General features: G+C 59.0%; 48 protein-coding genes. 19 read left to right on the top strand and 29 right to left on the bottom strand.

Annotated features, from left to right (window positions below):
* From AACY11_RS20610 to AACY11_RS20640, 7 genes are all read right to left on the bottom strand, one after another.
* Positions 1-1,008 (bottom strand): hypothetical protein (locus tag AACY11_RS20610; RefSeq protein ID WP_339495614.1); only part of this gene is annotated, 1,008 nt, incomplete at its 3' end.
* Between the two features lie 31 nt (positions 1,009-1,039).
* Positions 1,040-2,149: a hypothetical protein gene (locus tag AACY11_RS20615; protein WP_339466783.1), complete on the bottom strand. Its 1,110-nt coding sequence runs from the start codon at positions 2,147-2,149 to the stop codon at positions 1,040-1,042.
* Complete coding sequence (locus tag AACY11_RS20620) at positions 2,146-5,337, bottom strand: phospholipase D-like domain-containing protein (RefSeq protein WP_260456153.1); 3,192 nt, start codon at positions 5,335-5,337, stop codon at positions 2,146-2,148. Before AACY11_RS20620 ends, AACY11_RS20615 begins: the two co-directional genes overlap by 4 nt.
* A gap of 2 nt (positions 5,338-5,339) precedes the next feature.
* On the bottom strand, positions 5,340-7,757 hold the full coding sequence (locus tag AACY11_RS20625) for a type VI secretion system Vgr family protein (protein ID WP_339495615.1): 2,418 nt from the start codon (positions 7,755-7,757) through the stop codon (positions 5,340-5,342).
* Positions 7,758-7,996: 239 nt separating this feature from the next.
* Entirely contained in the window at positions 7,997-9,235 is a 1,239-nt protein-coding gene (gene codA, locus AACY11_RS20630) for a cytosine deaminase (RefSeq protein ID WP_339465692.1), read from the bottom strand.
* Positions 9,236-9,249: 14 nt separating this feature from the next.
* Positions 9,250-10,521 (bottom strand): cytosine permease, encoded by a 1,272-nt coding sequence (gene codB / locus AACY11_RS20635; RefSeq protein ID WP_339465691.1) that lies wholly within the window; start codon positions 10,519-10,521, stop codon positions 9,250-9,252.
* 230 nt (positions 10,522-10,751) lie between these two features.
* Entirely contained in the window at positions 10,752-11,501 is a 750-nt protein-coding gene (locus AACY11_RS20640; RefSeq protein ID WP_339495629.1) for a substrate-binding periplasmic protein, read from the bottom strand.
* A gap of 146 nt (positions 11,502-11,647) precedes the next feature.
* Here AACY11_RS20640 and dnaX point away from each other — a divergent pair, with 146 nt between their 5' ends.
* From dnaX to AACY11_RS20665, 5 genes are all read left to right on the top strand, one after another.
* Entirely contained in the window at positions 11,648-13,795 is a 2,148-nt protein-coding gene (gene dnaX, locus AACY11_RS20645) for a DNA polymerase III subunit gamma/tau (RefSeq protein ID WP_339495616.1), read from the top strand.
* 67 nt (positions 13,796-13,862) lie between these two features.
* Positions 13,863-14,201 (top strand): YbaB/EbfC family nucleoid-associated protein, encoded by a 339-nt coding sequence (locus tag AACY11_RS20650; RefSeq protein WP_008088817.1) that lies wholly within the window; start codon positions 13,863-13,865, stop codon positions 14,199-14,201.
* 260 nt (positions 14,202-14,461) lie between these two features.
* Positions 14,462-15,496: an NADP-dependent oxidoreductase gene (locus AACY11_RS20655; protein ID WP_339432584.1), complete on the top strand. Its 1,035-nt coding sequence runs from the start codon at positions 14,462-14,464 to the stop codon at positions 15,494-15,496.
* Positions 15,497-15,562: 66 nt separating this feature from the next.
* Positions 15,563-16,165: a recombination mediator RecR gene (recR, locus tag AACY11_RS20660; protein ID WP_339432583.1), complete on the top strand. Its 603-nt coding sequence runs from the start codon at positions 15,563-15,565 to the stop codon at positions 16,163-16,165.
* A 193-nt stretch (positions 16,166-16,358) separates the two neighbouring features.
* Complete coding sequence (locus tag AACY11_RS20665) at positions 16,359-17,507, top strand: acyl-CoA dehydrogenase family protein (protein ID WP_339432582.1); 1,149 nt, start codon at positions 16,359-16,361, stop codon at positions 17,505-17,507.
* 122 nt (positions 17,508-17,629) lie between these two features.
* Here AACY11_RS20665 and AACY11_RS20670 read toward each other — a convergent pair whose 3' ends face one another.
* From AACY11_RS20670 to AACY11_RS20710, 9 genes are all read right to left on the bottom strand, one after another.
* A complete protein-coding gene (locus tag AACY11_RS20670; protein ID WP_027921719.1) occupies positions 17,630-18,178 on the bottom strand; it encodes an adenine phosphoribosyltransferase in 549 nt (182 codons plus the stop codon).
* A 78-nt stretch (positions 18,179-18,256) separates the two neighbouring features.
* The gene (gene fnr, locus AACY11_RS20675) at positions 18,257-18,991 is read right to left on the bottom strand and encodes a fumarate/nitrate reduction transcriptional regulator Fnr (RefSeq protein WP_339432581.1); all 735 of its coding nucleotides are present in this window, start codon (positions 18,989-18,991) and stop codon (positions 18,257-18,259) included.
* 181 nt (positions 18,992-19,172) lie between these two features.
* Positions 19,173-20,555 (bottom strand): oxygen-independent coproporphyrinogen III oxidase, encoded by a 1,383-nt coding sequence (gene hemN, locus AACY11_RS20680; protein ID WP_339432580.1) that lies wholly within the window; start codon positions 20,553-20,555, stop codon positions 19,173-19,175.
* A 132-nt stretch (positions 20,556-20,687) separates the two neighbouring features.
* Entirely contained in the window at positions 20,688-21,371 is a 684-nt protein-coding gene (locus AACY11_RS20685) for a sulfite exporter TauE/SafE family protein (RefSeq protein ID WP_339432579.1), read from the bottom strand.
* Positions 21,364-21,576 (bottom strand): cbb3-type cytochrome oxidase assembly protein CcoS, encoded by a 213-nt coding sequence (ccoS, locus tag AACY11_RS20690; protein ID WP_339432578.1) that lies wholly within the window; start codon positions 21,574-21,576, stop codon positions 21,364-21,366. Before ccoS ends, AACY11_RS20685 begins: the two co-directional genes overlap by 8 nt.
* 22 nt (positions 21,577-21,598) lie before the next feature.
* Positions 21,599-24,049, bottom strand: coding sequence for a heavy metal translocating P-type ATPase (locus AACY11_RS20695; protein ID WP_339432577.1), 2,451 nt, complete (start codon positions 24,047-24,049; stop codon positions 21,599-21,601).
* A 120-nt stretch (positions 24,050-24,169) separates the two neighbouring features.
* Entirely contained in the window at positions 24,170-24,709 is a 540-nt protein-coding gene (locus AACY11_RS20700; protein WP_339432576.1) for a FixH family protein, read from the bottom strand.
* A gap of 11 nt (positions 24,710-24,720) precedes the next feature.
* Entirely contained in the window at positions 24,721-26,136 is a 1,416-nt protein-coding gene (gene ccoG / locus AACY11_RS20705) for a cytochrome c oxidase accessory protein CcoG (protein ID WP_339432575.1), read from the bottom strand.
* A gap of 256 nt (positions 26,137-26,392) precedes the next feature.
* Positions 26,393-26,569: a hypothetical protein gene (locus AACY11_RS20710; protein WP_339432574.1), complete on the bottom strand. Its 177-nt coding sequence runs from the start codon at positions 26,567-26,569 to the stop codon at positions 26,393-26,395.
* Positions 26,570-26,896: 327 nt separating this feature from the next.
* On the opposite strand from AACY11_RS20710, the gene AACY11_RS20715 reads away from it, so the two are divergent.
* On the top strand, positions 26,897-27,901 hold the full coding sequence (locus AACY11_RS20715) for a metallophosphoesterase family protein (protein ID WP_339432592.1): 1,005 nt from the start codon (positions 26,897-26,899) through the stop codon (positions 27,899-27,901).
* A gap of 55 nt (positions 27,902-27,956) precedes the next feature.
* Here the strand turns inward: AACY11_RS20715 and ccoP (AACY11_RS20720) are convergent, their stop codons facing one another.
* The 8 genes from ccoP (AACY11_RS20720) to ccoN (AACY11_RS20755) form a co-directional block, all read right to left on the bottom strand.
* A complete protein-coding gene (gene ccoP / locus AACY11_RS20720) occupies positions 27,957-28,940 on the bottom strand; it encodes a cytochrome-c oxidase, cbb3-type subunit III (protein WP_339432573.1) in 984 nt (327 codons plus the stop codon).
* A complete protein-coding gene (locus AACY11_RS20725) occupies positions 28,937-29,122 on the bottom strand; it encodes a CcoQ/FixQ family Cbb3-type cytochrome c oxidase assembly chaperone (RefSeq protein ID WP_003175465.1) in 186 nt (61 codons plus the stop codon). The genes ccoP (AACY11_RS20720) and AACY11_RS20725 overlap by 4 nt, the downstream gene beginning before the upstream one ends.
* A gap of 5 nt (positions 29,123-29,127) precedes the next feature.
* The gene (gene ccoO, locus AACY11_RS20730; RefSeq protein WP_221733289.1) at positions 29,128-29,736 is read right to left on the bottom strand and encodes a cytochrome-c oxidase, cbb3-type subunit II; all 609 of its coding nucleotides are present in this window, start codon (positions 29,734-29,736) and stop codon (positions 29,128-29,130) included.
* Positions 29,736-31,178 carry a cytochrome-c oxidase, cbb3-type subunit I gene (ccoN, locus tag AACY11_RS20735; RefSeq protein WP_123463551.1) on the bottom strand — a complete coding sequence of 481 codons (1,443 nt, stop codon included), beginning with the start codon at positions 31,176-31,178 and terminating at the stop codon, positions 29,736-29,738. The genes ccoO (AACY11_RS20730) and ccoN (AACY11_RS20735) overlap by 1 nt, the downstream gene beginning before the upstream one ends.
* A 480-nt stretch (positions 31,179-31,658) precedes the next feature.
* Positions 31,659-32,612 carry a cytochrome-c oxidase, cbb3-type subunit III gene (gene ccoP, locus AACY11_RS20740; RefSeq protein WP_339495617.1) on the bottom strand — a complete coding sequence of 318 codons (954 nt, stop codon included), beginning with the start codon at positions 32,610-32,612 and terminating at the stop codon, positions 31,659-31,661.
* On the bottom strand, positions 32,609-32,806 hold the full coding sequence (locus tag AACY11_RS20745) for a cbb3-type cytochrome oxidase subunit 3 (RefSeq protein WP_339432571.1): 198 nt from the start codon (positions 32,804-32,806) through the stop codon (positions 32,609-32,611). The genes ccoP (AACY11_RS20740) and AACY11_RS20745 overlap by 4 nt, the downstream gene beginning before the upstream one ends.
* Before the next feature lie 3 nt (positions 32,807-32,809).
* A complete protein-coding gene (gene ccoO / locus AACY11_RS20750) occupies positions 32,810-33,418 on the bottom strand; it encodes a cytochrome-c oxidase, cbb3-type subunit II (RefSeq protein ID WP_339495618.1) in 609 nt (202 codons plus the stop codon).
* A 10-nt stretch (positions 33,419-33,428) separates the two neighbouring features.
* On the bottom strand, positions 33,429-34,853 hold the full coding sequence (ccoN, locus tag AACY11_RS20755) for a cytochrome-c oxidase, cbb3-type subunit I (RefSeq protein ID WP_221733294.1): 1,425 nt from the start codon (positions 34,851-34,853) through the stop codon (positions 33,429-33,431).
* A gap of 95 nt (positions 34,854-34,948) precedes the next feature.
* Here ccoN (AACY11_RS20755) and AACY11_RS20760 point away from each other — a divergent pair, with 95 nt between their 5' ends.
* Entirely contained in the window at positions 34,949-35,668 is a 720-nt protein-coding gene (locus tag AACY11_RS20760) for an alpha/beta family hydrolase (RefSeq protein WP_339495619.1), read from the top strand.
* 476 nt (positions 35,669-36,144) lie between these two features.
* On the opposite strand, the gene AACY11_RS20765 is transcribed toward AACY11_RS20760, so the two are convergent.
* From AACY11_RS20765 to AACY11_RS20780, 4 genes are all read right to left on the bottom strand, one after another.
* Positions 36,145-36,447 carry a hypothetical protein gene (locus AACY11_RS20765; RefSeq protein ID WP_339465685.1) on the bottom strand — a complete coding sequence of 101 codons (303 nt, stop codon included), beginning with the start codon at positions 36,445-36,447 and terminating at the stop codon, positions 36,145-36,147.
* A 192-nt stretch (positions 36,448-36,639) separates the two neighbouring features.
* Positions 36,640-38,796, bottom strand: a complete 2,157-nt coding sequence (mtlD, locus tag AACY11_RS20770) for a bifunctional mannitol-1-phosphate dehydrogenase/phosphatase (protein ID WP_339495620.1) — start codon at positions 38,794-38,796, stop codon at positions 36,640-36,642.
* A gap of 1,134 nt (positions 38,797-39,930) precedes the next feature.
* Complete coding sequence (locus tag AACY11_RS20775) at positions 39,931-41,046, bottom strand: Gfo/Idh/MocA family protein (protein WP_339495621.1); 1,116 nt, start codon at positions 41,044-41,046, stop codon at positions 39,931-39,933.
* Between the two features lie 160 nt (positions 41,047-41,206).
* Positions 41,207-42,127 carry a MurR/RpiR family transcriptional regulator gene (locus AACY11_RS20780; protein WP_339432565.1) on the bottom strand — a complete coding sequence of 307 codons (921 nt, stop codon included), beginning with the start codon at positions 42,125-42,127 and terminating at the stop codon, positions 41,207-41,209.
* Between the two features lie 309 nt (positions 42,128-42,436).
* On the opposite strand from AACY11_RS20780, the gene AACY11_RS20785 reads away from it, so the two are divergent.
* The 12 genes from AACY11_RS20785 (at position 42,437) to AACY11_RS20840 (ending at position 57,145) form a co-directional block, all read left to right on the top strand.
* Positions 42,437-44,374, top strand: a complete 1,938-nt coding sequence (locus AACY11_RS20785; protein ID WP_339432564.1) for a bifunctional 5-dehydro-2-deoxygluconokinase/5-dehydro-2-deoxyphosphogluconate aldolase — start codon at positions 42,437-42,439, stop codon at positions 44,372-44,374.
* 69 nt (positions 44,375-44,443) lie between these two features.
* On the top strand, positions 44,444-45,334 hold the full coding sequence (gene iolE / locus AACY11_RS20790) for a myo-inosose-2 dehydratase (RefSeq protein WP_339495622.1): 891 nt from the start codon (positions 44,444-44,446) through the stop codon (positions 45,332-45,334).
* The gene (gene iolB / locus AACY11_RS20795) at positions 45,334-46,143 is read left to right on the top strand and encodes a 5-deoxy-glucuronate isomerase (protein WP_339465679.1); all 810 of its coding nucleotides are present in this window, start codon (positions 45,334-45,336) and stop codon (positions 46,141-46,143) included. Before iolE ends, iolB begins: the two co-directional genes overlap by 1 nt.
* A gap of 44 nt (positions 46,144-46,187) precedes the next feature.
* On the top strand, positions 46,188-47,690 hold the full coding sequence (locus tag AACY11_RS20800) for a CoA-acylating methylmalonate-semialdehyde dehydrogenase (protein ID WP_339432561.1): 1,503 nt from the start codon (positions 46,188-46,190) through the stop codon (positions 47,688-47,690).
* A 25-nt stretch (positions 47,691-47,715) separates the two neighbouring features.
* Positions 47,716-48,537 carry a TIM barrel protein gene (locus AACY11_RS20805; protein ID WP_339495623.1) on the top strand — a complete coding sequence of 274 codons (822 nt, stop codon included), beginning with the start codon at positions 47,716-47,718 and terminating at the stop codon, positions 48,535-48,537.
* Between the two features lie 47 nt (positions 48,538-48,584).
* Positions 48,585-50,516, top strand: coding sequence for a 3D-(3,5/4)-trihydroxycyclohexane-1,2-dione acylhydrolase (decyclizing) (gene iolD / locus AACY11_RS20810; RefSeq protein WP_339465675.1), 1,932 nt, complete (start codon positions 48,585-48,587; stop codon positions 50,514-50,516).
* 41 nt (positions 50,517-50,557) lie between these two features.
* Positions 50,558-51,583 (top strand): Gfo/Idh/MocA family protein, encoded by a 1,026-nt coding sequence (locus tag AACY11_RS20815; RefSeq protein WP_339495624.1) that lies wholly within the window; start codon positions 50,558-50,560, stop codon positions 51,581-51,583.
* Between the two features lie 154 nt (positions 51,584-51,737).
* Positions 51,738-52,790 carry a Gfo/Idh/MocA family protein gene (locus AACY11_RS20820; RefSeq protein WP_339495625.1) on the top strand — a complete coding sequence of 351 codons (1,053 nt, stop codon included), beginning with the start codon at positions 51,738-51,740 and terminating at the stop codon, positions 52,788-52,790.
* Positions 52,791-52,946: 156 nt separating this feature from the next.
* Positions 52,947-53,873, top strand: coding sequence for a sugar ABC transporter substrate-binding protein (locus AACY11_RS20825; protein WP_339432556.1), 927 nt, complete (start codon positions 52,947-52,949; stop codon positions 53,871-53,873).
* A 70-nt stretch (positions 53,874-53,943) separates the two neighbouring features.
* Positions 53,944-55,509 carry a sugar ABC transporter ATP-binding protein gene (locus AACY11_RS20830; RefSeq protein ID WP_339432555.1) on the top strand — a complete coding sequence of 522 codons (1,566 nt, stop codon included), beginning with the start codon at positions 53,944-53,946 and terminating at the stop codon, positions 55,507-55,509.
* Between the two features lie 56 nt (positions 55,510-55,565).
* Positions 55,566-56,588, top strand: a complete 1,023-nt coding sequence (locus tag AACY11_RS20835; RefSeq protein ID WP_339432553.1) for an ABC transporter permease — start codon at positions 55,566-55,568, stop codon at positions 56,586-56,588.
* Positions 56,589-56,815: 227 nt separating this feature from the next.
* A complete protein-coding gene (locus AACY11_RS20840; protein WP_339432552.1) occupies positions 56,816-57,145 on the top strand; it encodes a hypothetical protein in 330 nt (109 codons plus the stop codon).
* 56 nt (positions 57,146-57,201) lie between these two features.
* On the opposite strand, the gene AACY11_RS20845 is transcribed toward AACY11_RS20840, so the two are convergent.
* Positions 57,202-57,615: a VOC family protein gene (locus tag AACY11_RS20845; RefSeq protein WP_339432551.1), complete on the bottom strand. Its 414-nt coding sequence runs from the start codon at positions 57,613-57,615 to the stop codon at positions 57,202-57,204.
* Between the last annotated feature and the right edge of the window lie 56 nt (positions 57,616-57,671).

The raw sequence follows: 57,671 nt of genomic DNA on the forward strand, positions 1-57,671 counted from the left end.
GGTGAACATCTGCGCCGCAATCAACGGACTGACCAAACCGCCGACATGGGCTATGGCAAACCAGGCGCGATCCTGCTCGGCGGATTCCGGCCGAGGGTCCAAGCGCCAGCCTTCGAGGGTGGTCATGCGTTTGCCGATGTAGAACTTTTCCATGATCTTCGACTTTTTCCAGTTTTCTGCGTCGTAGCCGGGGCGGTAGTCGGTGTCGTAGGTGCCTTCGGTAGGTTTGGCCTGTTCCCCTTGCGAGGCATTGATCAGGCTCATGATTACGTTGGGCGTGCTGGTAAAGCGAAGGCTGTTCTTCACGTTGAAACCGGTGTTGCCGTTGTCATGAATGAAACCGTAGGGCATGCAAACGCCTGGACCTTCGGGCACTTGATAGAGGTCGCGGGCTTCGAAGCGGGTGGCAAGGTCTTTGATCCGCTGCGCCGTATTCTCGGCGGGTTTGTTCATATGGAAATAGAACACCCGGTTGTTGCGCCACAGCAGGAACTCGTAGGGCGTCTTTTCGCTGCCCAATACATGTGAATCAGGAATTCCCAAGTCATGCTCGTGTTTTTTTATTTTAGGTATTTGCTCTTCTAGATTTTTTATTATGGCTTCCTGTTTTTGGATGGTGTCGGGGAGGTAGTTCATTTCCTTGATCGATACCAAAAGATGCTTGTTGGTATCAAGTTTTTCCTTTAGCCGGTTTTTGTACATTTCGGTTTCGTGAACAATGGCATTGCGCTGCCTATCAAATTCTTCACGTGTTGTGATATCGCTGACTCTGACGGTAAGTTCATCATAGTCGTAACTGACATAGTCACCCACAGCGTGAACATTTTTTGAAAAAACATGCCCGCCAGCGCCTTTTATATTGCTGCGCTCAATTGGGAACGTTGCCCATTCGAATGCTTCCGGTGACTGGAATTTGGTACGTCCCAGGCATTCTTGCAAGGTAGCGTCAGCAGATGCGGACTGTGCGGCCAGTAAAAGGCTGGCGAGTGTGATGATGACTCGTGTCATGAACTGTGCTCATTTCGAAGCGAGATTTCTGTTATTGCGAGCTGATGCTCTGCGTCAGTTTCAGAAACTTCGGGATGACGGCCTCGGGCGCAGGCGTCAGGTCCTTCAAACCGTCAGTGCCTTTTTGAAAGGTGAACATCTGCGCCGCAATCAACGGACTGACCAAACCGCCGACATGGGCTATGGCAAACCAGGCGCGATCCTGCTCGGCGGATTCCGGCCGAGGGTCCAAGCGCCAGCCTTCGAGGGTGGTCATGTGTTTGCCGATGTAGAACTTTTCCATGATCTTCGACTTTTTCCAGTTCTCCGCGTCGTAGCCGGGGCGGTAGTCGGTGTCGTAGGTGCCGGTAGTGGGTTTTGTAGGGTCGCCTTGCGAGGCGTTGATCAGGCTCAAAATCACATTGGGCGTGCTGGTGAAACGCAGGCTGTTCTTCACGCTGAATCCGGTTTTACCGTCGTCATGGATGAAACCGTAGGGCATGCACACGCCCGGGCCAGTAGGCACTTGGTAGAGGTTGCGAGGTTCGAAACTCGCGATCAGATCCTTGATGGCGTTCTTCCGTTCTTGATCCAGTGTTTTGAAATTGAAGTAATAGATTCGGTTGTTGCGCCAAAGAAGAACCTCGGTTGGCGTTGTCTGACTGCCGAGGACATGCGAGTCGTTAATGCCTAGGTCATGTTCTTCGATGGCAGTTTGGGCAACGGATTTTTCCAGATCAGCGATTATTTTTTTCTGTCGATCTAAGACTTCTTGGCTATATCCCATCGTGCTGATGCTCTGCAGCAGCTTCTTGTTCGTTTCGATTTCCTCCATTACCTCTCTTTTAGCCATCTCACCCTTATGAACAATGGCATTACGTTGTGTCTGGAAATCTTCAATGGTTGTGATGCCACTCACTCTGACCGTAATTTGGTCATTGTTGTAGCTAAGGTACTCATGCTCGGCACTTATGTTGTTGCTGAACGTATGCCCGCCACCCTCGCTGATCAGATGCTTAGCGGTGGGGTAGGTGGCCCACTCCATGCTTTCGAGCGCATTAAATGTAGTCCGCCCGATGCATTCTTTTTTCGGCTCTTCAGCGCTGCTTATTTCACACAAGCCAACCAAACTGACAATCAAGAGACAGGTATACGATTTCATGAGTGTTTGATTTCCTCTTGCGTTGGCGCGTCCACACAGGCCAGTGCGCGATCATCATTTTTGTCCGGGACGTTGGCTAGGATGGTGATGTTCAAGTCTGAGTTGTTATTTTCATGGAGTGTCCATTTTATCGGTAGCTCGGTGATGAAGCCCTTGATGCCCACAGGCGCGATATAGGCGGGTTCTTTGGTCAGTGTTTTACTTTCCCAAAAGCCGTTTTCATACGGCATAGGTGCTACTAACTGGCCACCGAGCCTTGCGTTGTCCGGATCTCTGTAGCTCCAGGTAGGCCAGATGGAAGCCGCTTGCTTTCCTGACTTGTTTCGAGGAATGAACCCAAAGGAGCTTTCATAGGCGGCCGTATTCAGCTTGGCCTGCGACTGTATTTCTCTCCAGGTTTTCTCGGCAGCGGGTTGGTCAAGGTACTTACCCAAATCGCTTGCCGGTTTGACAGAGCCTGTCGTGAGGCCTATGCCGAAGTGCTTCTTCCACAAGTCTCTGCGTAATTTATTGATGCTTTTACCCACCTGATGCGTAGCTTTGCCGTCGAGCATGATCGGTGTCGGCTCGCTGTCACGCACGATCACCGCCAGTTCCGAGTCGCGCATGCCGTAAAGACTACGATCGTTGATATTGGCGCTGCCTAGAATCGCTACGCGATCGTCTGCAATCAACAGTTTGCTGTGAACATAAATCTGCTCGGTTACCACTCTGCCGCTCTTGAAATTGTGCCAAGTGCGGAGGTTTAGGAGGGTCAGGTGCTTTGTCCAGTCTTGCTGGGCATATACGGGCTGTCCGAAGCTGTCCTTGCGCTCAATGATTTTGGCTGCTTCTTCCCGGCTAGCGCCGCGATCCATCATCGACTTCAGCGCCATATGTCGCTGAATGAGCTTAACCAGACTCTGTTCGCCGAACACTAGGCTTTGCATAGTCAAATGAATCTGATGCATCAGGTTGAGCACGTTGAGCGCGCCTTCGGGGTGTACCGGCAGGATCATGTAAACATGGAACTGGCGGTTTTCCCTGATTGCTCGTCCAATTCGGTCAGCAAGTGCCTTACCAATGCTATTGGTTAGTTTCTGTTCTTTGCCGAGTTTTCGGGTTAGCCAGCCTTGAGCGTTGGTTTGCCAGATTTTTAGGAAGCTGTCGATAAACTTACGCGCTTCGGCACCGGGTTGCTGACTTATGGCGTCGACTTCTTTCCAGTCGATCAAGGTAAAGTCCTGATCAGTCAATGCTTCATTTAGTTTGATGCGGGCCACGAAGTCATGATTCAAGGTGGATGGGTCCCGCAGACTGGCCATCGGACCAGACATTGCTTTACTGGCCGGTAGTTCGCCTTCATCACCGAAATCGGTCTGGAAAAACTGGTTTTCGATGTAGATGAAATGCTGCGCACTGGAAATCGTCTGCAGCATTGCGCTGTGGCAGTTGGCTTGCACACCACCGGCATTGATGCCTGGGGGTAATGGTAAATTCACCTTGGCTCGGCTACGGCCTTTGGCTTCCTGTGCAGTCATCGTTGCAGAAGCACTGCGCAAAACCTGCACACTGACCTTACCTGTCACTGCTTGTGGCGTCGTCGGCAGGGAAGCCGGCTGATTGATCCACACTGGTTTGGGCATCGGCAGGTTCAGTTGCAGACGATTGTTGCTATCGAGGTGATGGGGCAAGCCTGCCTGCTTGGTCAAAGTGTTCAACCATTCCATTAGCGCCGCGACGACATCCGTTTTTTCCAGGTTTTTGATGTCGGCTATGTAGGCTTGCTGGCCGTTCCAGCGATCAATGAAGTTGCGTGACAAATCGTAGACCGAAGGCCCTTCGATGCGACTGTGGACATCCTGCCACGGCATGCGGGGCTGGTCGTCACCTAGACGACTGTAATCACCAGAAGCGAGCGGCTGTGGTGTGTGTTTTAGGTAATGATAGGGTTCGACATGACTCTCTAATCGGTTTTGAAACAGAGCATATAGGTGGCCCATAAGCGAGCTTGCGACCTGGTTGATATTGTTTAGCCAAGCCATTTTGTCAGTCGGTATGGCGTCGTAGCCCTTGTCGCAGAACATGCCGACCATACGCCCAAGATCGGTTGAGCTCATCCAATTGTTAATTAGTTCATAGCTCTTCATACGCAAGGCCATTTTCAGGCTGCCTTTGGTGTTTTCGACTTGTTCGATCCAAACTTTCATCTGGCTTTGCAGAGGCTCTGCGATTGGCAGTCTTTTCCAGTTGTGTTGGACCAGTGCGCTGATTTGTCGAATGAGCGTATCGGTCAGGTATTTTCTTGCGCCGGCCAAGGGGTCAAAGTTACCCGCGACAGCTTTGGCGCTATTGAAGACCTTTGCTCCTTGCTCGACTATCGGCAATGCGGGACTAGAGAAGAAGTTTTGCAGACGAACCGCACCATTAATCACCTCTGCGCGGTTAGGCGCAGGAACTTTGACGGGGCCGACAGAAAGGTCGACAGAAGGTTTGGATAGGTCGAACAGCGTTCCCATCAGTAGGCCGGTACGACTGACATGCGTATGTTTATCCATCCAGCCCAGATGCGGAATTCCCGGGTTGTACGCGTCGTTGCCCTTGCGATCGCGGGCATCAAGGCTGAAGTTGTTGTCATCACGACGCCCGTAAGCCAGATCGATGCCGCCGACGTAGCCGATCTTGTTGTCGATCACCACGCATTTCTGGTGGTGAGAAAACGTTGAACCCAGGCCTTTCATGTCGCTTTGCTGGATGGCCGGTGTACAAAATGCGCGTGCGCCGCCGAGCCCTGCGTTGAGCTGGAATACCGCGAGCATGGTTTCGAAGTCGTGGGTGCCGACGCTTGCTGCGGGACTCAGCCACGGCATGACGAAGACTTTGAGGGCCGGCGTTTTCACCAGCGCGGCGTGCAGGCATTCCCAAAGGCTTTGTTTGCCGTCCAGCGTGACGTCGTAGTTGATTTGCCAGCCCGTGATGAAAATCGAGGTTTGGGCATTGCCGATTTCAGTGGCCAGATCCTTGTAGTAGTCCTCGCCGGTGGTGAAGAAACGCACGTCATTGCCGCTGCGCTTGGGTGCGAAGGCCGACTCGTCCTGGATGAAGAAGTCCGGCGCGTTCACCGCTGGCAGGGCCTTGCCCTGAGCTGTATTGATCTGGCTGATTTCTTTGTGGCGAATGCCGTTGTAAGGCGTTGCTGAGTCCGTCATGGTCATTCGTCCCTGGTTTGCAACTGGTTGTACGGATTGCCGTCGGCGAGCAGATCCTGTTTGCTGCGTTCACTGTTCGCCGTACTGATCCGGCCATGTTTGGCGCTGTCGTGAAAGTCGAGGGCGGCGAGGGCGAAGCGCTCCTTGTCGGCTTCCGAGGGTTCGTCATGCAGCGCCACTGGCACGCGTTGCCCCGGATAGCAGAGCCACAGAGGGCCCTTGGTCGCATAGGCTTGGGACAACTTCAAACGCTGGGTTTCATCGATGTTGACCCGTCCGTCGTCGTCGGTTTGACCTTCTAGCAAGGGGGCCTGCTCGCCGTCCTGAACAATCGACCAAGCGGTGTGTGCCAACGGGAAACCTTCGTCCCCCGGGACGTCAGTCAACTTGATATCGAAGAAATACTCCCTTGGCTTGGCCGGTGGTGCGATGACGCCGGGTTGGGCGGTGTCGAGCAAATTACCGGGTTTGGCTGACGGCGGTGGTATCGGCAGTTTCGGCAGCAAAATCGCAATCCCTGACCCGGTTCCCGCAGCCCCCCCGGCATTGATTTTCACCACCGGCCCAACCACCGTCACGCCGCCAGCATCAAGCTTGATAAAGCTACCGCCACCCAACACGGTCAATTCCGTTCCCGCCTCGATCACCATTTTGTCGCCAGACTTCAGGTGGATTTCTTTCCCGGCATGGGTCAATTGAGCGGTTCCGAGTTTGATGTGCTGGTTTTGGGTCACGGACAGGTGATCGTCGGCCTTCACTTCAATTTTTCGGTCGGCAATCGTGGTGCGGTGCTCTTCGGCCTTGAGTTCGGTGTAACTGTTCTTTTCGACCGTATCGTGACGTTCATTCCCGACCCGAATCTTCTGGTCATGCTCTACGTTTTCATCCCAATCCCGCTGCGCATGAATGTAGATCTGCTCCGCACCTTTCTTGTCTTCGATGCGCAGTTCGTTGTAGCCGCCACCACCCGGCGAGCTAAGCGTTTTGAACACGCTGCGAGTCTTGTTCGCCGGCAAGGCATACGGCACCGGGTTTTCCTTGTGGTACAGACAGCCGGTCACCAGCGGTTGGTCGGGGTCGCCTTCGAGGAAGGTGACCAGCACTTCCATGCCGATGCGCGGGATGGAGATGGCGCCGTAGCGGTCGCCGGCCCAAGAGCTGGAAACGCGCAACCAGCAGCTGGTTTTGTCGTCGGCCTGGCCTTCGCGGTCCCAGTGGAATTGCACCTTGATGCGGCCGTATTGGTCGCAGTGGATTTCTTCGCCTTTGGGGCCGGTGACGTGGGCGGTCTGGCTGCCGAGGACGCGGGGTTTCGGGTGCTCCAGCGCCGGGCGGTAGAACACGTCCCACGGGGTGGCGAGGAAGGTGTTGCGGTAGCCCTGGTGGAAGTCGTCCTTGTTGTCGGTGGTGTCGCTGGTCACGCCTTCTTCGAGGACTTGCGGCTGTTTGCCTTCGTGGACGATTTCGGTGAGCAGCCACAGGTCGTTCCACTCGGTGCGCGGGTGATCGGACATTTCCATGAAGTGGCCGCTGACCAGTGTGGTCTGGTCGCCGCGACCTTCGGCCTGGCGGTAGTCGGCGCGGTGGCGTTCGAGGGCGCGTTGGCTGAGGAACTTGCCGCGCGCGCGGTCGATGAAGCGGCCGGGGTAGTCGTAGTCTTCGAGATCCGGCTCAGTGCTGTCGCCTTCAGGCTTATAAGCAGCTTCCATTTGCAGGCGCGGTTTTTCGAAGTCGTAGTCGCGGCGGGTGACGCGGCGGGTGCGGGTTTCCAGGCGCAGCTTGAAGCCTTTGATCACCGGTTCGTCGGCGACCATGCCGCTGCCCTGCACGTAAGCGGTCGGCTGACCGAGTTTCGGGAACACAGTCTGGTCGTCGCCGAACACCAGCAGGTGGGCTTTTTCGCTGTGCTGGAAGTGATAGTGAATGCCTTCCTCTTCGCACAGACGCTGGACGAAATGCAGGTCGGTTTCGTCGTACTGCACGCAATAGTCGCGATCCGGGCACGGCTGGCTCAGCTGGAAGTTGTAGGCGTTGCCCTTGATGCCGTGTTCTTCGAGGATCAGCGCGATGATTTTCGGCGCCGACATTTGCTGGTAGATGCGCTGGTTGGTGCGGTGATGCAGGTATTGCAGTTGCGGCACCATCGACACTTTGTAGCGGGTCAGGCGCTTGCCGGCATCGCCCTGGGCGACGCGGTAGATCTGGCCGTGGATGCCTGAGCCCTGCGGATCGAATGCGAGAAACGCCTGCTTGTGCAGAAGTTTTTCCAGGTCCAGATCGGGGTTTTCGCTGACCAGTTCGAGGTCGAAACGATACGGCTGGCTGATGCCTTCGGTGCCGACAAACGACAGCACTTGCAGGTCGCCCACGTAGTCTTCGACCTTGAGACTGAAGTGGGTTTCGTTGGCCAGGTTGAACATCTCAGACTCCTTGAGACAGCGCCGGTAATCCGTGGGCGTAGTGCATCTGTGTAGGGGGACGCAGATGGGAGCTGGATGTTAAACGTAAAAAGTTGCGCAAAAAGTTGCGCACATACGGTGAGGGCCCCGGTCTATGGGGGCTCCGGGAAAGTAATGCGAAATATTTCTTGGCGATGTGCCATCAGCTAGCCCAGCACAGAGCATGCTTTGCTGGGCAGTCGAGGGCATTTTTCAGCCGCTCAGGCGCTGAATTCCACCACCGGCATCTGCCGCTTCATCAATACCTTGGCGCCGCGAATCGAATACAGCGGCAGACCCTGGCTACGAATCACTTCGTAATCACTGTCCGCCGAAAGGATCAACAGGTTCGCCGGGCGCCCTGGTTCCAGGCCATAACGCTCGCCCAGGTGCATGGCTTTGGCGCTGTTGTCCGTCACCAGATCCAGCGCACTTTGCAGGTTGCGGTAACCGAGCATGTGGCAGATGTGCAGCCCCGCTTCAAGCACGCGCAGGATGTTGCCGTTGCCCAGTGGGTACCACGGATCGACGATCGAGTCCTGGCCGAAGCACACGTTCATGCCGGCCTCCAGCAACTCGTTGACGCGGGTCACGCCCCGGCGTTTCGGGAAGTTGTCGAAACGGCCTTGCAGGTGAATGCTTTCGGTCGGGCACGAAACAAAACTGATCCCGGAATGGCCGAGCAGGCGGAACAGTTTGGCGCAGTAGGCGTTGTCGTAGGAGCCCATCGCGGTGGTGTGGCTGGCGGTGACGAGGGCGCCCATGTCACGGCTGCGCGCTTCTTCGGCAAGCACTTCGAGAAAGCGTGAGTGCGGGTCGTCGGTTTCGTCGCAGTGCACGTCGACCAGACAACCGGTGCGCTCGGCCAGGTCCATCAGAAACTTCACCGAACTGACGCCCTGATCGCGGGTGTATTCAAAATGTGGAATCCCGCCGACCACGTCCGCGCCCATGCGGATGGCTTCTTCCATCAACTCGCGACCGTTGCGGAATGACTCGATGCCTTCCTGCGGGAACGCGACGATTTGCAGGTCGATGAGGTGCCGGTTCTCTTCGCGCACTTCGAGCATGGCCTTGAGTGCAGTGAGTTGCGGGTCGGTGACGTCGACGTGGGTGCGTACGTGTTGAATGCCGTGGGCGGCCAGTGCCTCAATGGTTTTCTTGGCGCGGGTCTTGGTGTCTTCTTCGGTGATGGTGACCTTGCGCTCGCCCCAGCACTCGATGCCTTCGAACAGCGTGCCGCTCATGTTCCAGCGCGGCTCGCCAGCGGTGAGGGTGGCGTCGAGGTGAATGTGCGGCTCGACGAAGGGCGGCACCACCAGGTTGCCGCCGGCGTCGAGGTCGTCGGGCCCCAGGGACGGCGCTTCGGTCTGGGGGGCGATGCTGCGGATCAACCCGTCTTCGAGTTGCAGTTGGTGCAAACCTTCCTTGTGGCGCAATCGGGCGTTGATGATGTGCATCAGGCGAATCCTTTTTATAGGTCTTGTAGTGGCGCGCTGGCGCGGCGGGCGCCGAGCAGGCCGGTGACGATGACATACGTTAGCGCGGCAGCGGCAATGCCGACCAGCGGCGCGACCCATGGCGAACTGAACGCGGCCACGGTGCCGACGGCGTAAGCCCAAAGCCCCGGCCAGTTGAAGGCTGGCAGTTGTGCGTCGACCAGCCGTGGATAGCGCCCGCGCCAACGGTAGAAAAAGTCAGCCATGATCACCCCGCCAATCGGCGGGATCACCGTGCCGAGCAGAATCAGATAGGGCACCAGCATGTCGTACATGCCCAGCAGGGCGAGCAGGGTGCCGATCACCGCGCCGGCGAGGGTCACGGTCTTGCGCCGCCCGGTGCGCAGCAGGTTGCAACCGGCGACGGCGAAGTTGTAGATGGTGTTGTCCTGGGTGCTCCAGATGTTGAGCAACAGCATCGCCATCGCCGCCATGGCGAAGCCTTGCAGCAGCAAGACTTCAACCACATCCGGCTGCTGATAGACGATGGCGCCGTAGGCCCCGATCAGCACCATTAAACCGTTGCCGATGAAGAACCCGATCAGGCTGGCCAGTACGGCGACTTTTGCCGAGCGTGAGAAGCGTGTCCAGTTGGTCGCCTGTGTTGCGCCGCTGACGAAGGTGCCGAACACCAGCGTGATCGCCGTCGACCAGTCCATCGAGCCGCTCGGGACGATGCTGAGCAAACCCTCGAAACCGCCGACCTTCACCGTCGCCACCCACATCGACAGCAACAGCAGCAACATCATCGCCGGCACCGCGATGCAGGAGAGAATTTCCAGTCCGCGATAGCCGACATATGCCGTGGCGCAGAACATCAGGCCGAACAGCACCATCAAACCCAGCACCGTGCCTTGATCAAGATCGAAATATTTGCCAATCACCACCGCCGCCGTCGCGGTGCCCCAGGCGTACCAGCCGATCTGGGTGAAGCCGAGGATCAGGTCGCTGAGTTTGCTGCCGACTTCGCCGAAGCAGAACCGGCCCATCAGCACCGAGTTGAGGCCACTCTTGAAGGCGATGTAACCCAGGCCCGCCGCGTAGAGGCCCAGCAGCAAGTTGCCGACGATGATCACCGCCATCATCTCGCTAAAACTGAACGCCACGCCGAGCTTGCCACCGGCAAACATGGTGGCAGTGAAAAACGTGAAGCCCAGTAACACGATCGCCGTCGAGGCCAGGCCTTTGCGCGCGTGCATGGGGACTTCGCTGAGGGGGTAATCGTTGCCGGCATCGTTCTGCGTCATGGGGTGGTCCTTGCTGAAAAGGGGAAGACGCGGGAGGGTTGCAGTGCTCGTGCCAAATGCGGGTGGGCGCGATTATGTATAGACGAGTCGCGAGGAATGGCACGAAAGCGGTGCAGTTGAACGCACCGAGGCACAATCTGGGAGCTGTCGAGGGCGGCGGGTTTTCCGATGCACAGCGCGAAGGTTTGAGCCCGAAAAGTCCAGGCATGGAAAAGAGCGGTGGTGGCTGTTTAGTGGTGAACTTCAGAGTTGCCGGTATAGAGCCGGATAATCTGATCAATCTCCCCCGACATTTTCATCCTCAGCAACGTGCGTAAAACGCGCTGCACTGGCACCTTTGGGTCATTCCTGACATAGCAGCCCACGCTCTGCTCCTGCAGTATCGCGACACCTTGCAGTTGCTTTTCAGGCGTCAGGCGTTGGTTGAACCAGTCCAGCGTCCACTGATTGCTCACGGCATAGCGGTAACGCCCGGCCAGCAGTTTTTCCAGTACCTGTTCCTGATTTCGGGCGTCTTCGCGATGCAGTCGATCAGCATCGAACAGGTTTTGCAGGGTCGGGTAGGTGTAACCGAGCACGGTGCCGATGGATTGGCGTGGCAGTCGGTTAGTGTCGACGCGGGCAGGCTGATCCTGGCGGCTGATCAGCAAATCACGCTGAAAAAACAACGGAATGCTCCAGATGTAATCCCCGGACTGATTCGGCAGCCAGGATTGTGCGGCAAAGCAGCGCACGTCGACTCCGCCGTGTTCCATGGTGCTTTGTACGCGAGTCCGGGGCAGAACGTGGAATTCTGCCGGCACGCCGACCTGAGTCGCGAGGCTGAGCATCATGTCGTACAGAATGCCTTGGGTCGGACGACCGCGTTCAAGTTGCACCATCGGCATGGCCCAGCTATCCGGCACGGCGAAGCGCAGTGGTGTTTGCGCTGCCGTCACGCTCAAGCTGATTCCCAGCAGTGTCCCCAAGGCCCAACGCATAAACGCTCCGGTCATTTCCCGATCCCGAGCCGATAAAAGACTCCGCTCATGCAGCTTAGCCACATTAGACGAGGACACCGGATGCAATTTTGCCCTTGCTCCGCTAGCATTAGCCGCTTCAGCTTCCTTCGTTGCGACGGTTTTCGATGAGTTATCAGGTTCTTGCACGTAAATGGCGTCCGCGCTCGTTCCGCGAAATGGTCGGCCAGACCCATGTGCTCAAGGCTCTGATCAATGCCTTGGACAGCCAGCGGCTGCACCATGCGTACCTGTTCACCGGTACACGCGGGGTGGGTAAAACCACGATTGCGCGGATCATTGCCAAATGCCTGAACTGTGAGACAGGTATCACTTCCAGCCCCTGCGGCGAGTGTTCGGTGTGTCGTGAAATCGACGAAGGCCGTTTTGTCGACCTGATCGAGATCGACGCCGCGAGCCGCACCAAGGTCGAAGACACTCGCGAGTTGCTCGACAATGTGCAGTACGCGCCGAGCCGTGGGCGCTTCAAGGTCTACCTGATCGACGAAGTGCACATGCTCTCCAGCCATTCCTTCAATGCGCTGCTGAAAACCCTCGAAGAGCCGCCGCCGTACGTCAAATTCATCCTGGCGACGACTGATCCGCAGAAACTTCCGGCAACGATTTTGTCGCGTTGCCTGCAGTTCTCTTTGAAAAACATGACGCCAGAGCGTGTGGTCGAGCATTTGACCCACGTCCTCAGTGCCGAAAACGTGCCGTTCGAAGACGATGCCTTGTGGCTGCTGGGTCGCGCCGCTGACGGGTCGATGCGAGACGCCATGAGCCTGACCGATCAGGCCATTGCTTTTGGTGAAGGCAAGGTTCTGGCCTCCGACGTGCGAGCGATGCTCGGCACACTGGACCATGGTCAGGTCTATGACGTCTTGCATTCGCTGATCGAAGGTGACGCCAAGGCGTTGCTCGAAGCTGTGCGTCACCTGGCCGAGCAAGGCCCGGACTGGAATGGTGTGCTCTCGGAAATTCTCAACGTGCTGCACCGCGTCGCCATCGCCCAGGCGCTGCCCGAAGGTGTCGACAACGGTCATGGCGACCGTGATCGCGTGTTGGCATTGGCTCAGGCCTTGCCGGCCGAAGACGTGCAGTTCTATTACCAGATGGGCCTGATCGGCCGTCGCGATTTGCCGCTGGCGCCTGATCCGCGCGGTGGCTTTGAAATGGTGTTGTTGCGGATGCTGGCCTTCCGGCCCGCCGACACAGTGGACGCCCCGAGGCAACCGCTAAAGCCAGTGGGGATCAGCCAGGCCACAGTTGATTCCGCAAACGCCGTGGCTGCCGCGCCGGTGGTCGCTGCGGCTATTGCGCCGGCTCCAGCGCCGGCTCCAGCGCCGGCTCCAGCGCCGGCTGCTGCACCCGCGCCGGCTCCAGCGCCGGCTGCTGCACCCGCGCCGGCTCCCGAGCCAGCGCCGGTGATTGCTCCTGAGCCGGAACCAGAACCAGATCCTGTGCCCGAGCCTGAGCCTGAGCCTGAGCCAGTCGTCGTCGATGCCGTCGTCGACTTGCCCTGGAACGATCCGGTAGAACCCGAACCCGAACCGGCCCAGCAGCCGGCGGTCGACCCCGTGCTGGAAACCGCTGCCGAGCAGCCTGATCTGCCGCCGATGCCGTTGCCCACCCCGGACAGCGTTGTACCGGACGCGCCGGAGTGGGCCGCCGCACCGATTCCCGAGCCGTCGGTCGCCGACGTCGATGCCGCCACGCCGGGCATGGACACGGATGACGAGCCGCCGCTGGACGAGGACTACATCGAGCCGGACATGGATTCGGCATACAGCTATCTCGACGAACTGGCGAGCGAGCATGCCGCAGAACCGGCCCCGGAACCCGAGCCGGAGCCCGCAGCGATGCCGGCCACCGGTCTGGCGTTGCAATGGCTGGAACTGTTCCCGAAACTGCCGATCTCCGGCATGACGGGCAGCATCGCCGCCAACTGCACGCTGATCGCGGTTGATGGCGATCAGTGGCTGATGCACCTGGACCCGGCTCACAGCGCTTTGTTCAACGCCACTCAACAGCGTCGTCTCAACGATGCGTTGAACCAGTTCCACGGTCGCACGCTGAGCCTGACCATCGAACTGATCAAGCCCGAGCAGGAAACCCCGGCCCAGGCCGCGTCCCGTCGCCGTGCCAACCGTCAGCGCGAAGCGGAGGAGTCGATCCACGGCGATCCGTTCATCCAGCAGATGGTTCAGCAGTTCGGCGCAGTGGTGCGACACGATACTATTGAACCCGTCGACGCCTTGGTCGCCCAAGGCTAATAACTGAAGGCGCTCGTTCTCCAAGGCCGGGCGCTGTTTTGATCCAAGTACTTTTGAGGTGATTCCCATGATGAAAGGTGGCATGGCCGGCCTGATGAAGCAGGCGCAGCAGATGCAGGAAAAAATGGCCAAGATGCAGGAAGAACTGGCCAACGCCGAAGTCACCGGCAAGGCCGGCGGCGATATGGTCACCGTGGTGATGACCGGTCGTCACGACGTCAAAAGCGTGAGCATCGACCCAAGCCTGGTTGAAGGCCTGAGCGAAGACGACAAAGAGATGCTGGAAGCCGTGGTGGCTGCCGCCGTCAATGACGCCGTGCGCAAGATCGAAGCCAGCAGCCAGGAAAAAATGGGCGGCATGACCGCCGGCATGAACCTGCCAGCGGGCATGAAACTGCCATTCTGATTCGCCATTGCGCGACAGATGAGCTACACAAAGTGCCAGGCATTGCGCCTGGCATTTTTGTTTCTGGCTGATTGTTTTGCATTGGCAGGGCTGACGCCTTCGCGAGCAGGCTCGCACATTTGAAATGCGTTAACCCTGTGGGAGCGGGCTTGCTCGCGAAGAAGTCGACTCGGTCGGTCCGAATAAACATCGAACCCATCACCGCCACCCACGGTCTGCTCCCTATACCGCCGAATTCATCATTCACAGGAGACGCTGACATGTCCGACCCTCTCACCCTCAATCAACGTGTCGTCCTGGCCTCACGCCCGGTCGGTGCGCCGACCCCGGAAAATTTTCGCCTTGAGCGCGAAGCCTTGCCAGAGCTTGAAGACGGGCAGGTGTTGCTGAAAACCCTGTACCTGTCGCTTGATCCGTACATGCGCGGGCGCATGAGCGACGCTCCGTCCTACGCCGCGCCGGTGGAAATCGGTGAAGTGATGACCGGTGGTGCGGTCAGCCGAGTCGAACGCTCGACCCACCCCAAATTCCACACCGGTGATCTGGTCGTTGGCGCGACCGGTTGGCAGAGTCACAGCATCAGCGACGGGCGCAATATCATTCCGATTCCGGCAGGGTTGCCGAGCCCCTCAATGGCCCTCGGTGTGCTGGGTATGCCGGGGTTGACCGCGTACATGGGCCTGATGGATATCGGTCAGCCAAAGGCTGGGGAGACGCTGGTGGTCGCGGCGGCGTCCGGGGCGGTCGGCTCAGTGGTCGGCCAAGTGGCGAAGATCAAAGGCCTGCGCGCGGTCGGTGTGGCTGGCGGCGCCGAAAAGTGCAAATACGTGGTGGAGGTGCTGGGATTCGACGCCTGCGTCGATCACAAGGCTGCGGATTTCGCCGAGCAACTGGCGAAGGCCTGTCCCGATGGTATCGATGTCTATTACGAGAATGTCGGCGGTCATGTGTTCGAGGCCGTGGTGCCATTGCTCAATCCCAAGGCACGCATTCCGCTGTGTGGTCTGATCGCGGGCTACAACGCCCATGAAGCCCCGCAAGGCCCGGATCGCCTGCCGATGCTGCAACGCACCCTGTTGACCAAGCGTGTGCGGATTCAGGGCTTTATCGTGTTCGATGACTACGGTGATCGTCAGCCGGAATTCATCAGCCACATGGTGCCGTGGGTGCGTGAGGGCAAGGTGAAATTCCGCGAGGACGTGGTCGAGGGCCTGGAGCAGGCGCCCGATGCGTTTATCGGTCTGCTGGAGGGGCGCAACTTCGGCAAACTGGTGGTGCGGGTCGCCCAGGACTGAGTATTTGACGCTGGCCAGAGGCGCGGGTATAAACCGCGTCTCGTTGTTTTGTCGGACTTTTTACCCATGAGCTTCAGCCCTTTGATTCGCCAACTGATCGATTCCCTGCGCGTTCTGCCGGGTGTGGGTCAGAAAACCGCCCAGCGCATGGCGTTGCAGTTGCTCGAGCGTGACCGCAGCGGCGGTTTGCGTCTGGCTCAATCCCTGAGTCAGGCCATGGAAGGGGTCGGTCACTGCCGTCAGTGCCGCACGCTGACCGAAGACGATCTGTGCCCGCAATGCGCCGATACGCGCCGCGATGACACGCTGTTGTGCGTGGTGGAAGGGCCGATGGATGTCTATGCGGTCGAGCAGACCGGGTTCCGTGGGCGTTACTTTGTGCTCAAAGGTCACCTGTCGCCGCTGGACGGCCTCGGGCCTGAGGCAATCGGTATTCCGCAGTTGATGGCGCGGATCGAAGAGGCGGGCACTTTTGCCGAGGTGATCCTGGCCACCAACCCGACGGTGGAAGGTGAAGCGACGGCGCATTACATCGCGCAGTTGCTGAACAATAAAGGCTTGATCGCCTCGCGGATTGCCCACGGTGTACCGCTGGGGGGTGAGCTGGAGCTGGTGGATGGCGGTACCCTTGCACACTCGTTTGCCGGGCGTAAGCCGATCTCTCTCTGATAGTTGTGTTGCCTGATCTGACGCCTTCGCGAGCAAGCCCGCTGCCACAATGGTTTTGTATACGCTACAAATCCCATGTGGCAGCGGGCTTGCTCGCCAATGGCGCGCCTCGGTCTGTCTGAATCAAACAATCCTGTTGAAAACCAAGCAAGCGCTCGGTTAACGTCGGTCAACCCTTCCGTGGAGTTTGCCGATGCCTGCCTTCCAGGAATACTTCGACCCCAGCCACCAATTGGTTCGCGACAGCGTCAGACGTTTCGTCGAGCGTGAGATCCTGCCGGACATCAATGAGTGGGAAGAAGCCGAAAGCTTCCCCCGTGAGTTGTATCTGAAGGCCGGTGCAGCGGGGATCCTTGGTATCGGCTACCCCGAAGCACTGGGTGGCAGCCATGAAGGCGATGTGTTCGCCAAGGTTGCCGCCAGTGAGGAATTGATGCGCTGCGGTGCTGGCGGCCTGGTGGCGGGGCTGGGTTCGCTCGATATCGGCCTGCCGCCGATCGTCAAATGGGCGCGTCCCCACGTGCGCGATCGCGTGGTGCCGCCGGTGCTCCGTGGCGAGAAAATCAGTGCGCTGGCCGTTACCGAGCCCGGCGGCGGCTCTGACGTTGCCAACCTGCAAACCCGCGCCGTGCGTGACGGTGATTTCTACCGGGTCAGCGGCAGTAAAACCTTTATCACCAGTGGCGTGCGCGCCGATTTCTATACCGTCGCGGTTCGCACCGGCGCGCCGGGTTTTGCTGGCATCAGCCTGTTGCTGATCGAGAAGCAAACGCCCGGATTCACCGTCGGCCGCCAGTTGAAGAAAATGGGCTGGTGGGCGTCGGACACGGCGGAGTTGTTCTTCGACGATTGCCGGGTGCCTGTCGACAACTTGATCGGTGCCGAGAACATGGGCTTCGCCTGCATCATGGGCAACTTCCAGAGCGAGCGGCTGGCGTTGGCGCTGATGGCCAACATGACTTCACAGTTGGCGCTGGAAGAGAGCCTGAAGTGGGCACGCGAGCGTGAGGCATTCGGCAAACCGATCGGCAAATTCCAGGTGATCAAGCACCGGCTCGCCGAGATGGCGACGGCGCTGGAAGTGTCGCGGGAGTTCACCTATCGGCAAGCGGCGAAAATGGCGGCGGGGCAGAGTGTCATCAAGGAGATTTCCATGGCGAAGAACTTTGCCACGGACACCTCGGACCGAATCACCACCGAAGCGGTGCAGATTCTCGGCGGGCTGGGTTACATGCGCGAGAGTCTGGTGGAGCGGCTGTATCGGGATAACCGCATCCTGTCGATTGGCGGTGGGACGCGGGAGGTGATGAACGAGATCATCAGCAAGCAGATGGGGCTTTGAAGGGTAGCTGAGGCTACTGCCTCTGCGCGGGCAAGCCAGTTCCCGGTGTACACAAGATTTGTGAACGACCGAAATCACTGTGGGAGCGGGCCTGCCCGCGAAGGCATCAGTACAGGCGCTACTTACTTATCGGTCAGGGCAAACTGCGTCAGGCAGAATGTCGGGATCCCCATGTCTTCCAGACGCTGCGAACCACCGAGCTCCGGCAGATCAATGATCGCCGCCGCCTCATGCACCCGAGCGCCCATCCGGCGAATCAGATTGGCCGCGGCAATCAGCGTTCCGCCGGTGGCAATCAAATCATCAAACATCACCACCGAATCGCCCTCACACAGGCTGTCGGCGTGCACTTCAAGGAACGCTTCACCGTACTCGGTCGCGTAACCCTCGGCCAGCACGTCCGCCGGCAGTTTGCCTTGCTTGCGGAACAGCACCAGCGGCTTGTTCAACTGATAGGCCAATACCGAACCGATCAAAAAACCACGGGCATCCATCGCGCCGATGTGGGTGAAGTCGGCTTCGACATAGCGGTGAGCGAAGCTGTCCATCACCAGGCGCAGGGCCGTTGGCGACTGGAAGAGGGGGGTGATGTCACGAAAGATCACGCCCGGTTTCGGGAAGTCGATTACGGGGCGGATCAGGGATTTGATGTCGAAGGAGTCGAAGACCATCGTCGAAGTGTCCTGGCAGGGCTGCAAACGGCGCAGTATACCCGCGGCTGAAACGCTTCGCTCAACCGCGGATCGAGATCAGCCCTCGAGCGAGCCACCCGCCAGCGCACACAGCTGAATCGGGTCGAGGATATGAATTTCTTTGCCCTCGGCGGCAATCAGTTCGTTTTGCTGGAAGCGGGTGAACACCCGGGACACGGTTTCTACCGCCAGCCCCAGGTAGTTGCCGATTTCATTGCGCGACATGCTCAAGCGGAACTGGTTGGCCGAGAAACCGCGAGCGCGGAAGCGGGCGGACAGGTTGACCAGGAAGGTTGCAATACGCTCGTCGGCAGTCTTCTTCGACAGCAGCAACATCATTTGCTGGTCGTCGCGAATTTCGCGGCTCATCACGCGCATCAACTGGCGGCGCAGTTGCGGCAATTGCAGGGCCAGTTCGTCGAGGCGTTCGAAAGGGATTTCGCAGACCGAGGTGGTTTCCAGGGCCTGGGCGGAAACCGGGTGTTTTTCGGTGTCCATGCCGGACAGGCCGACCAGTTCGCTCGGCAGGTGGAAGCCGGTGAGTTGCTCTTCGCCGGTATCGCTCAGGCTGAAAGTCTTCAGGGCGCCGGAGCGTACTGCATAAACGGAATCGAACGTGTCGCCCTGGCGGAACAGGAACTCACCCTTTTTCAACGGGCGGCCGCGTTTAACGATGTCGTCCAGCGCATCCATGTCTTCCAGATTCAGAGAAAGTGGCAGGCACAGAGGGGCCAGGCTGCAATCCTTGCAATGAGCCTGGGTGTGAGCGCGCAGTTTAACTGGCTCGGACATTTCTTTAATCCTTGTGGGAAAACACACATAAGCCGTAAGGGTAACTCACGGGAGGACATTCAGGCCAGCTTGTGAAGAGATTGCCCTGCGGGCATAAAGCCGCAGGGCACGCGACAGTCGAGGTGCTATCGAGTGAATCCTGAACCATCGGTTTCAAAGCGTCTGCGTAAGCAATAACAGTTCAGATCACCCGGGAAAAACGCTGGCGGTTCTGCTGTTCAAGGTAGGCGTCAAATACCATGCACACCGAGCGCACCAACAGCCGTCCGGCCGGTAAAACCTCAATACGCTCGCGACCAAGCGTGATCAGGCCATCGTTGGCCATGCCTTGCAGTTGCGGCCACAGCGCGCCGAAATACCCCTGAAAATCGATGTTGAACTGCTGCTCGATCTCGGCGAATTCCAGGCTGAAATTGCAGATCAGTTGCTGAATCACTGCGCGTCGCAGCCGATCATCGGCGTTGCACACCAGGCCCCGACTGGTCGCCAATTGCGCGGCGGCGAGGGTGTTTTGGTATTCGTTGAGATCACTGCTGTTCTGGCAATACAGATCGCCGATCTGGCTGATGGCCGATACGCCCAGGCCAATCAAGTCGCAATGACCGTGGGTGGTGTAGCCCTGGAAGTTGCGTTGCAGGGTTTGTTCTTCCTGAGCGACCGCCAGTTCATCGTCGGGCAGGGCGAAGTGGTCCATGCCGATGTAGCGGTAACCGGCGGCGGTCAGTTGCTCGATGGTGCGCTGGAGCATGTGCAGTTTTTGCGTCGGGGTCGGCAGTTCATTGCTGTTGATCCGCCGCTGCGGCATGAAGCGTTCCGGCAGGTGTGCGTAGTTGAATACCGAGAGTCGATCCGGCTGCAGGCTGATGACTTCCTCGACCGTGCGGGCGAAGTTGTCGGGGGTCTGTTTGGGCAGGCCATAAATCAGGTCAATATTGATCGAACGAAATTGCAGCGTGCGCGCCGCGTCGATCACGGCGCGGGTTTCTTCCAGGCTTTGCAGGCGATTAACCGCCCGCTGTACCGCCGGATCAAGGTCTTGCAGGCCAATGCTGACCCGGTTGAACCCCAGCTCACGCAGCAAGCCCATGGTTGACCAGTCGGCTTCACGCGGATCGATTTCGATGCCGTAATCGCCGGAGTCGTCATCCAGCAGATTGAAGTGTTTGCGCAGATGCGCCATCAGTTGGCGCAGTTCGTCGTGGCTGAGAAAGGTCGGCGTACCGCCGCCGAAGTGCAACTGCTCGACTTTCTGCGCCGGGTCGAGGTGGCAGGCGATCAGCTGGATTTCCTGCTCCAGGCGTTGCAGGTAAGGCAGCGCTCGGCCACGATCCTTGGTGATCACCTTGTTGCAGGCGCAGTAGTAGCAAATGTTCGCGCAGAACGGCACATGCACATACAACGACAAGGGGCGTAGCGCCTTGCGGCTGTCGCGCAGGGCGTGGAACAGGTCGAAGGTGCCGACCTGACTGTTGAATTGCACGGCCGTCGGGTACGAGGTGTAGCGCGGCCCCGCCAAGTCGTAGCGGCGGATCAGATCTGTGTCCCAACGAATGGCGTCGAGCATGCGGGCATTCCCCCGGGTAGGCTGGCAGTGTTGGCGAGTCTAGGGGAGGGCGCGCGCAGGCATGTTGATTTGCATCAACGGGGAGATATGTGTGGCGGGTGCGGGCTTGCCCGCGAAGGTTGCGCCGCCGATTCAATGCCCCATCAACCAGTGTTGATGAGGGCCGGGCAGGGTCCAGATGCCGAACAGCATCACTAAAACCCCGCCGGTCATGCGTACGCTGCGTTTGCGCAACAACGCTGTGACGCGCTCGGCGGCGAGGCCGGTTGCGAGCAGCACCGGCCAGGTACCCAGCCCGAATGCGAGCATCAACAAGGCACTGTCCAGCGCATTGCCCTGGCTCGCCGACCACAACAGCGTGCTGTAAACCAGTCCGCAGGGCAGCCAGCCCCATAGCGCACCGAGCAATAAGGCGCGGGGCAGGCTCGACACCGGTAGCAAGCGGTTGGCTACCGGTTGAATGTAGCGCCACAAGCCGCGACCGAGGCTTTCGATGCGGGTCAGTCCGCTCCACCAGCCGGCCAGATACAAGCCCATGGCAATCAACAGCAAACCGGCCAGCACGCGCATGAACAGCGCGGCCGGGCTGTTCGCCACTGCCCAACCGGCGAGGCCGATCAGCAATCCGGCGGTGGCGTAACTGAGGATTCGACCCAGGTTGTAGGCCAGCAGCAGACGAAAGCGTCGGCTGCGTTGTTCCTTGGGGATTGCCAGCGTCAGCGCGCCCATCAAACCGCCGCACATTCCCAGGCAATGGCCGCCGCCGAGCAAGCCGAGGATCAGCGCCGACACCAGCAGAGGCGCCAATTCAAGCATGGGGCGGCGCCTTGTCGTCCGGTTTGGTTGCGTTGGCTTCGTCCACCGCAGCGGTGTGGTTGGGGTCCTGATCGTCGAACAGAATGCTGTGGGCCGGACCGTCGAGGTCGTCGTACTGACCGCTGTCCACTGCCCAGAAGAAAATGTACACGGCGATGGCCACGATCAGCAGGGCGGCCGGGATCATCACGTAGAGAGCTGGCATCTGTACTCCATGCCCTTGCGGCTCAGGCCGGCAGCGGGCGGGTTTCTGACGCGGTGCGGGCGGCCGGCGCGCTCGGCAGGCGAGTCAGGCGCAGGGCGTTGAGCACCACGGTCAACGAACTGATCGACATGCCAACCGCGGCCCACACCGGGGTGATCCAGCCGAGGGCGGCGAACGGCAACATGAAGCCATTGTACAGCGCCGCCCACAGCAGGTTCTCGATGATTACCCGGCGGGTGCGTCGCGCCAGTGTGAAGGCTTGCACCAGTGCGTCGAGCCGATTGGACAGCAACACGGCATCGGCGCTGGTTTTCGCCAGGTCAGTGGCCGAGCCCATGGCCACGCTGATGTCGGCAGCCGCCAGCACTGGCACATCGTTGACGCCGTCACCGAGCATCAAGACTTTGCGACCTTCCCGGTGCAACTGGTGCAGCACTTGCAGTTTGTCGTCCGGGCGCAGACCGCCACGGGCCTCTTCGATGCCCAGTTCTGCGGCAACACTTGCGACCATCGGCGAACTGTCGCCGGACAACAGCAATGTGCGCCAGCCACGCGCCTTGCAGGCGGCGAGCAGGGCCGGTGCATCGTCGCGCAAACGGTCATCGAGGACGAACCAGGCCAGCGGCCGCTGCGTGTCGCCGAGCAGCAGCCATTGCCCGGGTTCATTCGGCATCGCAGGCGCAGTGGCGCCGCTAAGGGCGCAGACAAATTCCGCCTGACCGATGCGCAAGCGTTGTTCGCCGACCAAGCCTTCGAGGCCAAGCCCTGGCGTGCTGTGGACCTCTTCGGCCGCCAGCGGCGCACGGCCGAACGCGCGGGCAATCGGGTGTTCCGAACGGTTCTCCAACGCAGCGGCGAGGCTCAGGCATTGATCGCTGTCCAGTGCGCCCAGTGGGCGAATCGAGCGCAATACCAGTCGGCCTTCGGTGAGGGTGCCGGTCTTGTCGAAAATCACCGTGTCGATCTGGTTCAGGCCTTCCAGCACATGGCCGCGGGTCAGCAGCAAGCCGAGTTTGTGCAACGTGCCGGTGGCGGCGGTGAGGGCGGTCGGTGTTGCCAGCGATAGCGCACAGGGGCAGGTCGCCACCAGCATCGCGAGGACGATCCAGAATGCGCGTGACGAATCCAGCTCCCACCACAGCAGGCCAATGGCAGCAGCGGCGATCAGCGACAACAGCAAGAACCATTGCGCGGCGCGGTCGGCGATTTCCGCCAGTCGTGGTTTTTCGGTTTGGGCGCGGTCGAGCAAACGGACGATGGCCGACAGTCGCGTGTCCTGTCCTAGCGCGAGCACTTGCACGGTTAACGCACCCTCAACGTTCAGGGTGCCCGCTGTGACGGCATCGCCCGGCGTGCGCGGTTGTGGCAGGTATTCGCCGGTCAGCAGTGATTCGTCGATGCTCGACTGGCCATCGAGGATCTTGCCGTCCGCCGGCAGGGTCGAGCCCGGTGGCACCAGCACGTGATCGCCCAGGCGCAGCTCGCTGAGCAGGATGCGCTCGCTCTGGCCGGCCTCATCGAGGCGCAGGCACGAGGCGGGCAACAGGTTGACCAACTGTGCGGTCGCAGCGGCGGTTCGCTCCCGCGCGCGACGCTCCAGATAGCGCCCGGCGAGCAGAAACAGCGCAAACATGCCGACCGCATCGAAATACAACTCGCCGACGCCGGTGATCGCCGTCCAGATCCCGGCCATGTAGGCGCTGCCGATCGCTAGCGACACCGAAACATCCATGGTCAGGTGGCGCGTTCGCAAGTCACGCATCGCGCCCTTGAAGAACGGCGCGCAACTGTAGAACACGATCGGCGTGGTCAGAAACAGCGCGACCCAGCGCAGGATGGTGTGCAGTTCGGGGCTCAGGTCGATGTTGAATTCCGGCCAGGTCGCCATGGTTGCCATCATCGCCTGGAACCATAGCAGCCCGGCCACGCCCAATTGGCGCAGGGCGAGGCGGTTTTCGCTGGCTATCTGTTCGCTGGCACGGTCGGCCTGATACGGGTGGGCGGCGTAACCGATGTGGCGCAGTTCGGCGAGCAATCGGCTCAGCGGCAATTGCCCATCCGCCCAGCGAACGTGAAGTCGATGGTTGGACAGATTCAGTCGGGCTTCGGCGACCGCCCCAAGCGTGCGCAGATGTTTCTCGATCAGCCAGCCGCAGGCGGCGCAACTGATGCCTTCCATCAGCAGCGTGGTTTCGGCCAGTTCGCCTTCGTGGCGGACAAAAGGTTGCTGGACATCGGCGCGGTCGTACAGCGCCAGCTCATCGACCAATTGCACCGGCAGCGCTTCGGGGTTGGCCGAGGCTTCGCTGCGGTGCTGGTAGTAGCTTTGCAGACCACCGGCAACGATGGCTTCGGCCACAGCCTGACAGCCCGGGCAGCAGAACTCACGGGGTTCCCCGAGTACAACGGCGGTGAAGCGACTGCCGGACGGGACGGGCAGGGCGCAGTGGTAGCAGGGGATCGGGGTGGTCATCAGGTTTTCATTAATGCGGCGTAATCGATGTCGTCCGGTCGGGCCTCTTCGCGAGCAAGCCCGCTCCCACGGTGGATACTGGATATCCACCGTGGGAGCGGGTTTGCGCGAAGCGCGGCGTTACTTCTTCAGGTCTTCGGCGCCCTGGAGCGGTTCGTCACCGAGCAGCAGGTCCGTGTCATGGCTGACCCGCTCTTCTTCGAACATGCGCCAGATGTGATCATCCTGCGATCCCAGCAATTCGACAAACCGGCGGCCGTCGACCTTGTCGCTCAACTGGCCGATGTAGCGGCCCGCTTCAGTTTCGCTGCGGGTCAGGACGATCTTGCGATCCTTCTCCGGTTGGGTCGGCGAGATCAGGTTCAGCTCAAGTGTCCTGGGCTGGCTGTCGCCGCTCAAGCGCACTTCGACTTCACCGGTCAGATCATCCAGATGCACAGCGGCGCGCATCTTCAGGTGCTGTGCGAGCAGTTCGCGATCCAGTGAGCGGTTGATGCCTTTGCCTGCCTCGTAGTAGTTGTCGTTGACCAGGTTGTCCGGGTTGTTCACCGCGATGGTCACCATGGACAGGGTCAGCGTCACCGAACAGGCCAGAATCGCGATGATGATCCATGGCCAGAGGTGCTTGTACCAGGGACTTGCGGCGTTTGCTGCGGGCATGTTCAGTTCTCTTAACGGATTTGTGGGCCGATGAATCGGCTCTTGGCTTCAACGTGGACGCTGTTGTCATCAGCATCCTTGAGGATGAATTTGACCTCGTTGGTGCTCGACGGCAGTTGTTCCGGTGCGCTCGACAGCTCGACCGGCATGCTGAAAATATCCCCGGCCGCGACCTTGATTTCACGTTTGCCTTGCAGGCGCAGATCCGGCAGGCCAGCGGCTTCCAGCACGTAGGTGTGGTCGCGCTGATCCTTGTTCATGATCTTCAGGCTGTAGACGTTTTCTATCCGGCCTTCGGCGTTCTCGCGATACAGCACGCGGTCTTTGCTGACATCGAAACCGACCAGTGAACGCATGACGAACGCAGTCACCAACAGGCTGATCATCGCCAGCAACACCACGGCATAGCCGATCAGGCGTGGCCGCAGTTTATGGGTTTTCTGGCCCGACAGGTTGTGTTCGGTGGTGTAGCTGATCAGGCCGCGCGGGTAGTCCATCTTGTCCATGATGCTGTCGCAGGCGTCGATACATGCGGCGCAGCCGATGCATTCGATTTGCAGGCCGTCGCGGATGTCGATACCGGTCGGGCAGACCTGAACGCACATGGTGCAGTCGATGCAGTCGCCCAGGCCCTGAGCCTTGTAGTCGGCGCCTTTTTTGCGCGGGCCACGGCTTTCGCCACGACGCGGATCGTAGGAAACGATCAGTGTGTCCTTGTCGAACATCACGCTCTGGAAGCGAGCGTACGGGCACATGTAGATGCACACCTGTTCGCGCAGCCAGCCGGCGTTGCCGTAGGTGGCGAGGGTGAAGAAGCCGACCCAGAAGTACGACCAGCCATCGGCTTGTCCGGTGAAAAACTCGAAGACCAGTTCGCGGATCGGCGAAAAGTAACCCACGAAGGTCATGCCTGTGACGAAACCGATCAGCAGCCAAAGCGAGTGTTTGGCGAGTTTGCGCAGGAGTTTGTTGCCGCTCATCGGCGCCTTGTCGAGCTTGATGCGCTGGTTGCGGTCGCCTTCGGTGACCTTTTCGCACCACATGAAAATCCACGTCCACACGCTTTGCGGACAGGTGTAGCCGCACCAGACTCGGCCGGCATATACGGTGATGAAGAACAGGCCGAACGCGGCAATGATCAGCAGGCCTGAAAGGAGAATGAAGTCCTGTGGCCAGAAGGTGGCGCCGAAGATGAAGAACTTGCGCTCCGGCAGGTTCCACCACACGGCCTGATGGCCACCCCAGTTCAGCCACACCGTGCCGAAATACAGCAGGAACAGGGCGGCACCGCCCATCATCCGCAGATTGCGGAACAAACCGGTAAAAGCACGGGTGTAGATTTTTTCTCGTGAGGCGTAAAGATCAACGCTGTTGTTCGCGTTTTTGCTCGGTGGCGTGACGTCGTGTACCGGAATCTGGTTGCTCATCATTGCATCCCACGGCAGTGGAAAAATGCCTCGGTCGATACGTGCCGGCCGGGGTCGGAAAGGGCGTTGCAGTGGCGCAATGATACGCCTGTCACGCCGTCTAACGGGTGCGACCTTTGGTCGCGTTGGGGGCGGGCTGTAAATGGTGTAGCAGATGTAACAAGTCCTGATCCAGATCAATTGACTATAGACGATGCATGAGAATCGCTCGGGCGAGTGAGTCCCATGCATCGTCTCGGCAGGCAATCCGCAGGCATCAGTCCAGCCTGCCGCCGCCGAGACTTTCAAGCCCGCCGTCTTTGGGTTTTTTCACCTCATGGCCAGCGGTGGCGTCGCCGCTGGCATCGGGGAGCGGAGTGTCGGGTTTGATACCCGGGTCGGCAAAAGTGAAATCTTCGTGGGATTGCACACAATCAACATCGGATTCTCGCATGGCTTTCTTCCTTGATATGCAGCGGTATAGGGGGTGGTCTGACGAACCATCGGCAGACGGAAAGAAAAGTTACAGACCGATGAAGATTGAGTCTATTGAGCATTTGCCTCAAATCGTGAACGCTTTCTGATTGCAAGTTTCGCAAGCCCCTGCGGCTGATCGTTGATTGCTTTTTAGTTGTTAGTCCTGGTTGTTTTTTAGAAGCTTGGAAACAAGAGTGATTAATTAATCAGGTTTGTGTATTTGAGATTTTATTGTCTTTCGAATAAGTTGGTGGCTGGCGACATGAGGTCGTCAGCATAAGTTATTGAATGGAAGTTAAATATGATGACGGGTAGTAAAGTTGCGGCTTTTATTCTGGGTGTGTGTTTGTTGTTGTCGGTAGTCTCGGCTTATTCTGTGGAGCCTGCGCCTAAATATATGGTGTTTGCATCGGATACGCAGTATCCCTGGACAGACAAGACAGACAGCGGGGCGCCTGAATCTGATGAGGCGTTTACAAAGCGTTCGAAGTGGCTGGTGGAAACTCAGTTGGCAAGTATTGCCGCTTTTCGAAATGCTCAGGGTGGGCAGGCGAAAGTGCCATTGATGATCAACGGAGATATCACCGCTTTCGGTCATGACTGGCAGCGCTCCTATATGAAAGAGGTGCTGGCTAAGCACTTCGGTGGTGAGTATCTGTATGGTTTGGGTAATCATGACTATGAAAACAATGTGGATGATTGTTTCAGTAACAGCTGTGCGGCGGGCAGTATTGTTGAATTCAGAAAACATCATGAAAACAGGGTGGATAACTTTGATGTGAGGTCCGCGCAAGGTTTTTGGGGTAATACGTATTCAGGAAGTCTCGCTTATTCAAAGACCATCGGTGACGTCCACATGGTTCAACTCAACAATGAGCCGACGTACACGACCCGGATTGCTCATTTCCTGAACCCGACGACGTTCGAGATCAATAGTGCACTGGACTGGCTTGAGGTTGACCTGCGTCTGGCGAGAGCTCAGGGGTACGCCATTATCATAAATATGCACAAGCCGTTGAAGATGAAGGGCGACAGTGCGCAGCAAAAACGCTTTCGCGACATGATCGTCAAGTATCAGGTCACAGCAATATTCGCCGGTCATTTACACCGGGACGGCGGTGACTCTTACTGGGTGGGAGATGTGCCGATGTATCTGAGTGGCGCCACGTCTCAGCAGACCTACTTGATCACCCGTTTTACCGAGGATCGCAAGCAGTTGCAGATTTATCTGGTGAAGGACAATCAATGGCAGGAGCGCACGCTCATCGACACGGTGGCGGTGAAATCCATCTGGGCCAGCCGTCCATGAAAAAGGCCCGGCCAATTGTCATTGGCCGGGCCTTCCTTTGCATCAAGCGTCGGCCTTACTGCGCCTCGGCTTCCGGCATTTTTTCACCGTGGGACAGGCTGTAAACGTAAGCCGCCAGCAGGTGAACCTTGTCGTTGCCTTGCAGTTGTTCCTGCGCCGGCATCTGGCCCTGACGGCCGTAACGGATGGTCTGTTGGAGTTGCGCGAAGCTCGAGCCGTAGATGAACGCGCCCGGGTGGGTCAGGTTAGGCGCGCCCATGGCCGGGGTGCCTTTGCCTTCCGGGCCGTGGCAAGCCACGCAGTTGACGGCGAACAGTTTCTGGCCGTTGACCGGGTCAGCCTTGGCGTCTTGCGGCAGCTTGCGGCCATCGAGTTGCGTCACCACATAGGCTGCCACGTCGGCAACGCCTTGCTCGCCGATCACTTCGGCCCAGGCCGGCATCACCGCGTGACGACCGCCCATGATGGTGGTCTTGATGGTTTCCGGCTCGCCGCCCCAGCGCCAGTCGGCGTCGGTGAGGTTCGGGAAACCGTAAGCGCCTTTGGCGTCGGAACCGTGGCAAACCGAGCAGTTGGAGGCGAACAGGCGGCCGCCCATCTTCAGGGCTTGCGGATCCTTGGCGACTTCTTCGATCGGCATGGCAGCAAACTTGGCGAAGATCGGACCGAACTTGGCGTCCGAGCGAGCCATTTCCTTTTCCCACTCGTGGACGCCGGTCCAGCCGGTCTGGCCGTTGGCGAACGCGGTCTGCTTGTCGTTATCGAGGTAGTTATAGCCTGGCAGCAGGCCTTTCCAGTTACCCAGACCCGGATACAGCACCAGGTAACCCAAGGCAAAAATGATGGTGCCCACGAACAGCATGAACCACCATTTCGGCAGTGGGTTGTCGTACTCCTCGATCCCGTCGAAGGAGTGCCCGACCGTCTCGTCCGTCTGTTCGCTGCGCTGGCCCTTGCGGGTCGACAGCAGCAGCCAGGTCAGGGAAAAGATCGTACCGAGACTGAGGACTGTGACGTACAGACTCCAGAATGTAGTCATTCTTTGTTACTCCTAGAAGCTTGCTCGACGTGCTTGATGGCTTCGGGATCATCCGCAAAAGGCAGCAATGTCGCGTCTTCAAACTCCGACTTGCGCTTGGGGCTGAATACCCACAAGGCCAGACCGATGAAGGCCACCATCACGACAACGGTGCCCAGGCCACGAATCATCCCGATATCCATCCAATTCACCGTTTGCTTTTGATGATGGTGCCCAGGCCTTGCAGATAGGCCACCAGCGCGTCCATTTCGGTTTTGCCCTTCACGGCATCTTTTGCACCGGCGATGTCTTCGTCGGTGTAAGGGACGCCGAGTGTGCGCAACACTTCCATTTTCTTGGCCGTGTCTTTGCCGTCGAGCTTGTTTTCCACGAGGAACGGGTAAGCCGGCATTTTCGACTCAGGCACTACGTTGCGCGGGTTGTACAAGTGCGCACGCTGCCAGTCATCGGAGTAGCGACCACCCACACGGGCCAGGTCCGGGCCGGTACGTTTGGAACCCCACAGGAACGGGTGATCCCAGACGCTTTCACCAGCGACCGAGTAGTGGCCATAGCGTTCGGTTTCGGCGCGAAACGGACGGATCATCTGCGAGTGGCAGCCGACACAACCGTTGGCGATATAGATATCGCGGCCTTCCAGTTCCAGCGCCGAACGTGGCTTCATGCCCTCGACCGGCTTGTTGGTCACGTCCTGGAAAAACAGCGGAACGATTTGGGTCAGGCCACCGACGCTGACGGCGATGACCATGAAGAAGGCCAGCAGGCCAATATTCTTCTCGACAGCTTCATGCTTCATCAGTGAGCTCCAACGACAGCGATCTGGGCGGCGGCTTCGGCTTCAGCCGGGTTCGAGGCGCGCACGGTGCGCCAGACGTTGTAAGCCATCAGGAACATGCCGCTGGCGAAGAATGCACCGCCCAGGGCACGGACGATATAGCCAGGGTGGCTGGCTTGCAGCGCTTCAACGAACGAGTAGGTGAGGGTGCCGTCGTCGTTGATTGCCCGCCACATCAGGCCTTGAGTGATGCCGTTGACCCACATCGACGCGATGTACAGCACGGTACCAATGGTTGCGAGCCAGAAGTGCGCGTTGATCAGGCCGACACTGTGCATCTGCGCACGGCCGAACAGTTTCGGGATCATGTGGTAGATCGCACCGATCGAGATCATGGCCACCCAGCCCAGAGCGCCGGCGTGTACGTGGCCGATGGTCCAGTCGGTGTAGTGCGAGAGCGAGTTGACGGTCTTGATCGCCATCATCGGCCCTTCGAAGGTCGACATGCCGTAGAACGCCAGCGATACCACGAGGAAGCGCAGGATCGGGTCGGTGCGCAATTTATGCCAGGCGCCCGACAGGGTCATCATGCCGTTGATCATGCCGCCCCAGCTCGGTGCCAGCAGGATGATCGACATTGCCATGCCCAGCGACTGTGCCCAATCCGGCAGTGCGGTGTAGTGCAGGTGGTGCGGGCCGGCCCAGATGTACAGGGTGATCAGTGCCCAGAAGTGCACGATCGACAGGCGATAGGAGTAGATCGGACGTTCGGCCTGTTTAGGCACGAAGTAGTACATCATCCCCAGGAAGCCAGTGGTCAGGAAGAAACCCACGGCGTTGTGGCCGTACCACCACTGGATCATCGCGTCGGTCGCGCCGGAGTAGGCCGAGTAGGACTTGAAGAAGCTGACCGGCAGCGAGGCGTGGTTGACGATGTGCAGCATCGCGGTGACGACGATGAAAGCGCCGTAGAACCAGTTACCGACGTAGATGTGCTTGGTTTTGCGCTTGGTGATGGTGCCGAAGAACACCAGACCGTAGGTGACCCAGACAATGGCCAGGAGAATAGCCAGCGGCCATTCCAGTTCCGCGTATTCCTTGGTGGTGGTGTAACCCAGCGGCAAGGTAATGATCGCGCCGACGATCACCGCTTGCCAGCCCCAGAAGGTGAAGGCGGCGAGGCTGTCGGAAATCAGTCGCGTCTGGCAGGTTCGCTGCACGACATAGTAGGAAGTGGCAAACAGTGCACATCCACCGAAGGCAAAAATCACCAGGTTTGTGTGCAACGGGCGCAGGCGTCCAAAGCTCGTCCACGGCAGACCGAAGTTCAATTCCGGCCAGACCAGTTGCGAGGCGATGAAGACACCGAGCCCCATGCCAAGGATCCCCCAGACCACCGTCATGATGGCGAACTGGCGGACTACCTTATAGTTATAAGCAGTCGGACTGATTGCTGTGCTCATTCTAAGGTTCCACGGTTTAGGTGTTTTATTAGGATTAAAATCGGCCGCAAGTATGCAGAGAGCAAGGGGTCATTGCAACGCGCCATGACCTGGGTCAATGCTTTCCAACGCTGATTCTGCGGCCTTTCCATACGCCGCGTAAGGACAAAATTGGCCTCGGACAAAATGTCGCAGCAGACAAAAAAAGCGAGGGGTTCAGATCACTTGTAACGAGGTGTGTTAAAACTGCCGGTTCGGCTGATGAACGGCAATCGGCGCGACAGCCGGTATCTACCGGCCTTTGCGGCGCGTTTGTCAGCCGATTCATCGAACACATCGCTCAGGTCGACCTGGAACCAGCACGGGCCAGTCCGCATCGAGCAAGCGTAGACCCGAATCAGGGGAACCGAAAGGAGAGGGTATCAAGGGGTGCGACAATGCGTCGCAAAGGGGCGGGAAACTGCCGCACTGAGAAACATGCGGCAGCGGTGTAGTCAATAACTACTGCTTATTGTCTTCAGTAATAAGTTTTTCTGTATTCAATTTGTGGCTGAGGCTGTACACATAAGCAGCCAGTAATTGCACTTTATCGTTACCCAGCAGCTCATTCTGCGCTGGCATATGACCTTGGCGACCATGGCGGATGGTCTGTTCGAGCTGGGTCAGGCTGGTGCCATAGATAAATCCGGCCGGGTGCGTCAGATTCGGCGCCCCCATGGCTTCAGTGCCGTGGCCGGTTGCCCCATGGCAGGCGACGCAAGTGGTGCTGAACGTTTGCTGTCCGGCTTGCAGGTCGGCCTTGCTGTCGGCGGGCAAAGGCAGGCCGGCCAGATCGTGACGCACATACGCGGCAACGTTTTTCACACCCGCTTCACCGAGCACTTCGCCCCAGGCCGGCATCGCCGCCATCCGCCCACCCATGATGGTGGTCTTGATGGTGTCGGCGTCGCCGCCCCAGCGCCAGTCGCTGTCGGCCAGGTTGGGGAAGCCGAACGCGCCTTTGGCATCCGAGCCGTGGCAGACCGAGCAGTTGGAGGCGAACAGACGGCCACCCATTTTCAGCGCCTGTGGGTCTTTTGCCACTTCTTCCAGCGGCATGGCGGCGAACCTGGCGAAGATCGGTCCGAACCTGGCGTCAGCCTTGTTCATTTCCTTTTCCCACTCGTGCACGCCGGTCCAGCCGTCCTCGTAACCGGGCAGGATGCCTTTCCAGTTACCCAGGCCCGGATACAGGATCAGATAGCCCACGGAAAACACCAGCGTGCCGGCGAACAGCATGAACCACCACTGCGGCAGCGGGTTGTCGTACTCCTCGATGCCGTCGAAGCTGTGGCCCATGGTCTGGTCGACGCTGCCCTTGGTCTCGCCCCGACGCGTGCCGATCAGCAGCCAGGTCAGGCCGATCAGGCTGCCGATGGTCAGTACGCAGATCCACGTACTCCAGAAGGTGGTCATGGCCGGGTACTCCTTGGTTCAGATGCGGGGGTAGTGTCGGGTTGCGGCTCGTCGGCGAACGGCAGCAGACGTGCTTCGGCAAACTCCGGGGTGCGCTTGCGATTGAAAACCCACAAGGTCAGGCCGACGAAGGCGACGAACACCACGACCGTGCCGAGGCCACGTATGAGGCCTGTGCTCATTTCAATGACCATGGCTCACCTCTTGCTCTTGATTGCAGTGCCGAGCACTTGCAGGTAGGAGACGAGGGCGTCCATCTCGGTCTTGCCCTTGAGGCTGGCCACCGCGCCGCTGATATCGTCGTCGGTGTACGGCACGCCGAGGGTGCGCAGGGTCTTGAGCTTGGTTTCGGTGTGGCTGCTGTCGACCGCTTGCGTGACCAGCCACGGGTAGGCGGGCATCTTCGACTCCGGCACGACGTTGCGCGGGTTGTACAAGTGCGCGCGGTGCCAGTCATCCGAGTAACGCGCACCGACCCGGGCCAGATCCGGACCGGTGCGTTTCGAGCCCCACAGGAACGGGTGATCCCACACGCTCTCACCGGCTACCGAGTAGTGCCCGTAGCGTTCGGTTTCTGCGCGGAACGGGCGGATCATCTGCGAGTGGCAACCGACGCAGCCTTCGCGGATGTAGATGTCGCGGCCTTCCAGTTGCAGCGCGGTGTAGGGCTTCATGCCTTCCACCGGTTTGTTGGTCACGTCCTGGAAGAACAGCGGGACGATCTGGGTCAGGCCGCCGATGCTCACGGCGAAAACCATGAGCAACATCAGCAGGCCGACGTTCTTTTCAATCGTTTCGTGTTTCATGGCGGACTCCTCAGGCCATCTGCGCGGCAGCAACGACGTCAGCAGGCTGTGAGGCCCGCACGGTGCGCCAGGTGTTGTAAGCCATCAGGAACATGCCGCTGAGGAAGATCGCCCCACCCACCAGCCGTACGACGAAGCCTGGGTGGCTGGCCACCAGGGTTTCGACGAAGGAGTAGGTCAGCGTGCCGTCCTCGTTCACGGCACGCCACATCAGGCCTTGGGCGATGCCGTTGACCCACATCGACGCGATGTAGAGCACGGTGCCGATGGTCGCGAGCCAGAAATGCGCGTTGATCAGGCCGATGCTGTGCATCTGCTCTTTGCCGAAGATTTTCGGGATCATGTGGTACAGCGCGCCGATGGAAATCATCGCCACCCAGCCCAGAGCACCGGCGTGTACGTGGCCTATGGTCCAGTCGGTGTAGTGGGAGAGCGCGTTGACGGTCTTGATCGCCATCATCGGACCTTCGAAGGTCGACATGCCGTAGAACGCCAGCGACACCACGAGGAATCGCAGGATCGGGTCGCTGCGCAACTTATGCCAGGCGCCCGAGAGGGTCATCATGCCGTTGATCATCCCGCCCCAGCTCGGTGCCAGCAGGATCAGTGACATCACCATGCCCAGCGACTGTGCCCAGTCCGGCAGCGCGGTGTAGTGCAAGTGGTGCGGGCCGGCCCAAATGTACAGGGTGATCAGTGCCCAGAAGTGCACGATCGACAGGCGATACGAATACACCGGGCGCTCGGCCTGTTTCGGCACGAAGTAGTACATCATCCCGAGGAAACCGGCGGTGAGGAAAAAGCCCACGGCGTTGTGGCCGTACCACCATTGCACCATCGCATCGGTCGCACCGGCATACACCGAGTAGGACTTGGTGAAACTCACCGGCAACTCAAGGTTGTTGACGATGTGCAGGATTGCCACGGTGATGATGAACGCACCGAAGAACCAGTTGCCCACATAAATGTGCTTGGTCTTGCGCTGCATGATCGTGCCGAAGAACACGATGGCGTAGGCCACCCAGACGATGGTGATCAGAATGTCGATCGGCCATTCCAGCTCGGCGTATTCCTTGGAACTGGTGTAACCCAACGGCAGGCTGATCGCCGCCAGCAGGATCACCAGTTGCCAGCCCCAGAAGCAGAACGCGGCGATTTTCGGCGCAAACAGCTGAGTCTGGCAGGTGCGTTGCACCGAGTAGAACGAACTGGCGAACAGCGCGCAGCCACCGAAGGCAAAGATCACCGCGTTGGTGTGCAGCGGGCGCAGGCGGCCGAAACTGGTCCAGGGCAAATTGAAGTTGAGTTCGGGCCAAACCAATTGGGCGGCGAGAAAAACCCCGAGGCCCATGCCGACGATGCCCCAGACCACCGTCATAATGGCGAATTGGCGGACCACCTTGTAGTTGTAGGCGGTACTGATAGAAGTGTTCATGGTTCCCCATCCACGGTTCAGCCGAAGTGAGCGCGAGCAACAATCGCCGCGAATCCTTCGCCTGGAGTTATAGGCAGACTAAAAGCGAGGCAAGCATGGACAAACAGCACAAGGCCAGTATTGACGGGGATCAATGGGCGCAGTGTGCGCGCGAGCATGGATGGCTGTGGGACGCCGCGTCGGGCGAGGCTTCGGCGACGTTGATCCTGGCCCACGGTGCTGGTGCGCCGATGGACAGTGACTGGATGACGGACATGGCTCGGCGCCTTGCTGCACTTGGGGTCAACGTGTTGCGCTTTGAGTTTCCGTATATGGCGCAGCGACGGGTTGATGGGGGTAAGCGGCCGCCCAATCCTGCGGGGAAATTGCTGGAGTGCTGGCGCGAGGTGTTCGTTGAAGTGCGACGTCATGTCGCTGGGGTTTTGGCCATTGGCGGGAAGTCGATGGGGGGGCGGATGGCGAGTCTATTGGCCGAGGAATTGGGTGCCGATGCGTTGGTCTGTTTGGGTTATCCGTTTTATGCGGTGGGGAAGCCGGAGAAACCTCGGGTTGAGCATTTGGCGTCTTTGAAGACGCGGACTTTGGTTGTTCAGGGGGAGCGCGATGCGCTTGGCAATCGGGAAGCTGTCGAGGCTTACACGTTGTCACCGAGTATCGAGGTGACGTGGCTGGCGGCCGGGGATCATGATTTGAAGCCGTTGAAAGCTTCAGGTTTTACCCATGAACAGCATTTGGCTAGCGCCGCGCAGCAGGTAGTCGAGTTTCTCGGCAACAGTTCAGCGCGTATCCATCTCTTTAATTGTCTCGGTGGATGATCTGTCTCTGCGCCTCCGAACTCTGGTAATGAACGCATGTACCGGATGGAGGATGGCGGTAAGCACGCCAAGCAGCATGATGATCAGCGGGACGCTTTCATGCGAGAACATGGTGGTTTACTCCTGTAGTCACTATGTCGGAACCCGCAGACTAGACGCATAGAACCCTGTTTTCGATGAACGTATATTCATCCTCAGACGCTCGAGCTGTGCTACGGCACAGCTGTGCGCAGTCGTCGACCAAACGTGTGCTTTAGGTCATGAATCCTTATGGATGCATACCCAGGGTGAGCGGGGCGAAGGTTTTCCTCTGGCCGCACTCATTGCTCCCTTGGTTGCCGTTTTGTCCGTCGCTTTCCATCAGGAGTGTGGAAGGAAACACCGCGATAGCGCGCTCTCGCAGAGAGGCTCGGGCGGTTTTCGTCAGGCTGACGTGGTACCGTCCTGTGAAATGCTGAGGCAGTAGGATTCGGTTGTCACACATCCTGCTCATGCGCCATGCAATGAATGCATCCCGGGCGTGGCGAATCGCTGTGTACTGGTAACGTTCGCCCGGCGAGTTCCAGTTGAAAATCAATCTCGGCGTCAACCCAACTCGCGAACTCGGCCGCTGCGTAATGAAACGCGCGCTCTAGCTCTTTCATATCCGGCGCGTCGTCTGATGCATCCAGCCAAGCCTTTTTGGCATTACGGTAATCCTCCAGGACCGACAAGGTATCCTCATCAAGTCTGATAGCCGCCGGGGCCGGTAGGATTTTGCGGGGGGCGGTCCATTTCATGGTGGTTTTACCTTTACCAAGAGCACACCGAACAAAGGGAAGACGAGGTGCCGGCACGGCCTTGCAAGCGCCATTCGTCCATCCCCGAGAACTGCACGCATCAACGATGGCCAGATGGCTATGTTGCAAAGGCCGAAAAGCTACAGCAGCTCTCAGAGACAGGGTTAAATCGTGCAGGCCTCTGCTGCGAAGTTACGACACGTGCGGCTGCGATCCAGCCTCAAACGGCCATCCCCAGTGAGCCGAGTCAGGTTCCAGGAGCTGATGAAAATGCTCCGAAATCGACTCTATCAGCGCTGCATCATCAAGCCCGTCCAGTCCTGGATACGGCCTGCCGTTGTAGTCCCCTGTATGCGTCAGCACTTTTTCGACACTGCCACTTTCATCGTAAAGCTTCCTTATCCCAAGGCACTCCTGTTCCTTGCTGTCGGTCGAGCGCAGAGCGTAATGAATGGCCAGTGCGGCACCGAACTCGAGGGCGGGCGTTTCGATCCCGTGTTTTCTGGCGAGATCAATGCTGCTCAGAATGCGCTCGTTGCGCTGCAATTTGCGCAGGGGGTCGCGGCCTACGCGTGCGCAAGGGTCCTTGAAGGAAGTCTTGCAGCGCTCCAAAAAGGTCTGAGCAAACGCGGCGACCGCCTCGTTCATCTGCGCATTGTCTGCCAACAAGGCGGGAGCAACCTCCTGGCGGATCAGCCGCTCGGCCAAAGCGCTTACACGCGAGTCCCCCATGCCTTGGCCCACCCACGAATATCCCAGCAGGCTGGCATACCAGGCAATAATCGCGTGAGGACCGTTCCAAAGGCGATTCTTGATGACCTGGATCTGGGCAATGTCATCTACGGTTTTCACTTGGCGCAGTCGCTCCAGCAGATCGCTGCCGCGTTCCACATACAGAGGCATATCCGGCTCGCTGTTGAACAGGATCAGATGCATCTGGTTAAGTGCGCTGCTGGACTGGGCGAACGGGCGAAAGCGACCAATCAGCCGTTCGTATTCCGGTACCGGAGTGGCAAGCCTGGGTGCCATGCTCGGTTCCTCGTCCATGCTGTTCTGGAACATTTGCGACTTGATTCGCAGTTGTCGCAGCAGGGCATCTTTGCTGATCTTGGAGACGATTCGGCTGACAACGGTTTCGGCAAAGTGGGTCTTGTTCAGGATCTGCTGGCAAATTTCCACTGAGCACAGCAGCGCCAATTCCGCTTCGACGTGTCGGCGAACGAAGGCGGCGCCACCCACTTTGTTCAACACGATCAAAATGGTTAGTTCGCGGCCGCGGCGTTCAAAGCGTCGCAGCAGTCCCTTGGCGATCACCCCAGCTTGTTTGCGGATGGCTTGCTCAGGCAGGCTGAGGCCAATGATTTCGGCGACGTCATACATATCGATCACCGCTTGGGCGTCGTCCATATCGATCATTCTGAGGTTTTCGATGGTCTGGTCGAAGGACGTGGCACCGTAACGCACGCTGAACCGACCGAAGGCGTCGACCGTCTCGCGCAGCATCCGCGAGCGGGTCGCGGCAATGATTTCACAGGGCCGGGTGTAGCCGTCCCAGTGGGAGAACACTTGCGTCAAGTAGCCACCACCGATCGCACCAAAGCCATGAATACCCACGCGAAACTGGTTCAGCGCCTGGGGGAAAGGCTCGCTCAGTTCAGGTGTGCCCAAGTGGGGAATGCACTCGCTGATGTCGGCGAGAAACTCGTGCATGCTGCCGTAAGCCTTGAGCGCGCCGGCTTTGACCTCAGTGGCAGGTGGCTTGATGTCTTCGATCAGGATCGGTTGCCCTTCGGCACGGATCGCCGACAGCAGTCCGTTTTCAGAGTCTTCGACCATGAAGCAACTGCCAGGCGCGCAATTGAGGGCGCTGGCTGCGCGCAGGAAAATCTCGGGATGGGGCTTGCCCTGGCTGACTTCATCGCCACACACGGTGATGTCGAAGTACTTGAGCACGTTGGCATTGATCAGGTATTCCTCGGCGATGGCTCGGCGGCTTGAGGTGGCGACTGCCATGGTCAGGCCGCATTTGCGCAACCGCTCCAGCACCTCCAGCAAGCCCGCTTTGATGGGGACGCCGTGATCACGCACGTACTCCAGTTCTAGCTCATCGGCCCGCTGGCGGATCTGCGCGTAGGGGAAATCTTCACCGTTGTGCGCCTTCGCGAGCGCTTCGGCCTTCTTCGCGCTCAGGCCCAGTGAGCCGATCAAGGTTTGCTCGCTGAGCGGCTTGCCGAAAATTTCGTTGGATGCCTGTTTGAGGGTTCTGAAGCGCAGGCGCTCAGTGTCAAACATGGTGCCATCCATATCGAAGATGGCGCTGAGTATTCTCTTCCCCTGGAAAAAAATCATTGGCTGATGCTCCTTGTAACGTGGGAACGCTCACAACCGGTCAACCTCGTGCAGGAGGCGCTGCGGCAGCATTCTGTCGTGACCCGAAGTTGACGCCGTTTGAGGCTGGATGCCGACCGGTCTGTGTTTCACTCAAGTGAGTGATGAATTCAGATAAAAAAAACCAGGCGAGCAGAACTCACCGTGACGAACCACAACGAGGTGGCGCCGGTTCAGTGACTATCGATCAGAAGGGCAGGCGGAGGGACGTAACGATGGCGCCTATAGGCGTAGCTGCCAGACAAGCGAGTTCGCAGGCAGTGTGAAGCGGAGTGTGTGGAGCGCTGAATAACGGACCCTGTGGCTACATTCAAGTAGTGTTTGACGTAAGGCCCACAGTGCGCAATCAGGGATGCATACGGTGGGCCGGACTGGCGATTGATGTGTGTGACTCCATGCATACGGCTTGATAACTTCCTGCGAATTGGCTAGTCGTTTTTTAGCAATAGCATGTACGAGACGCCGGAATCAAGGACGCTGGCCGTGCAGTCGGAACATCAATCGATGTTTGAAGTGAACGGCATGACCATCTATTCAGACTGCTTGCGTCTGTCGATGGAACTGGGAGATCACGCGCTTTCGCTCGGCGTGCAGTGAGGTTTCATGATTTTTTTAACGATAAGTTTTATTTTTTTTGAAACGCATAAACCCCCAGACCACAAGGCCTGGCGCCATGCCCCTTGGACAGGTTGGTGCATCCCGTTGCAGCTCCAGCGGTTGCGCTGAAACGTTTCGAGTGCGATAAAAAAAGGGAAACGACACGAGAATTGTAAAAAACATGATTTTCGAACGCGTATTCACTCTTCAAAATCCGCTCCCCTCAGCGGAAATTCTTGCCGTTCAACCTCATAGAGGCCATTTCATTCGGTATCGCCAACGCCGTGCTGTAACAAAGGACCGGACCCATGAGAAATCCATCCACTGCGAACGCTCAGCTCACCGAGAAAACCAGTATCCCTTACCCCGGGAGCTTCGTCGGCCTGACTGAGGTGATCTCTGCGCTGCAAACCGGCCTGTATGCGCTGAGGGCGCGGATGACAGAATCTCTGCACGATCCAGCGCCCGGCATCCGTCCTGGGTCCACCCTTGTCCGCATCAAACCTCGCCGACATTGACCCAGCGCTGTTCCCGCGCCGCCATTCGAATGGCTGTCGCCAATCGCTCGACTTCCAGTGCTTGTTCGAAATCAGTGCCGGCTTGTCCTTGGCCGGCCAGGGCCATGATCAGCTCATGGACTTCCAGCGTCTTCAACTCGTTGTAGCCCAACTGATGCCCCGGCGCCGGACTGAACGCTGCGTAACCGGGCAGGGTCGGCCCGGCCAGTAAACGCTGGAAACCGTCCTGGCCTGCACGGCACAGGCGTAACTCATTCAAGCGCTCCTGGTCGAACGTCAGGGTTCCGTGTGTGCCACTGATCTCGAAGCTCAGGTGGTTCTTGTAGCCATGCTTGAGCCAACTGCTGCTGAAGGTTCCACGCGCGCCGCTGACGAAGCGCAGCAATGCATGCGTCTGATCGTCGACGGCAATTGTGCGTTGTTGCTGACTACCGGCGGTGGTGGGGCGCTGGCGGTGCACGGTCTGGGAGTCGGCGCAGACCGCTTCGACATTGCCCAGCAGGTAGCGCGCCATGCCCAGCAAGTGGCTACCCAGATCCGCTAATGCGCCACCGGCATGCTCGGCTTCACAGCGCCATGACCAGGGGGACGCGGGATCGGCCATGAAGTCTTCGCTGAATTCGCCTTGAAAACTGATGATCTCGCCCAGTCTGCCGCTCTGAATCAACTCCCGCGCCAGCCCGATGATCGGGTTGTGCTGGTAGTTGTAGCCGACACGGGTGACGACGCCGGCATGCTTGGCCGCCAGGTGCATGGCATTGGCCTGTTCAAGGTTAACCGCCAGCGGTTTTTCGCAGTACACAGCCTTGCCTGCGGCGATAGCGGACATGGCCATCGGGTAGTGCAGGTGGTTGGGCGTGGTGATGGCGATCAGGTTTACTTTGGGATCGTCGATCAATGGCTGCCAATCGCCATAGGCCTGCTCAAAGCCCCAGGCAGTGGCGCAGGCTTGCGCACGAACGTGATCGGCGTCCGCCAGGGCGGCCAGGCGCAGTGTGAAGGGCAGTTCGAAGGCCGCACTGACGTTGCGAAAGGCCAAGGCGTGGGCGCGGCCCATGAAGCCTGTGCCGATCAGTCCGATTCCGAGTTCGCGCATGGCAGGATCCTCTAAATTCTTGTTTTCAGAGAATCAGCTTATAGAATAATTATTCTTTCCTGTAAATAAATGGAATAAATATTTACAAGTGAGTGCGCGGCCGCTGCCAGCGATGGTGGAGGGAGGGCGCTACGCGTGCAGCCGTAACGCCGCTCCTGGATCAGTCTTCGAACCCGACCTGCTCGTGAATATCATCGACCTTCAACTCCAGTCGATACGCCACGGCGATAAACAGCGCCTGGCACAGGCACAGGGTCGCACTCAATGAGCGGAACGCAAATGAACTGCCTTCGTTGACCAGCAGCAGGGTGTTGGCGCGCTTGGCCAAGGGCGAGAGATTGCTGTCGGTGATGATCAGGGTTTTCGCCTGTTGATGCTGGGCGATACGCAGGCAATGCTGAGTTTCCTTGCCGTATGGCGTGAAGCTGATAGCGATCACCAGGTCATTGGCGCGCACGCTGCGCATTTGCTCGCGATAGCTGCCGCCGAGCCCCGAGACCAGGTGGATTCGTTTGTTGGTGTGTTGCAGGTTGTAGACCAGGTAATCGGCTACCGCGAACGAACGGCGCACGCCGACCACGTAGATGTTGTCCGCATTCACCACCATGTCCACGGCCTTGTCGAAGGCCAGGTCATCGAGCTCCATTCCCAGTCGTTCGATGCCCGACAGGGTTGCGTTGATGCACTCGCGCGCCAGGTCGCCGCCGCTGGCTTTCTGCGATTTGTTGGCGATCATGCTGCGAATGCGCTGCTGGTAGTTCTGCACCGGCGTGGTTTTGTGGGTATACGCCTCGCGGAACAACGCCTGCATTTCGCTGAAGCCACTGAAGCCGAAACGCTGGGAAAACCGCACGATGGCCGACGGGTGCACTTCGCACTCGCGGGCAATGTCGCTGATGCGGTCGACCATGATCCGGTCGCTTTGCTGGCTCATGTAACTGGCGATGCGTTTGAGCTGGCGCGGCAGGCTGTCGTATTCATTGGTGATCAGCTGCAACAGACGCTCGGCATTGATCGGGGGGCTGGTGAGATCGCTCTCGAGCGTGCTCTCGGTCGTAGCCGGCTGATCGGTGCGGGACATAGGGAATCCTTCAGGCTGTTCTTATAGGGACGATTTTTCACCTCGTCCCCTGGCAATAGGTTTGCAATGCGCAGTCTACAGGGTAGGCAAGAACAAAATCTTGAGCTTGCAGTCGTGCGCAGCGTGCTGAAACGATCCACGACCTCTGGAACGCTTGTACAGGAGTATGTTGGAAAAAATATTCCACATAAAAATTATTTGGAATAATTATTGATTGTTCGGTCCCGGTCGTTTTAGTCTGCATCCACCAAGAGTGTTCGGCGCGGTCATCGTCCTGAGCACAGGCTGATAAAAATAACAGGAGCCAGCATGGGCCAGACTCGTTTTGCCAGTGGACGTCAGTTGGATCTGATTTGCCTGGGGCGCCTTGGCGTCGACCTCTATGCGCAGCAAGTCGGCGCGCGGTTGGAAGATGTTTCAAGTTTCGCCAAGTACCTCGGTGGATCGTCCGCCAACATCGCTTTCGGTACGGCTCGATTGGGCCTCAAGTCGGCGATGTTGAGCCGGGTCGGTGACGACCATATGGGCCGCTTCCTGGTGCAATCCCTGGCCCGCGAAGGTTGTGACATCAGTGGCATCAAAGTCGATCCGGAGCGCCTGACCGCCATGGTCCTGCTGGGCCTCAAGGATCGCGAAACCTTTCCATTGGTCTTCTACCGCGAAAACTGCGCCGACATGGCGTTGCGGGCTGAAGACATCAGCGAAGCCTTCATCGCTTCCAGCAAAGCCTTGCTGATTACCGGCACCCACTTCTCCACCGATGGCGTCTACAAAGCGAGCACCCAGGCGCTGGATCATGCCGAGAAACACAACGTCAAACGGGTGCTGGACATCGACTATCGCCCAGTGCTCTGGGGGCTGGCCGGCAAGGCTGACGGGGAAACACGCTTCGTCGCCGATCAGAGCGTCAGTCAGCACGTGCAAAAAATCCTCCCGCGTTTTGACCTGATCGTCGGCACTGAAGAGGAGTTTCTGATGGCTGGCGGCTCCGAGGATTTGCTCACGGCATTGCGCAATGTCCGCCGGCTGAGCGCTGCAACGTTGGTGGTCAAGCTCGGCCCGCAAGGTTGCACGGTGATTGATGGCGTGATCCCGGCTCGTCTCGAAGACGGCGCCATTTATCCAGGCGTGCGCGTGGAGGTGCTCAATGTGCTGGGTGCCGGCGACGCCTTTATGTCGGGCTTCCTCAGTGGTTGGCTGGAGGATGCGAGCGACGAGCGCTGCTGTCAGTTGGCCAATGCCTGTGGTGGTCTCGTGGTTTCACGCCACGCTTGCGCCCCGGCCATGCCGACCCGCGCCGAACTCGAATATCTGTTCAACAGCCCGTTGCCGATTACCCGGCCGGATCAGGATGGGGTGTTGCAACGCCTGCATCAGGTCAGCGTGCCGCGCAAACAATGGAAGCAACTGTTCATTTTTGCTTTCGACCATCGCGGGCAATTGGTGGAACTGGCGCACAAGGGCGGTCGCGACCTGAGCGCGATTGGCGAACTCAAGCAACTCTTTATCAAAGCCGTGGAGCGGGTCGAAGCTGATTTGCACAAGCAAGGCATTGAGGCCGATGTCGGGCTGCTGGCCGATCAACGCTTTGGCCAGGACTCGCTGAACGCTGCCACTGGCCGTGGCTGGTGGGTGGCGCGACCGGTGGAAGTGCAAGGTTCGCGTCCATTGGCTTTCGAGCATGGTCGCTCCATCGGCAGCAACCTGATCGCCTGGCCGCAGGAGCAAATCATCAAGTGCCTGGTGCAATTCCACCCCGACGACGAGCCGTTGCTGCGACTGGAACAGGAAGCGCAGATCAAGGGTTTGTATCAGGCATCCCTGGTCAGCGGTCATGAACTGCTGCTGGAAATCATCCCACCCACTGATCATCCCTCGCCCCATCCAGACGTGTTGTATCGCGCCCTCAAACGGCTCTACAACCTGGGTATTTATCCGGCCTGGTGGAAAATCGAAGCGCAGAGCGCCCAGGAGTGGAAGCAACTCGACGAACTGATTCAGGCGCGTGATCCGTATTGCCGAGGCGTGGTGTTGCTGGGGCTGAATGCGCCGACAGCAGCCCTGGCCAAAGGGTTTCAACAGGCCAGCCAGAGCCAGACCTGCCGTGGTTTTGCCGTGGGCCGGACGATTTTCCAAGAGCCGAGCCGCGCGTGGATGGCGGGTGAAATCGACGATCAAGCGCTGATCCGCCAGGTGCAGGACACGTTTGTCGAACTGATCGATGCCTGGCGCACAGCCCGGGCCTGACGGGTTGACGCAAATCCCCTGTGGGAGCGTCGGTCTTACAGATAGGTAAAAACAATAAAAGGTGCAGCCATGCCCGCTATTCGAATTGGCATCAACCCGATCTCCTGGAGCAACGATGACTTGCCGTCCCTCGGGGGCGAGACGCCGCTGAGCACCGCATTGAGCGAAGGCAAGGAAATCGGCTACGAAGGTTTCGAACTCAACGGCAAGTTCCCCAAAGACGCCAAGGGTGTCGGCGATGTACTGCGTCCCTACGACCTGGCGCTGGTGTCCGGCTGGTATTCCAGTCGTCTGGCCCGCCGTTCGGTGGCCGAAGAAATCGACGCCATCGGCAGCCATGTCGAACTGTTGGCGAAAAACGGCGCCAAGGTGCTGGTGTACGGCGAAGTCGCCGACTCCATTCAAGGCCAATACATTCCGCTGGTTGAACGCCCGCGTTTTCACACCGAACACGCCTGGCAGGAGTACGCCGACAAACTCACCGAACTGGCGCGCTTCACCCTGTCCCAAGGTGTTCGTCTGGCCTATCACCATCACATGGGCGCTTACGTCGAGTCCCCGGCCGACATCGACAAGCTGATGGCGCTGACCGGCAGTGAGGTCGGTTTGCTGTTCGATTCGGGCCATTGCTACATGGGGGGCGGCGAACCCCTGAAGGTGCTGGGCAAACACATCGAACGCATCTGCCATGTGCATTTCAAGGACGTGCGCAAACCGGTGGTGCAACTGGCGCGCAACAACCTGTGGAGTTTCCCGGACTGCATCATCAACGGCACGTTCACGGTGCCCGGCGATGGCGATATCAACTTCGGCGCCTTGCTCGATGTGCTGCTGGCCGCTGATTACCAAGGCTGGCTGGTGGTCGAAGCCGAACAGGACCCCGCGGTGGCGCCGAGTTATGTCTACGCCAAAAAAGGCTACGACACCCTGCGCACGCTGCTCGACGAGAGGACTGCATGATGAGCCTGCTGGTCAAAAGCAATGCCCGTGGCCGGACCATGGTCGAGCTGGGTAAAGATGAGTTGGAGTACGTCGGTTTCGCCGCGTACCGCTTGAGTCTGGGCGAGACCCTGCCAGTGTCTGCCGGTGATAAAGAACTGTGCCTGGTGCTGCTCAGCGGCCGGGTCAGCATCAAGGGCGAAGCGCCGGGGCAGGGCGCGTTCGACTGGGACAACCTCGGCGATCGTCAGTCGGTGTTCGAAGACAAATCTCCGTTCGCCGCGTATTTGCCACCCGGCAGTCAGGCGCAAGTGGTCGCGCTCAGCGAAGCACAAATCGCCGTGTGCGCCGCCCCCGGTTCCGCGGGCAATGGCCTCGGTCCACGGCTGATCCAACCCGACTCCATGAAACGCAGCGTGCGTGGTAAAGGCGCCAACACCCGTTATGTCTGCGACATTCTGCCGGACACCGAACCGGCCCATTCGCTGCTGGTGGTGGAAGTGCGTACGCCGTCGGGTCACTCGTCGAGCTACCCGCCGCACAAGCACGACACCGACGATTTGCCGCACCAGAGTTTTCTGGAAGAAACCTATTACCACCAGATCAACCCGCCCCAGGGCTTCGTGTTCCAGCGGGTCTACACCGACGATCGCAGCATCGATCAGGCCATGGCCGTGGAAAACAGCGACCTTGTTGTCGTGCCCAAGGGTTATCACCCGGTGAGTGTGCCGTACGGCTATGAGTCGTATTACCTGAATGTCATGGCCGGCCCGAAACGCGTCTGGCAGTTCCACAACGATCCGCAGCACAGTTGGCTGCTTGATCTGTGAACTGAAAAGCCCAAATTCCAACCTCTGCACGGAGAACACGATCCATGAGCGACGCCCCGGTCATCGGCCATTACATTCACGGTCAAGTGCAAGACAGCCACAGCGAACGCTTCAGCAATGTTTTCAACCCGGCCACCGGCAGCGTCCAGGCGCGCGTCGGGCTGGCCAGCCAGAAAACCATAGACGAAGCTGTTGCCTCGGCCCTGAAAGCCTTCCCGGCCTGGTCCGAACAATCATCCCTGCGCCGTTCGCGGGTGATGTTCAAGTTCAAGGAACTGCTCGACCAGCATCACGATGAACTGGCAGAAATCATCAGCCGCGAACACGGCAAAGTGTTTTCGGACGCCAAGGGCGAAGTCACCCGGGGTATCGAGATCGTCGAGTACGCCTGTGGAGCGCCGAACCTGCTGAAAACCGATTTCAGCGACAACATCGGCGGCGGCATCGACAACTGGAACCTGCGTCAGCCGCTGGGCGTGTGTGCCGGCGTCACGCCGTTCAACTTCCCGGTGATGGTGCCGTTGTGGATGATCCCGCTGGCGCTGATCACCGGTAACTGCTTCATCCTCAAACCGTCCGAGCGTGATCCGTCCGCCAGCGTGCTGATGGCCCGACTGTTGAGCGAAGCCGGTTTGCCCGACGGCGTGTTCAACGTGGTCCAGGGCGACAAGACAGCGGTGGACGCGTTGCTGCAACACCCGGACATCGAGGCGATTTCCTTTGTTGGCTCGACGCCGATTGCCGAGTACATCCACCAACAAGCTACCTCCCGGGGCAAGCGTGTGCAGGCACTGGGCGGGGCGAAAAATCACATGATCGTCATGCCCGACGCCGACCTGGATCAAGCGGCAGATGCCTTGATCGGCGCGGCCTACGGCTCGGCTGGCGAGCGCTGCATGGCGATTTCGATTGCCGTGGTGGTGGGCGATGTCGGTGACCCACTGATTGCCAGACTGCTGCCGCGTATCGATCAACTGAAAGTCGGCAACGGCCTGAAGGGCGACAGCGACATGGGGCCGTTGGTGACCGCCGAGCACAAGGCCAAAGTCGAAGGGTTTATCGACGAAGGCGTGGCTCAGGGCGCACGACTGATCGTCGACGGCCGAAACTTCAAGGTGCCGGGCGCCGAGAACGGCTTCTTCGTCGGCGCGACGCTGTTCGACAACGTCACGACGCAAATGAGCATCTACCAACAGGAAATTTTCGGCCCGGTGCTGGGCATCGTGCGGGTGCCGGATTTCGCCAGCGCCGTCGCGTTGATCAACGCCCACGAATTCGGCAACGGCGTGTCCTGTTTCACCCGCGACGGTGGCATCGCCCGAGCCTTCGCCCGCACCATCAAGGTCGGCATGGTCGGCATCAATGTGCCGATTCCGGTGCCGATGGCCTGGCATTCTTTCGGCGGCTGGAAACGCTCGTTGTTTGGTGATCACCATGCTTACGGCGAGGAGGGCATTCGCTTCTACAGTCGCTACAAAAGCGTGATGCAGCGCTGGCCCGACAGTATCGCCAACGGCCCGGAATTCAGCATGCCAACGGCCAACTGATTCACCTGTGCGGAGAACAACAATAATGAGCAAACCCCTGCGTTTCGCCCTGAACCGTATGGTCGCCCCACGCTTGTCCCTGCCGGCGTTCATCGACCTGGCGGTGGCCCTCAAGGCCGACGCCATCGAAATTCGCAACGACCTTAAAGGCGTCGAGATCGAAGACGGCACCGCCCCCGAGCGCGTCCGTGAGTTGTGCACCGCCCAAGGCATTACCGTGCTGTCGATCAACGCGCTGTATCCGTTTGATGTGTGGAATGACGAGCGCCGTGCACAGGCCTTGAAGCTGGCTGCTTATGCCCGTGATTGTGGTGCTCAAGGGTTGGTCATGTGTCCGCTCAACGACCGTGCTGACCCGCGCAATGAGGCTGCACGCGCTTCGGGTTTGCGCACGGCGTTGACTGAACTGGCGCCGATCCTGCGCGAACACGGCATCCTCGGTTTCATTGAACCGCTGGGTTTCGAAGAGTGCTCGCTGCGCCGCAAGCGTACGGCGGTGGACGCGATCAAGGCCATCGGCGGGCTGGATGTGTTTCGTCTGGTGCACGACACCTTTCACCATTACTTGGCCGGCGAACATGAATTCTTTCCCGAGCTGACCGGACTGGTGCACATCTCCGGTGTCGAGGATGCCGAGGCGCCTTTGGCGTCCATTCGCGACGGCCACCGGGTGCTGGTGGGCGAGGGCGACATCCTTGGCAACGCGGCGCAAGTCGACACCTTGCTGAGCAGTGGTTACAGCGGCTACCTGTCGTTCGAGCCTTTTGCCGACAGCGTCCATGGTCTGGCGGATATCCAGCAGGCGATCGGCGCGAGCATGGATCACCTGCAAAGAACTCAAGGTTAATGGAAATCCCCCATTAGATTGGATTTGCCTTCATAAAAGGTGCGGCGATGAACACAACAAGACTGACCATGGCCCAGGCCCTGGTGAAATTCCTCGATAACCAGTACATCGAGGTCGATGGGGTCCAAAGCAAGTTCGTGGCCGGGATCTTTACCATTTTCGGCCACGGCAACGTGCTGGGTCTGGGCCAGGCGCTGGAGCAGGACAGCGGCGACCTGATCGTCCATCAGGGGCGCAATGAGCAAGGCATGGCCCACGCGGCCATCGGTTTTGCCAAGCAGCACCAGCGGCGCAAGATCTACGCTTGCTCTTCATCGGTAGGCCCTGGTGCAGCCAACATGCTGACCGCCGCGGCGACGGCGACGGCCAACCGCATTCCCTTGCTGTTGTTGCCCGGCGACGTGTATGCCTGCCGCCAGCCGGACCCGGTGTTGCAACAGATCGAGCAGTTCCACGACCTGAGCATCAGCACCAACGATGCGTTCAAGGCCGTGAGCAAATACTGGGACCGCATCAACCGCCCCGAACAACTCATGACGGCGGCGATCCACGCCATGCGTGTGCTGACCGATCCTGCCGAAACCGGCGCAGTGACCCTGGCCTTGCCGCAAGACGTGCAGGCCGAGGCCTACGACTATCCCGATTACTTCCTGCAAAAACGCGTGCACCGCATCGAGCGTCGTCCGGCGACCGAGGCGATGCTCGGTGATGCGCTGGCGCTGTTCAAAGGCAAGCGCAAGCCGCTGATCATTTGCGGTGGCGGGGTCAAATACTCGGGTGCCAATGGCGCCTTGCAGGCGTTGGCCGAGCGCTTCGACATTCCCTTCGCCGAAACCCAGGCCGGCAAGAGTGCGGTGGTGTCCAGTCACCCGCTGAACGTTGGCGGGATCGGTGAAACCGGCTGTCTGGCGGCGAACTTGCTGGCCAAAGACGCGGACCTGATCATCGGTGTCGGCACCCGCTACAGCGATTTCACCACCGCCTCGAAATCCCTGTTTCAGCATCCGGACGTGCAATTTCTCAACCTCAACATCAGTCCTTGTGATGCCCTGAAGCTCGACGGCGTGCAACTGCTGGCGGACGCCAAAGTTGGCTTGCAAGCCCTGGCTCAAGCCTTGGGCGATTACCGTTCTGCGTGGGGCGATCAACCGCGACAGGCCAAGGTGCAACTGGACGAGGAAGTCGACCGTCTCTATCAGGTCGAATACCAGAGCCAGGACTTTATCCCGGAAATCAACGACCACATGGACCCGGCGGTGCTGCGCGAATTCATCGAGCTGACCGGCTCCTGCCTGACCCAGAGCCGTGTGCTTGGCGTGCTCAATGAAACCCTGGCCGATGACGCGGTGATCGTCGCCGCCGCCGGCAGCCTGCCCGGTGACTTGCAGCGCAGTTGGCGCAGCAAGGGCGTGAACACTTATCACGTCGAGTACGGCTATTCCTGCATGGGTTACGAGGTCAATGCCGCACTGGGCGTGAAACTTGCCGAGCCTGAGCGCGAGGTCTATGCGCTGGTCGGTGACGGCTCTTACATGATGCTGCATTCCGAACTGGCGACCTCGATCCAGGAGCGCCGCAAGATCAACGTGGTGCTGTTCGACAACATGACTTTCGGTTGCATCAACAACCTGCAGATGGAACACGGCATGGACAGCTTCGGCACTGAGTTGCGGTTCCGCAACCCGCAAACCGGCAAGCTCGACGGCGGTTTCGTGCCGGTGGATTTCGCCATGAGCGCGGCGGCTTATGGTTGCAAGACCTACAAAGTGAGCACGGTCGAAGAGCTGCGAAGCGCATTGGCCGATGCGCGTTTGCAGACGGTGTCGACGCTGATCGATATCAAGGTTCTACCCAAAACCATGATTCACAAATACCTGTCGTGGTGGCGGGTCGGCGTGGCGCAAGTCTCCACCAGTGCCCGCACCGATGCGGTGGCCAAGACCCTGAATGAACGACTGGCCAAGGCCCGTCAGTACTGATTGCCCCTGATACCACAACAAATTTTCACAGGAGAATCTTCATGTCATTGCTCTCTCATTCACTGCGGATCGGCGTCATCGGTACCGGGGCGATCGGCCAGGACCATATCCGTCGTTGCAGCCAGACCCTGCTCAATAGCCAGGTCGTTGCTGTAACCGACATCAATTTGCAGCAAGCCGCGAAGGTCGTTTCCGACTTGAAACTGACCGCCGAGGTCTATCCCGACGGCCATGCGCTGATCAAGGCACCGGAGGTCGAAGCAATCCTCGTCACCTCTTGGGGCCCGAGCCATGAAGCGTTCGTGCTGGCGGCGATTGCGGCGGGTAAACCGGTGTTCTGCGAGAAGCCGCTGGCGGTCACCGCTCAAGGTTGCCGCAACATCGTCGAGGCCGAAGTGGCCCACGGTAAACGCCTGGTACAGGTCGGTTTCATGCGCCCCTATGACGAAGGTTATCGGGCACTCAAAGCCGTGATCGACAGCGGTCAGATTGGTGAGCCCTTGATGTTGCACTGCGCGCATCGCAACCCGAGCGTGGGTGAAAACTACAAGACCGACATGGCGATCACCGACACCCTGATCCATGAACTGGACGTGTTGCGCTGGTTGCTCGACGACGATTACGTGTCGGTGCAGGTGGTGTTCCCGCGCAAGAGCAGCAAGGCCCTCACGCATTTGAGAGACCCGCAGATCGTGCTGCTGGAAACCGCCAAGGGCACGCGCATCGACGTGGAAGTGTTCGTCAACTGCCAATACGGCTACGACATCCAGTGCGAAGTGGTGGGGGAGACCGGCATCGCCAGGTTGCCCGAGCCGTCCCAGGTGCAGTTGCGCAGCGGGGCGAAGTTGTCCAACGCGATTCTGATGGACTGGAAGGATCGGTTTATCGCGGCGTATGACGTTGAGTTGCAGGCATTCATCGATGGCGTGCGCGCCGGGCAGGTGGGTGGCCCGTCAGCGTGGGATGGCTTCGCCGCTGCCGTCGCCGCAGACGCGTGCATCGAGGCGCAGAGCAGCGGGGCGATCGTCAAAGTCGGTCTGCCAGACCGCCCACATTTCTACGGCTAACGATGATCGCCTGTGGGAGCGGGCTTGCTGGCGAAAGCGCTGTGTCAGCCGACATCAATATTGACGTGTCCGCCGCCTTCGCGAGCAAACCCGCTGCCACAAGGACGGCGTGTGTCCAGTGAGCGGTTACATAACAATAAGAAGGAATGCACACATGCGGATCGGACTTGTCGGTTACGGCCATGGCGGCCGGTTTTTCCATGCTCCGCTGATCAGCAGTTTGCCGGCGGCGACGTTCGTGGGTGTGGTCACCCGTTCACCGGAACGCCGACAGTTGCTGGCGGCAGAACACCCAGGGGTGCCAGCGTTCGACAGCATCGGCCAACTGGTGGAGGCCGGGATCGATGTGCTGGTGGTGTCCACGCCGCTCAAGGGCCGTCCGGCGTTGGTGCTTGATGGCATCGAACACGGAGTGGCGGTGGTCAGCGACAAACCGTTTGCCGCTGATGCGCAGCAAGCGCAAACCCTGATTACCATGGCCGAGCGCCAAGGCGTGCCGCTCAGCGTCTATCAGAACCGTCGCTGGGACTCGGACTTCCTGACCGTGCGCAAACTCATCGAATCCGGTGCGTTGGGCCAAGTCACCCGTTTCCAATCGCGGATCGAACGTTACTCACCACTGGCGGTGAACAACGGCAGTGGTGGTGGTTTTCTTCGCGACTTGGGCAGCCATCTGGTCGATCAGGCGTTGCTGTTGTTTGGTCCGGTGACACGGGTCTACGCCGAACTGGATTACCTGGAAAAAGGCCAGGTCTTCGATAACGGCTTCTTTATGGCCCTGACCCATGCCAGTGGCGTGACCTCACACCTGGGCGGCAGTTGCCTGCAAAACACCCCCGGCCCGCGCTTTCGGGTGACCGGCACCCACGGTTGTTACAGCGTCGATGGTCTGGACGGGCAAGAAGCCTCGGCACTCGCCGGGCTTTCGCCAAAAACCGAAGGTGAGCGCTGGGGGGTGGAAGAACATCGCCGCTGGGGCTGGTTCGAACAGGGCGAGGTGCGCGAACGGGTGCCCTCCGAGCGCGGTTGCTGGAATCAGTTCTATTTACAGCTGCAAGCCGCGTTGCAGAGCGGTGGCCCACTGCCTGTGGACGCCCGTGATGCACTGGCGACCACTTGCGTGCTGGACGCTGCGCGACTGAGCGCCGAGCGGCATCAAGTGGTGGAATTGAGCCTGTTCGAGCGCCATGGAATAAAATCAGAATAAAATTCTAAAATGAGTTGATATGGAAATTATTTTCCAATAAAGTCGTTTTCAGCGACCGGCCTCGCCACCTGTTTAAACCCTTTTCCCGCTTGCCTGCTTACTGAAATCGTCACGCCTCATCCATAAAACCAACAAGAATGTGGAGAAAGACTTTTCATGAAGACCAAGATCCGCTTTGCCTCACTTGCCTTGTCGCTGATGTTCGCCAGTGGCGCGGCGCTCGCCGATATGAAGATCGGCGTCAGCATGTCCCAATTCGACGACACCTGGCTGACCTACCTGCGCGAATCCATGGACACGAAAGCCAAGTCCTATCCCGATGGCGTACAGCTGCAATTCGAAGACGCCCGCAGCGACGTGGTCAAGCAATTGAGTCAGGTCGAAAACTTCATCAGCCAGAAGGTCGATGCCATCGTGGTCAATCCGGTGGATACCGCCGCCACCCGTAAAATCACCGAAGCCGCCGTCAAGGCCGGTATCCCGCTGGTCTACGTCAACCGCCGCCCCGATGACCTGAAGCTGCCCAAAGGTGTCGTCACGGTCGCCTCCAACGATCTGGAGGCCGGTGAAATGCAGATGCAGTACCTGGCCGACAAAATGGGCGGCAAGGGCAACATCGTGATTCTGCTCGGCGACCTCGCGAACAACTCCACCACTAACCGCACCAAGGGCGTCAAAGAAGTATTGGCCAAATACCCGGACATCAAGATCGAGCAAGAGCAGACAGGTATCTGGTCGCGGGATAAAGGCATGACCCTGGTCAACGACTGGCTGACCCAGGGCCGCAAGTTTGACGCGGTCGTGTCCAACAACGATGAGATGGCGATTGGCGCGGCCATGGCCCTGCAACAGGCAGGCGTCAAAAAGGGTAGCGTGCTGATTGCCGGTGTCGACGGTACGCCGGACGGCTTGAACGCAGTGAAGAAGGGCGCCTTGGCCGTCTCGGTGTTTCAGGACGCCAAGGGACAGGCCGACGGTTCGATCGACACCGCCGTGAAAATGGCCAAAAACGAGCCGGTTGAACAGTCCGTGTGGGTGCCATACCGCTTGATCACCCCGCAAAACGTCGACACGTTCAAATAGCCCGTCCGTTCAATAACAACAATAAATACGCAAGGTTGCCACCGCGACCTTGCTGATGGAGTACCTGATCATGTTCGCTTCAGCGACTGCTTCGAGCACCCCGTTAGTGGGTATCCAGCCAACTGCAACACCTGCCGATGAGCCGTACCTGCTGGAGATCGTCAACGTCAGCAAGGGATTTCCCGGTGTGGTTGCCTTGGCCGATGTGCAGCTTCGGGTACGCCCAGGTTCTGTGCTGGCCCTGATGGGTGAAAACGGCGCTGGCAAATCCACCCTGATGAAAATCATTGCCGGCATCTATCAGCCGGACGCCGGTGAACTGCGTCTGAGGGGCAAGCCGGTGGTCTTCCAAACACCACTGTCAGCGCTTCAGGCCGGGATCGCGATGATCCACCAGGAACTCAACCTGATGCCGCACATGAGCATCGCCGAAAATATCTGGATCGGCCGTGAGCAGCTCAACGGCTTTCGCATGGTCGATCACCGGGAAATGCACCGCTGCACGGCGAAATTGCTCGAACGCTTGCGGATCAATCTCGATCCGCAAGAGCAGGTCGGCAACCTGAGCATCGCCGAACGGCAGATGGTCGAGATCGCCAAAGCGGTGTCCTACGATTCCGACATCTTGATCATGGACGAACCGACCTCGGCCATCACCGACAAGGAAGTTGCCCACCTCTTTTCGATCATTGCCGACCTGAAAAGCCAGGGCAAAGGCATTATCTACATCACCCACAAAATGAACGAAGTGTTCGCTATCGCCGATGAAGTGGCGGTGTTCCGCGATGGCGCCTACATAGGCCTGCAACGGGCCGACAGCATGGACAGCGATAGCCTGATTTCGATGATGGTCGGTCGCGAGTTGAGCCAGTTGTTCCCGGTACGCGAAAAGCCGATCGGCGATCTGTTGCTGTCGGTGCGCGACCTTAAACTGGACGGCATTTTCAAGGATGTTTCCTTCGACCTGCACGCCGGCGAGATCCTCGGCATCGCCGGGCTGATGGGCTCGGGGCGGACCAACGTTGCCGAAGCGATTTTCGGCATTACCCCAAGCGACAGTGGCGAGATTCGTCTCGATGGCGAAGTGGTGCGCATCAGCGACCCGCACATGGCAATCGAGAAGGGCTTCGCGCTGTTGACCGAGGATCGCAAGCTCAGCGGTCTGTTCCCGTGCCTGTCAGTACTGGAAAACATGGAAATGGCAGTACTGCCGCATTACGCCGGCCGCGGATTCATCCAGCAAAAAGCCCTGCGCGCCTTGTGCGAAGACATGTGCAAGAAGCTACGGGTGAAAACCCCGTCACTGGAGCAGTGCATCGATACCTTGTCCGGTGGTAATCAGCAGAAAGCCCTGTTGGCGCGGTGGCTGATGACCAATCCGCGCATCCTGATTCTCGACGAGCCGACCCGCGGTATCGATGTCGGCGCCAAGGCCGAGATTTACCGGCTTATCGCCTATCTCGCCAGCGAAGGCATGGCGGTGATCATGATTTCTTCGGAACTGCCGGAAGTGCTCGGCATGAGCGACCGCGTGATGGTCATGCACGAGGGCGACCTGATGGGCACCCTCGACCGCCGCGAAGCGACTCAGGAGCGAGTGATGCAACTGGCCTCGGGCATGTCCGCCGTTCACTAATGAATGCTGACGCTGGCACGGCCAGCGTCGTCGACGCGATAGAAGGGTGAGTAGTTATGAACGCGATACTGGAAAACAAACCGGCAGCGGCGCCGGCCAAGAATCGCCGGCGCTTTCCGACCGAGCTGAGCATCTTCCTGGTGCTGATTGGTATCGGCCTGGTGTTCGAAGTGTTCGGCTGGATCGTGCGCGACCAGAGCTTCCTGATGAACTCCCAGCGTTTGGTGCTGATGATTCTGCAAGTGTCGATCATCGGCCTGCTGGCGATTGGCGTAACCCAGGTGATCATCACCACCGGCATCGACCTGTCGTCGGGATCGGTGCTGGCCTTATCGGCGATGATTGCGGCCAGCCTGGCACAGACCTCGGATTTCTCTCGGGCGGTATTCCCGTCGCTGACCGACTTGCCGGTGTGGATTCCGGTGATTGTCGGGCTCGGCGTCGGGCTGTTGGCGGGGGCAATCAATGGCAGCATCATCGCCATCACCGGAATTCCACCGTTCATTGCCACCTTGGGCATGATGGTCTCGGCCCGTGGCCTGGCGCGTTACTACACCGAAGGCCAGCCGATCAGCATGCTGTCGGACTCCTACACGGCCATCGGTAACGGCGCGATGCCGGTGATCATCTTTCTGGTGGTCGCGGTGATTTTCCACATCGCATTGCGCTACACCAAGTACGGCAAATACACCTACGCCATCGGCGGCAACATGCAGGCGGCGCGTACGTCCGGTATTAACGTCAAACGCCATCTGGTCATCGTCTACAGCATCGCCGGGTTGCTGGCAGGATTGGCGGGCGTGGTGGCTTCGGCCCGCGCCGCCACCGGGCAGGCGGGGATGGGCATGTCCTATGAGCTGGATGCCATTGCCGCAGCGGTCATTGGAGGAACCAGCCTGGCGGGCGGGGTGGGGCGCATTACCGGCACCGTCATCGGTGCATTGATTCTTGGAGTGATGGCCAGTGGATTCACGTTCGTCGGGGTCGATGCCTATATTCAGGACATCATCAAAGGCTTGATCATCGTGGTCGCGGTGGTCATCGACCAATACCGCAACAAGCGCAAACTCAAGCGCTGACTTTGACGGCAAACAGCGAGGGCCTTTTCTGGCTCTCGCTTCATCACACCCCTATTAGTTTCAGCCAGGGTGTTTGCCACGCATCATGAGGGCTGTCGGTGAGTCGACCGTTGTGCTGATCAGTCCAGCAAGGCAGTAGAAAAATCGGTAAAAGCGGCAAATTGCTGGCCCCCTGATTGCACTTTGAACGGCAAACTCGCTTTTTTTCAAAAGGTTAGGTTGGCCACATGCGGACGATTGTCATCACCGTTGCAACGCTTTCCCTGGCTGTCTTTGCCGCGGGGGTTCAGGCAAGGGCATTGAGCAAAAACCATCGCTTTGCCTGCACCTGGGGTGCCGATATCGCCGCCGGTGCGCAGCAATCGAAACTGTCCGGAATCTCCCTGTACGGTGCACGCAAGCGCTTGCAGGCCCGCAAGTTCCAGCAGCCATGGATGCGCATGACCGCCATGGGCATCACCGAGCAAACCTACAACAGCAGCTCGCGGCTCAGACCCGCGGCGATCAAGCAAACCTACTATGAACAATGCGTGCGGCATGAACTGGCACAGCGTTAAGCCAAAAGCCCAACCCTTAACGGTTGGGCTTTTTCATGGGTGTGGAAAACGCAGACTCACTTGTCGCTATCGCAATTGACCATCCATGACACGCCAAAGCGATCCACCAGCATGCCAAATCGTGCGGCCCAGAAGGTCGCTTCCAGCGGCATGTCGACGCGACCGTCCTTGGCCAGCGCGTTAAATATCCGCTCGGCTTCGGCAATGCTGTCGACGTTCAGGGAAATTGAACAGCCACTCATGCCCTGAGTCGGGCGGTCGGGCGTGGTGTCCGAAGCCATGATCATCTGATCGCCGACTTTCAGGCAGGTGTGGATGATCAGGTGCCGATGTTCTTCTGCAACGTGCTCCGCAGCGGGGGATTCACCGAAAGAGGTCATCGCCTCCAGTTCGCCGCTCAGGGCTTGCTGATAAAAAGTGAAGGCTTCTCGGCAGTCGCCGTTGAAGATCAGGTACGGGTTGATTTTCATGTCTTTGTTCCTGGCAGTCAGGCGTGGAGTAGTGGTTGTACAGCGTGTTCCACGAT

Source organism: Pseudomonas sp. RA_105y_Pfl2_P56 (assembly GCF_963970845.1).
GTDB lineage: Bacteria > Pseudomonadota > Gammaproteobacteria > Pseudomonadales > Pseudomonadaceae > Aquipseudomonas > Aquipseudomonas baetica_A.

What these genes read in the sequence shown, in the direction of transcription:
- fnr (WP_339432581.1), bottom strand. Translation starts at nt 18,991, where the DNA reads ATGTCCGAGCCAGTTAAACTGCGCGCTCACACCCAGGCTCATTGCAAG.
- AACY11_RS20840 (WP_339432552.1), top strand. Translation starts at nt 56,816, where the DNA reads ATGCGGACGATTGTCATCACCGTTGCAACGCTTTCCCTGGCTGTCTTT.
- ccoO (WP_221733289.1), bottom strand. Translation starts at nt 29,736, where the DNA reads ATGAAGCATGAAGCTGTCGAGAAGAATATTGGCCTGCTGGCCTTCTTC.
- AACY11_RS20650 (WP_008088817.1), top strand. Translation starts at nt 13,863, where the DNA reads ATGATGAAAGGTGGCATGGCCGGCCTGATGAAGCAGGCGCAGCAGATG.
- AACY11_RS20625 (WP_339495615.1), bottom strand. Translation starts at nt 7,757, where the DNA reads ATGTTCAACCTGGCCAACGAAACCCACTTCAGTCTCAAGGTCGAAGAC.
- AACY11_RS20845 (WP_339432551.1), bottom strand. Translation starts at nt 57,615, where the DNA reads ATGAAAATCAACCCGTACCTGATCTTCAACGGCGACTGCCGAGAAGCC.
- hemN (WP_339432580.1), bottom strand. Translation starts at nt 20,555, where the DNA reads ATGCTCGACGCCATTCGTTGGGACACAGATCTGATCCGCCGCTACGAC.
- ccoG (WP_339432575.1), bottom strand. Translation starts at nt 26,136, where the DNA reads ATGAGCAACCAGATTCCGGTACACGACGTCACGCCACCGAGCAAAAAC.
- codA (WP_339465692.1), bottom strand. Translation starts at nt 9,235, where the DNA reads ATGCACATCATCAACGCCCGATTGCGCCACAAGGAAGGTTTGCACCAA.
- AACY11_RS20835 (WP_339432553.1), top strand. Translation starts at nt 55,566, where the DNA reads ATGAACGCGATACTGGAAAACAAACCGGCAGCGGCGCCGGCCAAGAAT.
- AACY11_RS20800 (WP_339432561.1), top strand. Translation starts at nt 46,188, where the DNA reads ATGAGCGACGCCCCGGTCATCGGCCATTACATTCACGGTCAAGTGCAA.
- AACY11_RS20820 (WP_339495625.1), top strand. Translation starts at nt 51,738, where the DNA reads ATGCGGATCGGACTTGTCGGTTACGGCCATGGCGGCCGGTTTTTCCAT.
- iolE (WP_339495622.1), top strand. Translation starts at nt 44,444, where the DNA reads ATGCCCGCTATTCGAATTGGCATCAACCCGATCTCCTGGAGCAACGAT.
- AACY11_RS20700 (WP_339432576.1), bottom strand. Translation starts at nt 24,709, where the DNA reads ATGCCCGCAGCAAACGCCGCAAGTCCCTGGTACAAGCACCTCTGGCCA.
- AACY11_RS20825 (WP_339432556.1), top strand. Translation starts at nt 52,947, where the DNA reads ATGAAGACCAAGATCCGCTTTGCCTCACTTGCCTTGTCGCTGATGTTC.
- iolB (WP_339465679.1), top strand. Translation starts at nt 45,334, where the DNA reads ATGAGCCTGCTGGTCAAAAGCAATGCCCGTGGCCGGACCATGGTCGAG.
- AACY11_RS20805 (WP_339495623.1), top strand. Translation starts at nt 47,716, where the DNA reads ATGAGCAAACCCCTGCGTTTCGCCCTGAACCGTATGGTCGCCCCACGC.
- AACY11_RS20785 (WP_339432564.1), top strand. Translation starts at nt 42,437, where the DNA reads ATGGGCCAGACTCGTTTTGCCAGTGGACGTCAGTTGGATCTGATTTGC.
- ccoO (WP_339495618.1), bottom strand. Translation starts at nt 33,418, where the DNA reads ATGAAACACGAAACGATTGAAAAGAACGTCGGCCTGCTGATGTTGCTC.
- AACY11_RS20670 (WP_027921719.1), bottom strand. Translation starts at nt 18,178, where the DNA reads ATGGTCTTCGACTCCTTCGACATCAAATCCCTGATCCGCCCCGTAATC.
- AACY11_RS20615 (WP_339466783.1), bottom strand. Translation starts at nt 2,149, where the DNA reads ATGAAATCGTATACCTGTCTCTTGATTGTCAGTTTGGTTGGCTTGTGT.
- AACY11_RS20665 (WP_339432582.1), top strand. Translation starts at nt 16,359, where the DNA reads ATGCCTGCCTTCCAGGAATACTTCGACCCCAGCCACCAATTGGTTCGC.
- mtlD (WP_339495620.1), bottom strand. Translation starts at nt 38,796, where the DNA reads ATGATTTTTTTCCAGGGGAAGAGAATACTCAGCGCCATCTTCGATATG.
- AACY11_RS20685 (WP_339432579.1), bottom strand. Translation starts at nt 21,371, where the DNA reads ATGCTTGAATTGGCGCCTCTGCTGGTGTCGGCGCTGATCCTCGGCTTG.
- AACY11_RS20780 (WP_339432565.1), bottom strand. Translation starts at nt 42,127, where the DNA reads ATGTCCCGCACCGATCAGCCGGCTACGACCGAGAGCACGCTCGAGAGC.
- codB (WP_339465691.1), bottom strand. Translation starts at nt 10,521, where the DNA reads ATGACGCAGAACGATGCCGGCAACGATTACCCCCTCAGCGAAGTCCCC.
- AACY11_RS20620 (WP_260456153.1), bottom strand. Translation starts at nt 5,337, where the DNA reads ATGACGGACTCAGCAACGCCTTACAACGGCATTCGCCACAAAGAAATC.
- AACY11_RS20695 (WP_339432577.1), bottom strand. Translation starts at nt 24,049, where the DNA reads ATGACCACCCCGATCCCCTGCTACCACTGCGCCCTGCCCGTCCCGTCC.
- ccoN (WP_221733294.1), bottom strand. Translation starts at nt 34,853, where the DNA reads ATGAACACTTCTATCAGTACCGCCTACAACTACAAGGTGGTCCGCCAA.
- AACY11_RS20725 (WP_003175465.1), bottom strand. Translation starts at nt 29,122, where the DNA reads ATGGATATCGGGATGATTCGTGGCCTGGGCACCGTTGTCGTGATGGTG.
- AACY11_RS20715 (WP_339432592.1), top strand. Translation starts at nt 26,897, where the DNA reads ATGACGGGTAGTAAAGTTGCGGCTTTTATTCTGGGTGTGTGTTTGTTG.
- ccoP (WP_339495617.1), bottom strand. Translation starts at nt 32,612, where the DNA reads ATGACCACCTTCTGGAGTACGTGGATCTGCGTACTGACCATCGGCAGC.
- ccoN (WP_123463551.1), bottom strand. Translation starts at nt 31,178, where the DNA reads ATGAGCACAGCAATCAGTCCGACTGCTTATAACTATAAGGTAGTCCGC.
- dnaX (WP_339495616.1), top strand. Translation starts at nt 11,648, where the DNA reads ATGAGTTATCAGGTTCTTGCACGTAAATGGCGTCCGCGCTCGTTCCGC.
- AACY11_RS20765 (WP_339465685.1), bottom strand. Translation starts at nt 36,447, where the DNA reads ATGAAATGGACCGCCCCCCGCAAAATCCTACCGGCCCCGGCGGCTATC.
- AACY11_RS20815 (WP_339495624.1), top strand. Translation starts at nt 50,558, where the DNA reads ATGTCATTGCTCTCTCATTCACTGCGGATCGGCGTCATCGGTACCGGG.
- ccoP (WP_339432573.1), bottom strand. Translation starts at nt 28,940, where the DNA reads ATGACTACATTCTGGAGTCTGTACGTCACAGTCCTCAGTCTCGGTACG.
- iolD (WP_339465675.1), top strand. Translation starts at nt 48,585, where the DNA reads ATGAACACAACAAGACTGACCATGGCCCAGGCCCTGGTGAAATTCCTC.
- AACY11_RS20710 (WP_339432574.1), bottom strand. Translation starts at nt 26,569, where the DNA reads ATGCGAGAATCCGATGTTGATTGTGTGCAATCCCACGAAGATTTCACT.
- AACY11_RS20655 (WP_339432584.1), top strand. Translation starts at nt 14,462, where the DNA reads ATGTCCGACCCTCTCACCCTCAATCAACGTGTCGTCCTGGCCTCACGC.
- AACY11_RS20775 (WP_339495621.1), bottom strand. Translation starts at nt 41,046, where the DNA reads ATGCGCGAACTCGGAATCGGACTGATCGGCACAGGCTTCATGGGCCGC.
- AACY11_RS20760 (WP_339495619.1), top strand. Translation starts at nt 34,949, where the DNA reads ATGGACAAACAGCACAAGGCCAGTATTGACGGGGATCAATGGGCGCAG.
- recR (WP_339432583.1), top strand. Translation starts at nt 15,563, where the DNA reads ATGAGCTTCAGCCCTTTGATTCGCCAACTGATCGATTCCCTGCGCGTT.
- AACY11_RS20640 (WP_339495629.1), bottom strand. Translation starts at nt 11,501, where the DNA reads ATGCGTTGGGCCTTGGGGACACTGCTGGGAATCAGCTTGAGCGTGACG.
- AACY11_RS20830 (WP_339432555.1), top strand. Translation starts at nt 53,944, where the DNA reads ATGTTCGCTTCAGCGACTGCTTCGAGCACCCCGTTAGTGGGTATCCAG.
- ccoS (WP_339432578.1), bottom strand. Translation starts at nt 21,576, where the DNA reads ATGCCAGCTCTCTACGTGATGATCCCGGCCGCCCTGCTGATCGTGGCC.
- AACY11_RS20745 (WP_339432571.1), bottom strand. Translation starts at nt 32,806, where the DNA reads ATGGTCATTGAAATGAGCACAGGCCTCATACGTGGCCTCGGCACGGTC.